The organism is Saprospira grandis str. Lewin (assembly GCF_000250635.1).
GTDB classification, from domain to species: Bacteria; Bacteroidota; Bacteroidia; order Chitinophagales; family Saprospiraceae; genus Saprospira; species Saprospira grandis.
Genome location: NC_016940.1, coordinates 2200687 through 2258357 on the forward strand (window position 1 = coordinate 2200687; position 57671 = coordinate 2258357).

The window sequence follows — 57671 nt, forward strand, 5'->3', positions numbered from 1 at the left end:
GCTCTTACTACGCAGTAGTCCAAAAGCAGGCGCATAACGAAATCCCAAACCAAATTGCTGAGAATGAAAGGCCGATAGATCATAATCAGAGGTGTAGAAGCTCGAGTTGACGCTATGCTCGGCAAAGGGCGCAAAATAATCGGAGGCCGTTTGCTGATGGTAGCGATAAAAGGCTTGTACATTAAAGTTGGGATGCAGCTGAATGGGCAATTCTAGCTCTGCCGTATGCCCTTCTACCCCAAAGTCATCCCAGTAGTAGCGGTAAAAGCTGCGCAGAATGAAGTAGTCGTTGAGGTAGTAATGCAGACGAATACTCGCCGGGATTTTGCTCCGCATTTCAGGCAAACGCTCAATGTCCAAACTCAAATCATCAAAAAATACTCGATGAAAAGGTGTAGACAGTAGGCCCGCCATCCGAATGTATTCTACATTAGCAATGGCCTGCAAACTGGGCGTGATCATCTGGCTGTAGGCCAAAGAAAAACTCAAACTCTGCCGGTCCGAGCGTCCCGCATCTACAAATCCCCGAAGCTCTCGGGGGTAAATTAACTTCCAGTTATCCTGAAAAAGCCCAAAGTTGAAGGCCAGCTGGCTGTTGCCCGCATAAAAGTCTTTTTTGATGCCCAAATTGGCCGAAACTGACTGGTAGTCGTACTCTGTCGAAAAGCCCCCACCAACAGAGAGTTCTACTCCCTGCCGCAACAATTTATGCTGATAACTCAATTGCCCATAGGCCCGAAGATCCTGGGCCGAAGCCGAAGAGGGGTTGTTGTCAATTTCATCCGTAGAGGCCGAGCTATAGCTATCTGCCCCAGCCTGTAACTGAATCGCCTTATTTTTATCTAAAGGGACATATAATTGCACTTTATTGGCCACATCTTGCAGCTTTTCGGTCCCCTGACCGCCCTGCACGGCCCCATTTTGCCCATCTTGCTGGTAGTAGCTGCTGAGCAAATCAGCGGTAATGGCTCGACTATTCGCCGGGATTTTATAGCTGCTGTCTTGTGCCGCTTGCTGCGCCCAACTACTAGCCGCTATGGACCAAAATACTAGGCCCAATAGGTATGTTTTTTTCATCTTTTCATTTTTATTCTGCCAAATATTATGATTTGGGGCTGCCCCTTCCTTCGGTCGGGTCGGGCTGTTTCGCAGCTCGCTATTCGCTCGGCCCTGCGCAAAATTCGCTTCGCTCATTTTGCTGGGTCTGGCGCTTCGCGCCACTGCTGTCCATCCCTCAGCCGACGGCCCTGCGGGCCTTTTCAGGCGGCTTCGCCGCCTTTTTGACCTTAATTGCAGCCGCAGCCGCCTCCCGTTTTTCCCGAGTTGGCCCCAGAGGCCCCCTCTCGATAAGATTGGAAGTTGGTCTCAAAGCTTTGCTCTTTCTTGGGCGAAAGCTCCATCTGGGCTTGCCGCAATCGCATTTGCTGATAAGCTTTTACCGATTGGCAGCTGCTGAAGAGCCCCGCCAAGGCCAGCAAAAGAAGAAGTTTATTTCTCATCTCTTTTGATTTCAATATTTTTAGAACAGCGATAGCTATTATCGCTCAACCAAATGAAGGCTTCTATTTGCTCCAGTTGGTCAATCAGCGCCAGCCCTTTGTCTGGCCCCAAAACAAAAAGGGCAGTGGCCAAAGCATCGGCCAATTCTGCCGAGGGACAAAGGACCGAGGCCGACTGAATGCCCTGCGTGGGCAGGCCCGTTTTGGGGTTAATAATATGCGCATAGCGCCGCCCTTGGTAATAGAAGAATTTCTCATAATCGCCAGAGCTCACTAGGGCCTGCCCATTTAGCTGAAGGTAGCCCAAGGGCGGCGCTTGTTTGTCTGGCGAAAGAATCTGAATGTTCCATCCTGCTTTTCCGGGAGGTTGCCCCCAGCAGTTGAGGTCGCCACTGGCATTGACCAAGCCGGCCGTTACTCCGGGCATCTTTTGCATTAGGGCTTTGGCCCTATCGGCTGCATAGCCCTTGCCTAGGCCCCCAAAGCCAATTTGCATGAGGGAGTCGGGCAAAAAGACCGTTTGGGCCAGCTCATCTACTTGGATGTTTTGCCAATTGGCGGAGCTTGCTTTGGGCGGTGTTTTGGGCCATTTTTCCAAAGTTTGTCCCTCAAATTGCCAGGGCGAATTTTTTGGGGCAAAACTAATATCAAAAGCCCCATCTGTTAGGGCCGAGATCTTTTTGGCTCTTTGGATCAGGGCCAAAAGCTCTGTGGGTACCCGAACGGCCTGCTGTCCTGCCTGTGCATTGATTTGGCTAGTGGCCGAATTGGGCTGCCAAGAAGAAATCAGCGCCTCGATGCGCTGCATCTCGGCTATGCCAGCAGCCAGGGCCGCTTGGGCCTCTTCCTCTTCTTGGGCAAAAACCTTGACCTCAAACCAGCAGCCCATCAGTTGAAATTGCTTTTGGGCCAATTTCTGGGCAGAAAGCGGCCAGCTAGCAAAAAGCAAAAAGAACAAAAAATAAAGTCGCATAAGCAGAGTGATTTTTGCGTCTAGAAGCGGGCAAAGCCCGCTGGCCTAGCGATGTGAAGCAGTGGCCGTCAGGCCAGACCCAGGCGGCAAAGCCGCCGCAGGGCCGAGCGAAGAGCGAGCTGCGCAACGTAGCGCCTGCCGAAGGCAGGAGGCCCCAAAACAGCAGCGAGCTGCGGAACGACAACAAGGTCTTTAGTCCGTCTTCGACGACTGAAAGGAGTAACCGCCTGCCGAAGGCAGGAGGCCCCAAAACAGCGGGATAGAAAACTTAGGGCAGTAACTTCTTCAGTTCCTCGATAAAGAAATCGGGGCCTTCATGATGGTACTTAATCTCGCCCAAAACATCGCCTTGAGCGGAGAGCAGGACCACGGTAGGAAACTGCGCAAAGGGGTTATACTTTTCGGCTAGGGCCTCATTTTCGGCACGGACCTCCTTGCCCTGTAGTTTTTTATTTTTTCGGCGGACCGGGAAGTCGAGATAGAGATAAGTAAACTCCTTATTGGCGAGTTGGAGAAAGGCCTCTTGGCTGAGGACCTCTTTATGTAGGCGTTTGCAGGGGGCGCACCAATCGGAGCCAGAAAAAACCAATAAAATGGGTTGTTCTTTGGCTTTGGCTTCCTCGAAACGCTTTAATTCTTGGGCCCAGCTACTGCTTGCAAACAGCAGGGCGAGGCAAACAAATAGATACTTCATTGGGGGGGATTTAAGAGAACACCCGGAGCATTTGTCCGTTGAGTTCGGTTTGATAAATTGTGAGATTGCGGCTAGCTTCACTGTTTAGGCCTTGGCCGGAGAGGTCGAAGCGGGCGCCATGTTGGCCACAAAACCATTCATTATTTTGCAGGCTAACTTCGTAGAAGCCCTCATGGCTACAGCGTTGGGTAGCGGCCACATAATTGCCGTTATCGTCCTTGGCCACCACTACGCGATCCTTGATAATATAGCCACCATTTTGTTGGAGATTATCATAAGTGGGATCGGAAAGGTCGATGGTAAAATCTACATCTTCGGTAGGGGCAAAGTCTTCATCATCTTTGCTACAGCCGCCAAAGCAGCCAGCGGTAAGGGCGAAAAGGGCGCCAGCGCCTAGGGTTTTCAAAAACTCTTTACGTTGCATAGAAATATATTTATGGATAAGAAAATGAATTGGGGAGTGCTATACTAAGTACGCAAAAACAGGCCTAAAGGCTTAGATTCGAGCATTTAGGGCATAAAAAACCCGCTAGCTGTTCATTTACAGTAGCGGCGATCTAGACCTAAAAAAATAGGCTTGGCAAAGGCTGGTCAGGGCCCTATTGCAGGGCTGCAGGCTTTACCTATCCATAAATAGGGGGAGCTCGGCCAGCTTGAGGGCTAGCGAGCAGGCGCATTAGAGTAAAGGCGCAATTGGGCCAAAAACTTGGCTAAGAGGGCCTGTTGTACTGTAGTGGGAGCGACAAAAAGCGGTTATTGTTGTTGCTTTTTTGCTAGATAGTAAACTACATAAAGCATTTTAGGCGTCCTAATAGCCACTAATAAACAGTTTTCCTCGAAAAGAATAGTGATTGATGGACAAAGCTTAAAAAGCTAACAGATTTTTAAAAATCGCTAGCGGCGCCACCGGCAGAAAAGTCATCATCATCATCTTCTTCCTCTGTTTCCTCAAAATTTTCTGGATGATTATAATAATCTAGAAAATGTTCATCCATATCATCTAGATGTTCATGATCGGAGGGGGGATTGAGTCTTTCGATTTCTTCTTCTAGTTGGAAGAGGCGTTCGCTGGGGCTTTCCTCCCAATCTAGGCGATAGATATACTCTTGTAGGCGGAGTTTTGGGGCGTAGAGGAGGCGGTTTTGGCCTTTTTGGAGTAGTTCGATAGCTTGGGGCAGGGTTTGCAGTTCGTCGGCTAGGAGTTGGGCAAAATAGAGGATATGTTGTTCTGCGTTTAGGCCATTATCCCAGGCGCCTTGAAAATAGTCTTTGGCTAGTTGGGGGTCGCCAAGATATTGCCAGACGATCCTTGCTTTTTCGGCTAAAAGGAGGGGCGACTCCCAATTTTCGGGGCTCAGGAATTGCATAGCTTCTTGGACCTCCTCTTTTTCTAGGGCCATTTGGGCCATTAGAAAATGGGCTGCTTCATTTTGGGATTGCATAGAAAGGGCGATATCGATAAACTGCTTGGCGCGTTCTTTTTCTCCTGATTGCGCATAATTTTGGGCCAGGGCCACATAATATTCGGCTTCATAGGGAGATTCCTCAACGCATTGGTTGAGGCTATCAATAGCGCCTTGAAAATCTTCTAATTGATATTGCAATTGGGCCAGGTTTCTCCAGAGCAGCAATGACTTAGGAAAATGCTTAAGGCCCTCTTCATAGCATTCTAGGGCTTGTTCTTCACTTTCTATTTGCGCATAGCGTTTGGCTTGAAGCAGAACCGCCGTTTCATTTTCATAGAGTTGAGCGCCTAGTAATTGCAGGAGCTCCTCGGCTAGGTCGGGTTGCTTAAGGAGCAGAAAAAGCTCTTGGGCTTTTTGGACCAGTTGTTTGCGAAAGTTGGGCAACTCTTGAAAAAAGGGGGTAAAGAGCTCTTGATTTTGCATAAAGCGCTCAAAGAGGGGCAATAGTTGTTCGTTTTCATTGAGCTCTTGCTCAAAAAAGGCTAGGGCCTGCCAGTAGAGTTGAGCTTCGGCAGAGCTATGTATCAGCTCTTCAATTTGCTCTTCTTCTTCATGGCTCAGTTTATAAAGGGCCAAAAAAGCCATAAAGTAAGGACTTTGGCTGTTGGGCCAGGGGGCAGTTTGGTCTTGCAGTAGGGCCTGAGCATAGAGACGTTCGTCTTGGCTAAGGCGGCTCCAGATGGACATATAGAATAGTTTAAAAAGGCTAAAGGCCTTTATTAGCGGTAGGAGGACAAATTTACGCTTTTCAAAGCAAACAATAGGGAATAAAAAAGCGCTAGTTCCTTTTTCAAGAAAACTAGCGCAACAGTCGAAACAAAACGGCTATCTAAGAGCGGCGAATCACCTTGCGGGGCTTGTCGCCTTTTTCTTTTTGCTTACCCTCTACCGTTTTGGTAGCATGAGGCACTAGCGCCAAGCGCTCTTTGCTAATGAGTTTGCCCGTAATGGTACAAACGCCATAGGTTTTGTTATTGATACGGATGAGCGCATGCTCTAAGTCGCGAACAAAACGTTGCTGTCTAGCCGCCAACTTATTGAGATGCTCTCTTTGCCAATTCGAGGCGCCATCGTCAAAGGTGCCCGCTCGGTTTTCATCGCCGCTGTTGTTGAGTTCAGTTAACTGAACTTTCAGCTCCTCGAGTTGCTGTTTAGCTTCCTCGAGCTTTTTTTCAATGACCACCTTAAATTCAGCGAGGTCCTCATCGCTATAGCGATTCTTGGCTACATTTTCTTGTTTGCTCATAAGCGCAGGATTTAATAACGTAAATTTGGGATATGGGATAGTTTGGGGGATTGGGTTCTTAACTTATATTAAGTCCCAAAAGTTTAACTAAATACGCCTTTATAGGACTAAAAGTTGGATTTTTGCCGCATTTTTTAGCTTTTGCCGCATATACTCCTTTAACTTTTGCGAAATTTAATGCTTTTAAGTTATAACTGCCAGCTTTAGCCATTAAAAATTTTGTTTCTTTTTAAGGTGTTAAGCTTAATCTTCTCTTTACAAAAAAAGCGTTAGCTGCAGGCAGCTAACGCTTTTCTCTATTGAGCGTCACAAAAAGCCATAAAGGCCTGAATGCGATTTTTGTTTTCTTCGGCGCCTAATAGGGCGGCCATTTCAAATACGTCTGGGCCTTTCATCGTTCCCGATAGGGCAAAACGAAGGAAGGGCAGTAGGTCGCCAAAGCCTAGGCTGTTGGCTTCCATAAAGCTCGTAATTGCAGTTTTGATGCCAGCCGCATCAGAGGCTGTAAGCAGTTCGGGCAATTGAGCAAATAACTCGGCCCGCTCTGCGGTCCATTTTTTAAGGACCTTTTTCTTGAGGTTTTTGGCCTCATTGGCCAAGGTCTCTTCATAGTTGGGGGCCGCAAAAAAGTATTGCCCCACTACAGGCATTTCACTAAGGAAATATACCCGCTCTTTGAGCATGCCCGCTACGGCTTCCAAATAGGCTAGACTATAGTCTTTTCCCTGACTGGATAGGATGCGCTGTAGTTCTTCGGCAAGGACTTTATTTTCTGTTGCTATTAGGTATTGTTGGCTAAACCAACGGGCTTTCTCAAAATCAAAACGAGCTCCACTTTTACTAACTTTCTCAATATCAAAGGCTTCTACTAGCTCTTCCAAACTGAACATCTCGCGATCTCCCTCAGGGTGCCAACCCAATAAGGCCAAAAAGTTGAGCACAGGAGCAGGCGCAAAGCCCCACTCTCTAAATCCTTTGATTTTTTCTTGGCCCTCTTGCTCAAAGTCAAGGGGAAAAACGGGCATCTCAAATTTAGCCGCATCCCGCTTGCTGAGCTTTCCATTGCCCTTGGGCTTGAGAATTAACGGAAGATGCGCAAAGGCCGGGCGACTCTCCTCCCAACCCAAATAACGATAGAGCATAACGTGCAAGGGCGTGCTGGGCAACCACTCTTCTCCCCGAACAACATGGCTGATTTTCATCAAGTAATCATCCACAATGTTGGCCAAATGATAGGTGGGCATTTGCTCGCTCCCTTTATACAAGACTTTATCATCCATGTCGCGGCTGTTGTAACGCACAACGCCCCGAATCATATCTTCAAAAACGATTTCTTCTTCCGCAGGCAACAAAATCCGAACAACATAGTCGCCACTAGCCACAAGTTGGTCCACTTCTTCTTGCGATAGGGTCAAAGAGTTGCGCAGTTTCATCCGACTCTCTGCCCCGTATTTAAAGTTTGGCTCTTCTTTGCGAATGGCATCCAGCTCTTCTGCCGTATCAAAGGCATAATAGGCATAGCCGCTGTCCAACAGTTGCTGCGCATATTTTGCATAGATCGCTTTGCGGTCAGATTGGCGATAAGGACCATATTCTCCACCTTCCACAACTCCCTCATCGGGCGTCAAACCCAACCAAGCCAAGGCTTCATTGATGTAGTCTTCAGCTTCGGCCACAAAACGCTTGCGGTCGGTGTCCTCAATCCGCAAAATGAATGTTCCACCCATTTTTTTGGCAAAGAGATAATTGTATAAGGCGGTGCGCACGCCCCCAATATGAAGGGCTCCGGTGGGACTAGGTGCAAAACGCAGTCGTACTTGCTGAGACATCATGGCTTTTTTACTATTTTGCTAAATCTGAAAAGACTATTGTTTTGGGGCCTCCCGTAATTGTTGCGGGCGCTTACTCCCTTCGGTCGTCGAACGGCGGCCTAAAGGCCTTGTTGTCGTTCGGCAGTTCGCTATCAAGGGGCCTCCCGCCTTCGGCGGGCGCTACGTTCGGCAGCTCGCTGTTCGCTCGGCCCTGCGGCGGCTTTGCCGCCTGGGTCTGGCCTTCGGCCACTGCCTTCCATCGCTAGGCCGTTGCTGGCTTCGCCAGCTTAGGGCCGTTCCTTTTGCTTTTCGGGGGCAAAGATAGGCTTTTTCAAAAACTTCTCTCTCTTCCTCAAACTTTTATCTCCCTATGCTTCAAGATTCTTCCAATTTTTTTGTTTGGCCTATTTTAAATAGTGGTCACAAATAAGCTGAGTAGCCCTTTCGTTCAGCCTTAAAAAAGTTTGTTATGATCTCTTTGATATTTCTGCTAAGATGAAAATCGTTCGCTATTTGCGGGCCTTATCGGTCCGTCTTTTATTGTTGCTAAATTTGCCTTTTAGTTTGCTGCTTTTGCTTTCTTATTTAGCCCCAATTATTCCCCCTACTAGCAATAGTTATTTGGCTATTTTGGCCTTGGGGTTTCCTTTTTTGCTCTTGGCTAATTTTGTTTGGGCGCTCTTTTGGCTTTTTCGGCGAAAGCGCTTGTTTTATTTGCCTGCCATTTGCATGTTGTTGGGCTTTCCTTATTTCTCTCAGACTTATGGGCTGCGTTTTTCGGCCCAGCGGGCTGCGCCCGCCGGCTTTCGGATGATGAGCTATAATATGCGTTATTTTAACACGGGTTTATACCGAAAGGATGCGGATTTACTGCGGGAGCAAAATCGCTTTTTGGCCTATCTCAAAAAGGAGAATCCGCATATTTTAGCGGCTCAGGAGTGCTCGGGTAGGGGAGTGGCTTCTACGCAGCGGTTTAAGGATAGTTTGCTTCAAATGGGCCTGTCTTATCAGCATTTGGGAGGCGGAAGCAGCCTGGGCATTTTTAGCCGTTATCCCTTAATCAATTTGGGCCAAATACGTTTTGAGGGCTCGCATAATGGGGCCATTTTCGCCGATGTTGTTGGTCCAAAAGATACCTTTAGGTTGTATGCCGTGCATTTGCAGTCTACCCGTTTGGGCCAAGATGCGGGAGAGGTCCTAAAAAAAGAGAACCTAAAATCATTAAACGATAAGAAGACCCAAGATACTTATTATCGCATTGGCTCTAAGTTGAGCAATGCCTTTGAGTTGAGAGCTATTCAGGCCCAAGCCATTGTGAAGCATGCTACTGCTTCGCCGCATCCTGTTTTTATTATGGGCGATTTTAATGACACGCCTCTTTCTTATAGTTATCGTTTGTTGGCCAAGGGAAGAAAAGACAGTTTTATAGAGCAGGGCAGTGGTTTGGGGGCCAGTTATGCGGGGGGCTTGCCTGGCTTGCGGATCGACTATATTTTATTGCCCAAAAGCTGTAAGGCCTATAATCATCGTTTGCAGGCCGAGGCGATATCTGATCATCGGGCAGTGATTTCGGATTGTGAGTGCCCCTAGCTGCTTTTTGGTCCAGCAAGGCGGCGAAGCCGCCGCAAGGCGCGCAGCGCCTCGGCTGAGGGATGGACAGCAGTGGCCGCAGGCCAGACCCAGTTTTTTTGAGCGCAGCGAAAAAAAACGCAGGGCCGAGCAGACCTGCGAGCTGCGACAACCAGCCCCTATAGGGGCGCCAGTTCGACGACCAACGGGAGTACACAGCCCGACCCGCCTGAAGGGCGGGGCAGCCCCAAAAAATAAAAAAGAGAAGCATTATGCCGGCCCAACCCTTCTGTTTTAGGGCTTGTTTAGAAAGCTATAGGAGATAAGCCAAAGGGATTCTCCTTAAAACTGTATTTTGCGACTTCATTTTAAAAAAAGCTAAATGTCAAAAATCTATCAATTATTTGCAGCTGCTTTTCTGCTGTCATCATCGGTCCTTACGGCCCAAAATATTGTATCTACCACGGCTCAGCCGCAGACCCATTTGCTAGAGGGGATCACGGGGGTAAATTGTTATTATTGTGCGGAAGAATTGGTGGAAATTAGGAGTTTGGAGCCAAATTATCGCTTTGTATATAGTCAATTGCATACATCGGCCTTTGCTCAGCCTCAGAATGGGCAGCTTGATTTTCGGAATGCTACGGCAGATGCCTTAGGGAGTTTGGCGGCTTATAATCAGTTGCCGGCGGCCATGATTAACCGTAAAAATATGGGGAATTTGGCCCAATCTGCGGGAAGTTTGGCGCTTAGTTTGGGCAATTGGGAGGCTGCGCTTAGCCAGTTGGATACCGTGACTGCGGTGGTCAATTTGGGTTTGGCTGCCGATTTGGACCTCAGTAGCCGTGAGCTCAATATTGTGGCAGAAAGCTACTATACGGCGGATAGTCCGAGAGATACCAACTATTTGCAGCTATATATTTTGCAAGATAGCGTTTTGAGTAGTCAGGCTGGGGCAGCGGATTTGGACCCTAGCAACCTCAATGCGGCTGGAGAGTATTGGCAGCGGAACGTTTTGCGGATGGAGTTGCCCCTTTTGACCCTTAGCCAAACCTCGGCCAGCAGCTTTCGGGCAGATAGTTTTCAGCTCAATTTGCCAGATTCTTTTCAGGGCGTTGCTTTAGATTTTTCTCAAGTTCGCATTTTGGGAGTATTGACCGAATCGGAGCAGGGGGCAGCCTTGAATGCGGCGCAGATTCGGCCCAGCTTTAGCTCGCCCGATCCATTATCTACGGAGATTGTGATGGGGCAATGGGCGGAGTCCTTTGCTAGTCTTTGTGGAACGACTACAAGTTATGAGTTGGAGATAGAAAATCTGGGGAGTACGCCTATTGACAGTCTAGAAATTAGTTATGACTTGAATTTGGGCCAAAATTCGGGCAGCCAGCAACTGTATTTTCAGCCTAGTTTGGCGCCGGGCTACAGCCAAAGGGTTGTGGTAGCGGATATTCCTGATTTTTTGCAGGCCAACAATAATATAGAATTAAGCATTAGCCAGATTAACGGGCAGGCCAACCCCAATGTGGATTATGTCAATGATGTGATTAGTCAGGCGCCAACTTTCCAATCGGATAGTGCGCAGGGCCAATTGCGAATTGTATTTGATAATTATCCGGAGGATGTGAGTTGGTCGCTGCGAGATTTGAGCATAGACAGTTTAATTTTGTATGGGGATAGCATTGATGCGGCAACTGTTAGTGTTGAGCAAAACTTTGAGGCTGTATCGGGACATTGCTATGAGTTTATGATTCAGGATGCTTTTGGCGATGGAATTTGCTGCGGTTATGGTTTGGGCTATTCTACCTTAGAAATTGGTGGATTGACCATTGATAGCAGTGGTAGTTTTGGCGCTCAGGGCGGTCTGCGTTTTCGCTGGCAGATGGGCCCCACTGCGGTAGAGCAGCTACTGACCTTGGAGGGGAAAATCTACCCCAATCCTTCTGCGGGTTTTCTACAATTGGAGCTCAACAGCCAAGAGGCTGGGCCTGCTCAGCTAGAGGTGTATAATGTTTTGGGCCAGAAAGCTCGCCCAAGCCAAAGCGTTGATCTCTTTGGGGGTAATCAAATTTTGCCACTAGAGCTAAGCGACCTACCCAATGGAAGTTACCAACTAGTTTTGCGGACGGCCAATGCTCAATTTAGCAAAATGCTTTTGATTCAGCAGCCCTAGCGTTTACAGCTAGCCTATGGCCACAAACAGCCATAGGCCTGCTCTTTCGAGACAGACCCATGGTACTAACCAAAACAAAACAAACATTAAAACCACTAAAAAACCATTAAAAGCCCCATCAAAACCCTCCTCCTATTAGATAGGATCTACGTATAGAGGAGGTAACAGGCAGCAATAGGTAGAAATTCTTGGAGAGCAGTGCGCATTGGCGGGCTGCTCTTTTTTATCTAATTGGCAGCGCTTTGTTTGCGCAAATGTTTTACGAGGCCATAAAGAACGGCAGCGGCCTCATTAGCCTTAGCTTCTAGTTCTTCTTGGATATTGGGCCCAAGCAACTGCAGTTCTAGCCCTAGGGCCAGCATACTGCGGCATTCGCTCAGGCTTTGTCGAGCATCTAAGAGGTATTGTTCTTGGGCCATTTTATGAAATTGTTCTTGGCCCAGGGCAACTTGATTGACCGCTCGGCTGGCGGTGAGCAAAAGGCTGTCTTTATACCAGCTTTGCTCGCAACTGTTTAGGCCTAGCTGTAGGGCTTTACAGAAGCCTGCTGTTTTTTGCCAGACCAAACTCTGTTTGAAATTGGGGTAAGCCATAAATTAAATTTAATTGGGGTGAGCAATAAGGATCGCTGATTAGGGTGTTTCTTTTCTGTGGGTCTCGCTAAGAGGGCATATAGCCATCATCGGCAAAACTGCAATAGTCGGTAGCTGCAACAATAATATGGTCCAAAACCTGCAGGTCTAAAATGCGGGCGCCTTGGCAGAGCTTTTCGGTAAGCTGAATATCTGCTTGGCTAGGCAGTTTATTGCCAGAGGGATGATTATGGACCAAAATCAGGGCACAGGCGCGTTCATACTCCAAGACTCGGCGGAAGATCTTTTTGGGGTCTACAGCCGTGCTGGCCAAGCCGCCTTCACTCAATTGTAATTTGGCCAACACTCGATTGGCCCGATTGAGCAAAAGCACCCAAAACTCTTCATGCGGAAGGTCCATCAGCAAGGGGGCCGCTAGGCGGTAGGCCTCTGCTGAAGACCGAATAATAGGCCGAGCTGGAAGTGCCGCTAATTGGCGCCTTCGCCCTAATTCCAAAGCCGCCGCAATGCGTATGGCTTTGGCCTGGCCCACCCCCGCAAATCCCTTTAGTTCTCGATGAGATAGTTCGCCTAAAACCTGCAAATTATTCTCTACCTTTTTGAGAATTTCGCGGGCTAATTCTACAGCCGTTTTGCCACTGCAACCAGAACTTAGTAAAATGGCAATGAGCTCGGCATCAGTCAATTGAGCCCCTCCTTTTTCCAAAAACTTTTCTCTTGGTCGCTCCGTAACCGCCCATTCTTTTATCGGCCGATGCCGATAGCTGCGTTCTTGGGCTACAGTAGGTTTATCCATGCGCTAATTGTTTTTGTGTTATCGTTTACTCAAATGTAAGGCGACTTTTTTAAATACGCAAGAGATATCTAACTTTTTTTCGTAAATATTTTTGAGTTACACTAGTTCGCTCTAAATTTTAGGTTGATATAAAATGGTTAATGCTAGGGGCGCGAAGCGCCTTGGCCTAGCGATGTGGAGCAGTGGCCCATAGGGCCAGACCGAGCCGCTGAAAGCGGCGAAGGGCCGAGCGAACAGCGAGCTGCGAAACGTAGCGCCCGCCGAAGGCGGGAGGCCCCAAATCAGTAAGACAGATTTTATCTTGATGGATGTTTGATAGGCAAAAAAAAGCCTCCTAAAAAAAGGAGGCTTTTGGTTTTATTTCTTCTGGCTGCTTTCGTCCAGATAGGTTTTTTCATCTTTGGTCAGGCTGTCATAGCCCGAGCTTCGTATCTTATCCAAAATGGCATCTACGCATTCCTGATGACTGAGATGTCGGTATTTTTGGGCAAAACTGCGACTATAGCCGCCATAGTTATTATTGCTGGTTTGGCTTTGGGCCGAGGCTTGCATGCTGCTGCTTTCCGTTTTGCGGTAGGCCATTTTGGGTCGAGGGCGACTTTTGGGCGTCACTTTAGCTTGGCGGCCCTCAAAAAGTGGATTGAGGGGAAGAGAAAGGTCGCGCCCTCTTCGGAGGAGGTAAATAAAGAGCCAACCCATGGCCGCTCCACCTAAATGCGCTAGATGTCCCCCCGAGTTATTGAGTGAAACCGAAACGAGGTCAATCAAAACAAAGGCTAGGGCCACATATTGCAATTGGACATTCCCAATCAGAATAAATCGCATGCTGGCCTTGGGCGTTAGGGCGGCAGCTGCCAAAACAACGCCCATTACTCCTGCCGAGGCCCCAACAATAACTGCTGTTGAACTTTGCCCATAAAAGGCCGGAAAAAGATTGTAGGACAATAAGAAGAAGAGCCCTCCACTAAGGCCCGACGATAAATAAATGCCCCAAATTTGCCGATCCTTAAGCAGGTTGTTGAGCAAACGACCAAACCAGTATAACACCAGCATATTCATGAGCAAATGCCAAATGCCGCTATGCAAAAACATATAGCTAAATAAGGTCCAAGGACGAATCAGCAGTTTGCTAGCATCAGCCGGCAGGTAGAGCCAGTTTTGTACTTCTGCCCAATAGGTTTCGGCCGAAATGCCAAACAAAAAGAATGGCAGTAGCAAAATATTGAGGCCCAAATGTGCCGCAACATTCAACATGATAAGCCGAATAACAGAGTTGCCCCGCTGATAATTATATTTTAAGTCTTGCCAAAGAGTGGTCATATTTTAATGTGATTGGGGAGTGTGACAAATGAATTTGATCGAATAAGTTGCTGTTTATTAAATAGAAAGAGGGATAATCAGTTTCAAAAAATACAAAATTTAATAGAGCTTTCCCGCTTTTTTCCAATACCAAATCATCAAATAACCAAAAAGAGCCCCGCCCAGATGCGCAAAATGCGCTACTCCAGCTTGCTGTCCAGAAAATCCCATGTATAAAGCTAATCCACCCATAATCAATACAAAGTATTTGGCTTTCATCGGAATCGGGGGAATCAATAACATGATCATCCGATTCGGAAATAAGGCCCCAAAGGCCGCCAATACCCCATAAATAGCCCCAGAAGCTCCCACCGCTGGCACATTCATAATGTCATAGGCGTACTGTAGTTGGTCCCGAACATCAGGAGATATGTTCCGATTGTAGGTCCCCTCTTCCAAAAATTGATCTCTAACCGCAGGATCTAAACCCTCTAAGGCATACTGAAATTCTATGTAGCCCGCCAATTGATGAAGAAAAACAGCTCCCAAGCCCGTAATGATGTAAAAAAGCAAAAAACGCTTGGCCCCCATCCGCCACTCTACATCTCGCCCAAACATATAAAGGGCAAACATGTTGAAAAAGATATGCGTAATGCTATACTGCGAGTGCATAAACATATGCGTCACAATCTGATAGGGCCGAAAATGCTCACTCATTATAGGATACATGGCAAACATATTATTCATCTCCGGAAAAATCATGGCCACAATGTACATGATCACATTGATGATAATTAAGTTCTTGACTACCTCCGGTAGCCGCATGCCGCTCTGTCCAATCATTCTTTCTATTTATTTGACCATAAAAAAAGGTTGCTCGATAAGGCCGAAACCCCTCCGAACAACCTTAAAAGTACAAAATTATATCTTTATTAACGCTAGGCTAACCCATAATTGCATTAACTTCTTTTACCTGAGGAATCATCCGCTTGAGCATGCCCTCAATTCCCGTTTTTAAGGTCACCGAAGAAGACGGACAACCACTACACGCTCCCTGCATCACTACACTCACTATCCCATCTTTGTAGGCCTTAAATTCAATGTTCCCGCCATCCATTTCTACGGCCGGACGAACATAGGTCTCCAAGATGTTCTTGATCTTGACCACAATCTCAGCCTCTTCTCCCTCATAATGCTCCTCTTCTTCAGCCTTCTGTGCCGCCTGAACCTCGTCAAAGCCATCCTTAACAACTGCCTTGCCTTCTTGCAAGTAGTTCTTAATGAAGCTCTTAAGTTCCAACATGATGTCGGCCCACTCAAAGTTGTGCCCCTTCGTAATGGTCACAAAATTGTTGCAAATATACACCCCATTTACTCCCGTTTGAGCAAATAAAGCCGCCGCCAAAGGCGACCATTCTTCCGCCAATTCACGGTCCTCATCCTTAAAATCAGCCGTGCGCTTGGGGTACAACATTTGGTTGGTTACAAACTTTAATGTCTCCGGATTGGGCGTTTGCTCAGTATACAGCATCACAGGCGGACGCTTGTTTTCTACGGTATTTTCCATAGTTGTATTCAGTGTTTTTGGCCTTTCTTGGCCCTTTAATTAGATCAGTTACAAAGTTAACAAAAAGTCTTCAGATTAGTTTGTGATTTAATAACTTGAGCTGTTAAGGGCTGTTTAAATCCTCTTTTTTTGGGGCCTCCGACGAGCGTAGCGAGGCGGCGGTTACTCCCTTCGGTCGTCGAAGACGAACTAAAGTTCTTGTTGTCGTTTATTCCCTTTGGTCATCGAACTGGCGCCCCTATAGGGGCTGGTTGTCACAGCTCGCTGTTATTTTGGGGCCTCCGCTGCGGCTTCGCCTTGCGGCGCTACGTTGCAGGGCTCGCAGGTCTGCTCGGCCCTGCGGCGGCTTTGCCGCCTTGGTCTGGCCTGACGGCCACCCTTCCACATCGCTAGGCCAAATGGACCGCCCTGCGCTTGGCGCCCTCTGCCACCCCCAAAATAAGACCTCCCCCTAGATTATATTCTGTATCTTAGATCCGCTAATCGCTTCCCTTATGCGCCTATGGATTTTTCTGCTTTTTTGGGCCAATCTACTCTCCGCCCAAGTTCCGCCTTCGGCTTATTATGCCAAAGAGCTGCCCATTCATTTGACCGATAGCCAAAGTCTTCAACTTTTTTCTCCGCCCCAATTTCTCCAAGGACCATTAGATAGCCTGCTCCAAAGGCCCCAATTTGCCATCTGGCAAACTGGCGATAGCCTGAGCTATCGCAGCTATTTGGTCCAAGAGGCCCCCAGCCAATTAATTACGGTCAGCCTTTTTGTCCAACCCAAACTCCTCTGGGATGACAATAAAGGAATTTATAGCAAAGGCCCCCGCGCTTGGCCCATCTTCCCCTATAAGGGCGCCAATTTCTACCAAAAGAAAGAGGTCCCTGCTCAGTTGGCATTAATAGATAGTAGTGGCCTACTCTGGGAAGGTCCCGTTGGCCTCAGCATTTTTGGCGGCAGTAGCCGAGCCTATGAACAAAAGTCTCTAGCCATTTATGCCCGCTCTTCTTATGGGGCCAAATGGATCCGCTACCCCATTTTTCCAGATTTACCTTATAAGAAGTATAAACGCCTGGTCCTCCGAAATTCGGGCAGTGGCTTTAAAGGCAGCCACCTCCGAGATGCTTTTATTGGCCAATTGGGCCGTGAATTGGGCCTGGGCGTTCAAGCCTACCGCCCCGCTAGGGTCTACATTAATGGCCAATATTGGGGCATCCTCAATATCCGAGAGAAATTGACGGCCCGCTATCTCGAACAGCATTATGGGGTAGATAAAGATAGTCTGGACCTGATGGAGTATAGTGTGAATGTTAATGCAGGTAGCTCCGCTCACTATTTGCGCCTGCGCAAGTATATGCAGCAACATAATTTGGCCGATAGCCAACATTATGCGCAAGTTGGCCGCTGGATGGATATCCAAAATTTTATGGATTATCAAATTATGCAAATCTATGTCGATAATCAGGACGCTGGCGGAAATATTAAGTTTTGGCGACCAAAAACAGCCAATGGCCGCTGGCAATGGCTGCTCTATGATACCGATTATGGCTTTGGCTTTTATAGTAAAGGCGGCTACGATTTTAATAGCCTGAAGTTTCATACGGAAGCCAATGGCCCCCGCTGGCCCAATCCGCCCTGGTCCACGTTTTTGCTCCGCCAATTGCTCAAAAATCAAGATTTTCGCCAAGCGTTTTTAGAACGTTTTTGCGACCGAATTAATGGCCACTTTCAAGCAGAACGGCTCTGCAACCGCCTAGATAGTATGGGCCAAGTTCTCCGTCCCGAACTTTGGCGCCACCAATTGCGCTGGCAATTGCACCACAGCCTCTGGACCAACCGCATGCAGGAGATGGCCGAGTTTGCCCACAAACGCCCAGCCTATATGGCCCAATTCTTAGCCGAGTTTTTTCCAGAGTTTGGTCCCCAACAAAGCCTTGTTCTGCAAACCCAAGGAGATGGCTTTGTCCGTGTCAATGATCTATATAATACAGAAGGCCTAGCCCAGGGCCTCTATTTTCAGGGACTAGGGCTGCGCCTAAAGGCGCAGCCCTATCTGGACCAAAGGTTCTCGCATTGGATCATCAATGGCCAACGCTATGAGGGCCAAAGTCTAGCATTGCCTCCCCAAGCTAGAGATAGCCTTTATATTACCGCCGTTTTTGAGCTGGCCCCAAAACGAGACCTGATCATTAATGAGTTTAGCTGCCGAGATACTCTTGCGGGCGATTGGATTGAGTTTTTTAATGCCAGCGCCCAAGCACTGCAGCTAGAAAAATATGCCCTAGAAGATGAAAAAGGCCATCGCTACCAATTTGCAGCGGGCCAATTGCCCGCTGGGGCCTATTTGGTCCTTTGTCGAGATAGCCTAGGCTTCAAAAAGCGCTTTCCAGATTTCTCGGGCCAGCTTTGGAGCGGCCTTAATTTTGGCCTAGGCGCCAAAAGCGATCAGCTTCTGCTCTATGCCCAAAATGAGTTGGTAGATAGCCTAAGCTACAAGCTGGGAAAGTCAAAAGATTCTTTATTTTTGTCCTTGGCCCTAAGGCATCCCTATCTGCAAAGAAGCAACTTTGCCCTCAACTGGAAAAAGGAGCGCAATGCAGGTAGCCCCGGCCAAGAAAATCCCATATACAGCAAAAAACGAAAAGAACGCAGCTTGTCCAAAAACTGGAAAGCCGCAAATTTTGCCCCCTATCTATGGGGATTAGCCCTTTTTCTGGCCCTGCTCTTGGCGGCCTATGGTTTGGGCCAATATCGAGGCAGGGAATAAGGCCAAGCCTCCTTGGCCTAGCGATGTGGAGGGGTGGCCGAAGGCCAGACCAAGCTTTTTTGAGCAAAGCGAAAAAAAGCGAAGGGCCGAGCAGACCTGCGAGCCCCGCAGCGTAGCGCCGCAGCTTTGCTGCGGAGGCCCCAAAAAAATAAAAAGAAATAGCATGTCAATAGTTGTAGAAAATCTGAGCAAAGTATATGGCGAGCAAACCGCCGTCGATAACCTGAGTTTTGAACTAAAAAAAGGCGAAATTCTCGGCTTTTTGGGGCCCAATGGCGCCGGGAAAAGCAGCACGATGAAAATGCTGACCACCTTTATTCCACCTACTTCTGGGCGGGCATTTGTGGCTGGTTTTGATATCGAAAAAGAGGGGGATGAACTGCGCAAAAGAGTGGGCTATCTGCCCCAAGATAATCCCCTTTATTTGGATATGTATGTGCGAGAATATCTGCTTTTTATTGCGGGTTTGCATCGTTTGGACCGCAAAAAAGCGCGGGTAGATCAGATGATTGAGCAAACGGGCCTGAGTCGAGAAGCGCATAAATTGATCGGGAGTTTATCGGGCGGATATCGCCAAAGGGTGGGCCTAGCGCAAGCCCTTTTGCATGATCCCGAAGTGCTGATTTTAGATGAGCCGACCTCGGGTTTGGACCCCAACCAATTGGTGGAAATTCGGGCGCTGGTGCGCCAACTAGGGGAGGAGAAAACCGTTTTATTTTCTTCTCATATTATGCAAGAAATTGAGGCCCTTTGCGATCGGGTCCTCATCCTGAACCGCGGTAAATTGGTGGCCGATGACCGCATTAGCAATTTGCAGACGAAATTGGGCCAAGAACAAAGAGTAAAAGTGCTTTTCAAAGAAAAAGTGAGCCGCCAACAACTAGAGAAATTGGGCCAAGTAGAACCCCTTGGCGGAGGGGCATTTTTGCTCAGCTCTAGCCAAAAAAACGATTTACGAGAAGCGCTTTTCCGTTTTGCGGTAGACCAAAAGTTGAGCTTGCTGGAACTGGTGCCCGAACGTTCTAGCATTGAGCAGGTCTTCCAAAAACTGACTAGCTAAATCGACCGCTAGGCCTCTTTTTCCGTAAAGAGTTTAGATTTCCCCACTACAACTAATGCGATTATGATGCGATGGAAAAAATGGCGTAAAATCGGTCTTTTATTTAGCCTTTTTCTGGGCTTGAGCTTTATTTCAGATGCCTGTATGCAATTTAGAATGTCGGACAAAAAGGTCCAAAAGAAGTTTAAAAAGCTGCCCATCAAGCCCAAAATTGGCCGCTATGAATTGGATGGCCGAACCATTCGCTATTTGGAATTAGGGCCAGAAGATGCCCCGACCATCGTTTTTATTCATGGTGCGCCAGGTTCTTCACAGGACTATATGAAGTATTTGCAGGATAGCAGTTTGTACCAAAACTATCATCTTTTGGCCGTAGATCGCCCTGGCTATGGCTATTCTAATTTTGGCAAAGCCCTACCCTCTATTGCCGAGCAGGCCCGCTATCTGGCGCCCGTTTTGGCCCTCAATCAATACAAAAAACCGCCGATTTTGGTGGGCCATTCTTATGGTGGGCCGGTGGCTGTTCGTCTGGCCATGGATTATCCCGAGCAGACGGGCCCGCTTTACCTTTTGGCCTCGGCCCTAGACCCTGAGCACGAGAAGGTGTTCTGGTTCAATTACCCTATGCGCTATACCATTTTTAACTGGCCTTTGCCCCGCTCGCTAAAGGTGGCCAATAAAGAAAAATTGGCCCATGCCAAGGAGCTAGAAGAGATGTTGCCATTTTGGGAAAACTTAGAAAATGAAACGGTTTTGGTCCATGGCCGAAACGATAAGATTGTCCCTATAGAAAACTCTTATTTCGCTGAAAAAGCCCTAACTAAGGCCCCTGTAGACAGCATCTATCAAGACAAAATGAACCACTTCCTGATCTGGAACCGCTATGAGCTGATCCGTGATCGCTTGCTGGAGTTGGCCAATAATTATACTAAGGACTAACTGTTTTTGGGGCTGCCCCTTCCGCTAGGTTAACACCCAGCGCAAAGCGGTATGGCTTTGCGAAGCTACACAAAATGAGGGTTGAAACCCTCATGAATTATCGCTCAGGTCGGGCTGTGCGGGGGCTCGCTGCTCGCTCGGCCGTTATTCCCTTTGGTCATCGAACTGCGGCTTTCAGCCTTGTTGTCGCTTTTTTCGCTTTGCTCAAAAAGCTCGGTCTGGCCTTCGGCCACCCCCTACCATCCCTCAGCCTGCGGCCCCTTCGGGGCCTGTAGGAGCAGCGTTAGATTAGACAGAAATACATTTTATTATAGGCTTGGTGTGTAAATAAAAAAACACTATCATTGTACTTAAAAGTAAAAAAGAGTCAATGAAGTATGTTTATTTATTGCTGATTTTTGTTGTATTGTCTGCTTGTGTTAGTTCTAAGGACAGAGGTTCTGACTACTATTATGAAGCCATACTTATCCCGAAAGAAGAGTTAGTCATTAGTTATCCTAAGTTATACTATCCCATTTATCCAAACTTCAGAATAGAAAACGGCAAGAAATATTTGGCTATATATGAGACCCAAAAGCGCCAAATCCTTAGCTTTTCTATGGAAGATGGGCAATTATTACAAACTACAGAGGCAGATTTTAATCCTAGCGGAAAACAACATCTCTATAGTTTTCACTACCATAATGATGACTCTATATTTTTAGGCCTTTCTGCCTCTCCCCATCCTAATTATTGGCACGACAGCTGTTTAGTTCAAATCAATAAGGAGGGCCTGGTTCAAAAGGTTTACCCTGTTTACCAGCTTCCTGTTCGCTCATCTCTCCAAGCCGATTATCCCAAAGATTGCGCAACCCTAATTGCTTTTCATAAAGGTAATATTCATTATGAACAGGGCCGTCTCCATTTACTCTTATCCCGCTATCGCTATTATCCCGGAGATAGCATGTTTGAAGCGGAACCAATGCCTATAGCGGCTTATATGGACCTTAGCGATAAGGCTGTTTCCTATTATCCCTTAAGGCATAAAACGCCTGCTGATATTATAGGTAAAGGCTTTTTAGCCCGAAACTATAACTTTGTTCGTTGGACCTTTAATGAATCGGGTAGCACGCTCTTTGGTTTTGGACATACGTCTATGCTTTATCTAAATAAAATTGGCCAGTCTAAAGTAGATTCATTTCGTATAAGTAGTCTACTAACTGATAGCCTTTGGCTAAATCTTTATCCAGAAGGAGGAAGTGCTCCACAGTTTGATTACCAATCTGCAGAATACCTCAAGCTATATAGAGACCCTTATCAAGAAAGATATGCTAGAGTATTTCGCTTAGCGGATAGTAGCTTAACCTCAAATCCCTTTGATCCTCGCTTTGATAGCCAACATAGTCCTGCCGCTACTCTAATCCTTTTTAATGAAGCAGGAGAACAATTAGGGGAGACGCTTATCCCTGAAGGATATAGCATTCGTAGCTTTTTCTTTGACGAGGACGGCATCTGGCTACACAATAGGGAGAAGTCTATGGCAGAGAAAAAATTAGTTCTGCAAAAGTTTGCCATCAAAAAAAAGAGAACAACTAAAGCGGCTTTCCAAAAAGAAGTAGCTCAAGAATTAACTAAAAGAGCTCGAGAACGAGCGGCGCAATAAACTCCGTAATCCAAAAAAACAAAAAGGGGCGGTCGCTACTAGCGACCGCCCCTTTTCTCTAGTTCAAGACCTAATATTTCTTTGTTTTTTGCTCTTTAGAGGTATACCAACACTGGGTACCAGAATCATTACAAGAATATTGGCCCATTTTCCAATCTAAGCAAAGCCAATGCAGCCCTTGGGCATCCTTTAAGCCATTGATGGTCATATTGGGCTTGTTGTAATAACTACGAATAGCCTTTACTGCCCGATCCCAATCACTTTGGCTACCAATAAGAACCTCGGCCCAAGCATGGCCCCCGCCACTACAGCGGCCCACCATAATTCTCGATACGCCACCAATAGATTCTATACAAGAGGCCGTTAGGGCCGCAAAATCATCACAGTCGCCAGCCAAATCTACCGCAATGGTCCGATCGGCAGGGGAGTAGAAGTCATCTCTTAGGACTGTGGGGTCATTGACATAGCTCCAATGCGAACTGAGGTGCATATGCAAGGCACAAATCTGCTTAATTCCGTTGCGGCCTGGCAATCCCCGCTGATAATCATAATAGGGTCCAGATTCTGCCTTGACCAAAGAGACCGCAAAGTCCCGCACACAAGGCTGTCCAGGTACAACCGCCTCCGCAATGCGCTTCACCATCTTGCTGGATTCTTTAGAGCTGGCACACCAACTAAAATCCTTGAGGTTTTTCCGTTGTTGAGCCATCTGCTTGGCATATTCTTCATTTTGCTTCTTGAGCTCTTCTATGGTCTGCTGGTCTTCCTCCATCCGAGAAATGCGCTCCTGCAACTCTTTAATTTTGGCCTCTTTTTCTCCCTCTTCTAAGCTTTCATCTTCCTCTACTTTTTGTAGATACTGCTTAACCGAAGGCAATTTGAGGTACTTCTTATCAATCATTTTTCCCAATTTCTGCATACCTGCATCCACAGAAATCTCAAAGTCCTGATTCTCTAAACGCAACCAATTCATTTGATCTGTGGTCACTAAAAACCCAATGGGCAAGATGACCAAGGCCGCTAGCTCTGCAAAAAGGGGAATCCTATGGTTGAAACTCATCAAAATGCCACTACTGACCGTAATGATGCCTACTATATAATTTAATTGCGGCACCGACAAAAAGCCAATTCCTGCGGCCCAATTCCTAAACCAGCCCATAAAACTAATTTCTACAGCCGTAGAAATTAAAAAGAAGCCAATGAGGTAGCCCACAAAGGTGGCACTCACATTATGCCCGCCACCAAAAAGGAACATCAGGCCCATCAGGATAAAGGCAATAACTGTCATGAGAGAGCGATCGCCCCAAGGAGCAATGTTTTCCAGAAAATTGACGGGGCCCTCCCAGCCTGCAGCATAAAATAGCCCAGGCACCAACATCAAGATGCCAATGAAACCAATAAGGCTAAAGATTTTTTGTAGTAAGGATAGTTTTTTCATAGACCGTATGGGGTTTTGGGAATAAAAAGCAACTTAGCGTTGAAACACTAGCAAAATACGTTTTTTTTAGGGATTAAATTCCCTAATTACTTAATCTTTGGGCCTTTTTGCCTCCTACAGGCCCAAAGGGCCGCAGGCAATAGCCAAATTTAAACGCACTTCCTTTTATAGTTTGCAGCAATTTCCCGCTAGTCGGCCCTATTTTTCTCGGCCATAGCGAAGGCTATGCCCTTAAAAAATAGCTGGCCTAACCCAAAATTCATAGCAAAGCATGGTCAAAGCAGCTCGATTAAATCTGGCTGAGGGGCTGTAGCAGGGCCGCCGAAGGCGGCAGACCAAAGCGCTGAAAGCGCTGCAGGGCCGAGCAGACCTGCGAGCTGCGCAATGGCCCGACCCGAGCGAAGCGAGTGGGCAGCCCCTAAAAAAGCGGAACTAAAAATAAATTGTCTCGGCTCATCCAGCTGCTATTGCCAATATAATGATGGCTGTTGCTAATGACCACCACTCCGTTTTCATAGACCTGCAAAACCAGATTTTCCCAATCTTCTCGCCTCGCTTTGGCCGCCTTCCAGAAACGGCGCAAAGGGCCCGTTTTGCCCGCATAGAGCTTAAAACTACAGGGCTTAAACTGATGGATATCTGGATTTGGGCCCTGATAATGGTAAAAACTACTAAAATGAAGCAGCCGATAGCGCCGCCCTAACTGGGCTTTTTCGTCTAGCTGGACTTGGCCGACATTCCTTTGCGCTCCTTGCAAAAAGCTACTGCCCAAGGCTGGGCCGGGACTGATGGGCCAGCCCAAACTGCCCAATTGGGCCTGGGCCTCTGGAGACAGGCGAATGATTTTATCGGCCTGCGGATGCAAATTGGCCATAAATAGGCTGTCTCCAGCCGCAAAATGGCAGGCGCAAAGGCTGTCCCAAAGTTGCTGCTCTTCTAAGCTAAAACTACTCTGTTCTAAGCGCTGGTATAAAAGCTGCTCCAAACGCAAAAAGCCCAAGCTATCAGATAGTTGGGCCGATAAGGGCGCACTGGCTAAAAGTAGAACCGCATAAAGTAGTTTAATGAACTTCATTTTTTTCCTTAATTGCGGCCAAAACCTGCTGCCAGCGCCAAGCCGACTGCATGATGTCCCCAATATCATAACTGGGGGTCCAGCCCAAACGATCTTTGGCCTTTTGATAATTGGCATAAATGGCGGCCACATCGCCCGCTCGAGCAGGAGCCAAACGATAGTTTAGGGGCTGTTGGGTTGCGGCCTCTGTGGCCCGAATGGCCTCTAGGACCGTAACGCCCTCGCCAATCCCAATATTAAAGACTTCCAGGCGCTCTTCATTGCGGCCATCTTGCAGGTAGCTCAGGGCCAAACGGTGGGCCTTGGCCAGATCCATAATATGTATATAATCACGGATGCAGCTGCCGTCTCTAGTGGCGTAATCTTGGCCAAAAACCTGAAATTCGTCTCGCCAACCCATGGCCACCTCCATCAAAATAGGCACTAAATTATAGGACTGCTTTTGCGGAAATTCGCCCAATAGCCCCGAGGGATGCGCTCCCGCAGGATTAAAATAACGCAACAAAATGGCCTGCTGCTCTGGATAAGCCTGCAAAAAATCCCGAATGATTTCTTCCGACATCTGTTTGCTGCGAGCATAAGGACTCTCGGCCCGCCCAATGGGCGTTTGCTCATCCACGGGCAGTTGCTCCACATTGCCATAAACCGAGCAAGAGGAGGAAAAAATAAGCTGCTTGACCCCATGCTTCTGCATCTGCTCCAACAACTGACAAAGGCCCATCAGGTTGTTTTGATAGTAGCGCAAAGGCTGAGCAACTGACTCCGGCACACTCTTTAAAGCCGCAAAATGAATGACCGCAGTAATTTCTGGCTCGGCCAAAAAAACTTGGGCCAGCCCCTCCGCATCACACAAATCTACTGCATAATGCCGAATCGTCTGGCCCGTGATGTCTTCCAAACGGCCCAAAATTTCAGGTGATGAACGAATATGGCTGTCTAAACTGATAAATTCATAGCCCGCCTGAGCGAGCTCCAAAAGGCAATGGCTCCCAATGTAGCCCGTTGCCCCGGTAAGCAATACTTTGGCCATTAGGGAAGTTGGATTTTATTAAACGTGGGACAACCTTGGCGCTTAGAGACGCAGCTGCTGCCCAAACTGAGCAAAAAAAGACTGAGAACAAAAACTACAATCACTGATTTCATAAGAGGTGTATTTTAAGAGTTGGCAGAAATGGAGAAGGTGGGGCAGCCACCGCAACGATTGGCTCGGCAACTAGACAATAAGGCCATCAGACTGAGGCTGAGGGCAAAAACGAAGAGAAGCTTTTTGTGCTTTTTCATATTTTTCTGTTTTATTCGCAAGCTAAATGATTCCTTTTTTTTGGGGCCTCCCCTCGCCCTCAAGGGCTCGGGGCGCTACGTTTCAGGGCTCGCTATTCGCTCGGCCCTTCGCCAGCTTTGCTGGCTCGGTCTGGCCTGAGGCCCCCCTTTCACATCGCTAGGCCATTTTGGCCCTTTGGGCCAAGGCGGCAAAGCCGCCTCCTTAGCTAAACCATAAACGCCATGCCAAAGCGAAAACGTATTCTATTTACGGCTTTAAATTGGGGCTTGGGCCATGCCAGCCGAAGTATTCCGCTCATTCAGAAGGCTATAGCTCTTGGTTTGCAACCTTATTTGGCCGCTGAAGGAGAGGCTTTGGCCCTTTGGCAAGCGCAGTTTCCCAATTTGCCACATATAGCGTTGCCGGCCTACAATATACGGTATCCCAGCCAAAATATGAGTTGGAACATGGCCCTACAACTGCCGCAGATTCTCCGTGCCATGGCCAAGGAGCAAGCCCTCTTGCCGAAGTTAGTAAATAAATATCAGATCTCGCTCTTGCTCAATGATAATCGCTATGGATGTTATTTGGCTAGTTTGCCTAGTGCCTTTTTGGGCCATCAGCTGCGGATAGCCTTTCCCTATAGTTGGCAAAAGGCCCTTTTTCAGCCCATTAACCGTTATTTGCTACAAAAGCACCGGCTCATTTGGCTACCTGATTATGAGGGAGAGGGGAACTTATCGGGGGACTTAGGGCAGGGCCTGCCTTGGTCCAATATTCGTTATATTGGTCCTTTGTCTAGGCTGCCCACTACAGCCCTTCAACAGAAAGATTATGAGATCGTTGCGCTTTTGTCTGGACCAGAGCCACAGCGGCAGTATTTAGAAAATGAGTTGCGGCAAAAGTTGGCCCAATTGCCCCAAAAAAGCCTAATCATTAGAGGGAAAATAGGGGAGGAGGGGGAGCAACTGAGCGGAGATTATCCCCATATTTTGCCTTATGCAGGGGGCCGAGAGCTCTCTAGCTATCTGCTTTCGGCCCAGCTACTCATATTGAGGGGAGGCTATAGCAGTTTGATGGATTTGGCCCAGCTAAAGGCGGGGGCGATGCTGCTTTGTCCCACCCCAGGCCAAACAGAACAAGAATATCTGGCCCAAAAACTAGGGCAACAGGGCCGAGCGCAGCAGCAGGCACAGGGGCAATTGGATGTGGGCCAAGCTTGGGCCCAAAAAGAGCAAAAGCTTCCGAATTGGCCCCAAAAAGCAGCCATAGATTTGGCCCCCTTCTTTGCAGAACTAGTAGATTTGGCCCAGTAGGTCCTACAGGCGGCAAAGCCGCCGCAAAGGCGCGCAGCGCCTCGGCTGAGGGATGGACAGCAGTGGCCGTTAGGCCAGACCCAGCCGCCAGAGGCGGCGCAGGGCCGAGCGAAGAGCGAGCTGCGAAACAGCCCGACCCGACCGCAGGGAGGGGCAGCCCCAAATAAAAAAAACAGAAATAAAGCCTTTTGGGGAGAACAAAGCGGCGAAACTAAGGACTTAAGGACTTTGGAGAATGCTGAAAATTGAAAGAAAAACAGTAATATTACATTTTCTAAGTCTTAACTTATGGAAAGACCATTGGCCTCTGGGTAAATAGATCAAAATGAGGCTATAGGCTATTTCAGATAACAACAACTATGGCAAAGAAGAACAGAAAAGCGAGCCCTTCCCCCACAAACTTTAAAACTTATAAGATTAACTATAAGGGCCAATTGACGGTCGTTTATCCCTTGCTTGCGGGCAGTGAGTTGGGGCAGTTTAAAAAAGACTGGCAGACCTTTAAGAAAGCTTGGCCTACTACGCCAGAGCTCTTGTTATTTAATAGCTTAGGCGATGAGGCGGCTGCTTCAGAATGGGCTAAATGGGCCGAAGAAGAAGGCGAAAACGTTCGTTATTTGGCCGATAAAGTAGCGCCCTCGGCTATATTTGCTCAGGCTGTAGCGCAGGCGCAGGGAGAAGACCTCCTTTTTGCAGATGGGAGTCAGGGGATTGCCTTGACTAACCTTTTGGACTGGATGGATAATCGGGAAGAAGCCTTGGCGGCCAATACCATTTATTTGGGGAGCCGTAAGCATGCGGACTCTAAAAAATTGCAGGCCAAAGATGGTTTACTATTGAGCCAACTCCACAACAGCTACCTCCAATTTTGGACGCCCCTCTATCTACAAGATAGTCAGGCGCCTTTTTATTTTATGGCTAAGGCCTTGGGGCAGCAATTGGCGCAGCTTACGGTTTCGGGGCAGCAGACCGACCTTTTGCTCATGGCCCAATTGGAGGGGATTTCTATTCAAGAAATGCCCATTCGTTGGCAGCATGCCGAGCAGCGAGATACGGGCATTGGGCGCATTGCGCAGAAAACCTTTGCGGGCCTATTGGCTCGGCCCAAAAATAAAGTAAAATACTTCTTTCTCAACCCTTGGACCGAGGCCAGTAAGGCCTTGGCCAAAGAGCCCACGATTTACCGTTTTTTGTATGCGGTATCGGCCTTGCTCATCCTCTTCATTATGGCGGGCTTGAGCTTTCAGTATGGCATTACGGGAGATGAAGTCTTGCAAAAAACCTATGGGGATAATGTGTTGGCCTACTTTGAGTCGGATGGAAAAGATCGGGCTTGTATGAACCAAAGCAACCTACATTATTATGGGGGTCTTTTTGATTATTTGGCGGCTTGGTGCAACAAATATCTGGGCTGGTTTGACACCTATGACACTCGGCATTTGCTCAATGCCTTATTTGGCTTTTTGGCCATCTTATTTACTGCTCGATTGGGTAAAGTTCTTTCTGGTCGTTGGTCTATGGCCCTACTGACCTTAGTTTTGCTCACGCTTTCGCCTCGTTTTTTTGGGCATAGCATGAACAACCCCAAAGATATTCCCTTTGCCATGGGCTATATGATGGGGATCTACTACATGATTATATTGACCAAACAACTGCCTCGTCCGTCTAGCCGAGCCCTATTGATGAGTGCCCTTGGTTTGGGGATCACCTTTAGTATGCGTTCTGGAGGAATCTTATTGATTCCCTATTTGGGCCTATTTATGGGGAGTCGAGTTGTTTTATGCCCGCAACTGCGTCCGGCCCTCACTCAATTTAAAATTGGGCAACTGTTTCGCTATGCGGCCATCCTCTTGGGCGTATCGGGCTTAGGTTATTGGATGGGAACCTGGTATTGGCCCTATGCGCAGGAAGACATTATGAACCACCCCCTAGAGTCGCTCTCCGAGATGACCAACTTTTCTACGGGGATTCGGATGCTTTGGGGCGGTAAGCACCTTTGGTCAGATCAGTTACCTTGGTATTATATTCCGACTTGGTTGGGGATTTCCTCGCCAATTGTAGTGCTTTTGGGCTTGCCTTTGGTGCCCTTCTTATTCTTTAGAAAGGTATTTCGGAAAAAGCAGGCCTATTACTTTAATTTGGTCCTTTTTACCGGCGTTTTTCCTGTGGCTTATGCAGTATACAAAGAGTCTTCTCTGTATGATGGCATGCGTCACTTCTTGTTTATCTATCCCATTTTGGTTTTGGCGGCGGCCTATGGCTGGTTCAATCTTATTCGGATAATTAAGCCAGCGGCGGTTCGTTATGCGGCCATAGCTGGAGTAGTGGGGCTTTTGGCCCTGCCTACCGCTTGGATGTTCCGCAGCCACCCTTATCAATATGTCTATTTTAATGAGTTTTTTGGTGGTTTAGAGGAAGCCTATGGCTACTATGAAACCGACTACTGGATGACCTGCATGCGCAATCTTTCGGATTGGTTGATTGAAAATGAGCCCAAGGTAAAAGCCGGCGAGGAGGTCATTGTGGCCACCAACTGCGCTAAGCCTGTAGCGCATTACTTTAGCGACTACCCCAATGTCAAGGTGCGCTATGTGCGCTATCATGAGCGGGTAAAAACGGGCTATGATTACCTACTTTCTTATTCTCGTTTTGTGAGTCATGGCTTTTTACAATCGGAAACTTGGCCCCCTGCAGAGGTGGTGCATCTAGAAGAGGTAGATGGCGTTCCTTTGGGGGCCGTGAGTAAGGCTCCTGATGGAAACAAAAAGGGCGAACTGGCCCAAAAAGCCTTTAAAGAAAAGCGTTATGCCGAAGGAATTGCCCTTTTAGAGGAAGTCTTGGCAGCCGACCCCAAAAATGAAAGTGCCATGTTGGTCCTTTCTCAATATTATCCGCAGGTAGGGAAAATGGAAGAGATGAAAAACGTCTTGACCCGTATGCGGAACCTAGCCAATGATTACGTTAATGGCTTGGGCATGGCTGGGGTTTATTACCTAAATGCTCAGCAGCCCGATAGCGCTCGCTATTACTTTGAGCGAGCCACAACGCTTAATTACAAGTACAGCTTTGGCTATTTCCATTTAGCCAATTTGGCCCTTAAAGAAGAAAAGGATGTCAATAAGGCCCTATCCATTTGGGCCGATTTTGATCAGTATGGGGGACAGCCCGCTCAGGGTTACCAAATTGCGGTGCAAGTGGCACAGCAAGCCAAAAACCGCCCCTATGAGCTCTATTTTAGAGCTAAGGCCTTGGCTACAGCCGGCAAGCATGTAGATGCCTATCAGTTGTTGGGCCAAGCCATTGCGGTAGACCCCAATTTTGAGCCTGCCCTCAAGGCCAAAAAGATGTATGACGACAATAGCCGAAGGGCTAGAGATGAAGAGGAAATGGCCCGAAAAAAAGGCGCCAAATAAAAAGCAAAAGGCCAGCTAGATGATCATCTAGCTGGCCTTTTTTAGGCAATGCCTTAATGTGGAAAAGCGGCCTGATGTTGTACCCTTTGGGCCTGTACAATATGCCGCTCATTATGGTAAATCAGAAAACGTAGCATATCCCCCAAACGAAGCTTAATCAAGGGCAAAATGGCAATGCCCAACTTATAACGATTGATGTCTAAGGCTTGTGCATCGGCCAGAAAATCGCGAAACTGCTCCTGATAGGCCAAATAAGGCTGAATAATACTGGCCGGTACATATTGGCTCTGACTAGGCTGATAGGCTTTAGGGCTTTTCATCTTTAACCCTAACTGATTGTCTTCATTGAGTTGTACGCTCTGCAGAAAACGACGGCCCAAAATCCCCGCTTTATAGTATTCTGCTTTGGGCTTTTTGGCCTTGCGCCCCTTTTTGAGGAGCTGCTCCAATGGCCCTGCATAATAGGCCGAAATAATATTGAGATGATCTAAGCATTCTCCTATACTCCAGCTCTTTGGGCTGGGCTTCCAGTTAAATTGCTGTGGACTGAGGCTGGCAAAATCCCGCTCTACAATTTCTGATAAACGCCTCAGCAAACGATCTAACTCCTGTAGAAGCTCTTTTTGTGTTTTGTTTTTCATAATTGGTTGTTAAATAGCCTTTTACCCTAAGGTAAAGGCCTGCCATGGCCCAAAAGCAATTAGAGGATGCTTGCTAGCAATAAATAGACGCCAGTCCCCATACTCACTAAGCCAGCTGTGACTTGGTAAGGCGCTAACTTCTTACGAAGCATTTCCGCCTTTTCTTTGGCATTTCCAGTTTCATCTTGCTCGGCAATAAATTTATTGATCATGGGGTAACTAAGCAAAAAGCCCACAACAATAGTAGCAACTACACAACCCAAAGCCATCATATAGCTAAGAATCGAGACTTGACTATTGCCGCCAAATAGACTGAATAATCGAAGGGCGGCCAAGATAAGGGCAACTAAGCCAATCATGGCCTGATAGGGGCTGAGTTTCTCAATGATGTCTTTGGCATCGGGCAAACGCTCAATGACAAAGTTAGAGGCCGCCAAAAGGCCAGAAACAATTCCCGCTAAAGCTAATAGAAACATAGAATTCTGTCTTTTTTAGTTCATCAAAATGGTCAATCTCCTATAATACAAAAAAACAACTTATTTCTGTCCCTCTTTTGTTCCTTCCAAGGGCTGTAGTTCGCCTTTCCAATAGCGCTTGAGCTTGCCATTTCTCGGATTAACCTCTGTTTTGCCATAAATGGAGTTGACCCGCTTTGTGGGCGCACTACTACGGCCCAAGCAATAGAGGTTGCCGTCTCTAGAAGCAATGAAAATACGCCCCTGGTCCACAAATGGAGTCGCTTCGGCACTAAATTCTTGCTTGTCGAGTAGCTTGAAGTTCATCTCTTTGTCAAACTCAAAGAGGTAGAAGCCCTGATAGGTGGGCACCGCCGCCCGATTGCCAATAATAATCGGACTCGCAATGGCTGGCCCCGTCCGATGTTTGTAATAGACTTTTGGGGTGGCTACTTTGCGCTCGCCATCAAAAAGGGTCACTTTTTGGGTATCGAGTTTATTGAGGTCAAAGAAGTAGGTGTAGCCGTCAATGCCAATGGTGGCCCCAATATGCGGATGCCCCTTCACTCGAGTCGCTTCATTGGTGGCCGCGGTCCCAATCACTCCGCCTAACCAACCCACAAACCGACGGTTTTTTACGGGCATGTACCAAACGGTGGCTTCTTCGGGCTTTTTGCTGGGGTCTAGCTTGAGAATCCCGCCCTGCCCTTTGATGTATTGCTTCTCTACAGAAACTAAAATACAGCTGTCGTCGGTCACTACTGGCGAGCCGTCAATGTCCGAGCCAATGAAGTATTCCCAGTCCATGCCCGGCTTTTTCATGTTGTAGCCCCAAACTCGACCCGATCCAGAAGCTAGGTAAATATGGTCTCTCAAACGAACGGGAGAGGCTTCCGAAACGACATTGCCCCCATGTACGCTAGCATCAATGTCTCGGTATAAGGTGTCCTGAAAACGATAAAATTCAGGCTGCAAAAGCCCGTCTTTCATTTTTGCCGCCTTGGGGTCTGGATTGAAAACAGTGAAAATGCTGGTTTCTAAGGGCAAATAAGCGGTATCGTTAATAATTAAGGCCGAACCATCTACATCTCGGCTATAACAACGGGTTCTGGGCGAGTTTACTCGCCAACGCTCTTCTCCCGTAAAATAAGAGATGGCCCGATAACAGTCTACAATGGGGGCATTGAGCTTGCCGCCCGCTCTGGTCCCCTGCAAAACCAAAACCCGATCCTTGAGCGAATCTGCATTATGGTTGATCCAAAGACTACCCGTTCCTTTTACCACATCATCAAAACGGTATTGCCAAAGGACTTCCCCCGTTTCATAGTCGATCTTTTTAAGCCGATGGTCAAAGGCGCCCTGAATAATATATTTTTTGCCATTTTCAATCACAATCAAGGGCTGGCCGGTCCAACCCGCTCCACTCCAGTTCTTAATGGTGCGCCCAACCTGGGTTTTTCCAGAACCTAAAGTAAGTTGCCAAATGATGTCTAGTTTGTCGGGCAAACTATCGCCATAATAATTCCGCCGCTCATTGCTCAAATAGGTGGGATTGACCAGTTCAATGGAGAAGCTATCGCCCTCTTCATCCACAAAATCAATGCGGTTGGGGTCGGGAAAAAGGGGCCTGGGCAGACTATCTATGCCGCTGCTATCTGGCCTGCTAATCACTTCTTTGTTTTGTACAAAGTAGGCGGGTAGGTCCATAAAATAGGCTGCTGCAGCAAGGCCGCCAAGGCCCAAAATGGCCAGAATAATGGCTAAAGGGGAACGCATTTCGTTATTTTTTATACTAAGAATCAATTCGATTCGCAAAATACTAACTATTTTCCTGTTTGTGATGATTATTTTGGGGCTTCCCCTTCGGCCCTGCGGGCCTCGGGTCGGGCTGTGCCGGGGCTCGCAAGCCTGCTCGGCCCTTCGCTTTTTTCGCTTTGCTCAAAAAGCTCGGTCTGGCCCTGCGGGCCACCCCTATCCATCCCTAAGCCGGCGGCTGCGCCGCCTCTAGACGCAGTTGGACCAAAGGGCTGGAAACAAAATGCCCAAAGTGAAAATAAAGGATGAGCGGCCCAGCGCTGCGCAGCCGTGGCCCAAAGGGCCAGACCAAAGCCGCCAAAGGCGGCTGCAGGGCCGAGCAGACCTGCGAGCGGCGAAGCATAGCGCCGCAGCATAGCTGCGGGGGCCCCAAATCAAAAAAATAAGAAAAATATGCTAGAAATAAATGGGCTAGATTACCGCCTAGGGCCCAAAGGCCCCCGACTGAAGATGGACGGTATCGCCTGGCCAAAAGGACAGTATTTGCTGCTGGGCAATGCCCAATCTCCCGAATTGCGGGCCTTTTTGGAGCTGCTGCAGGGCAGCCGAAAAACACAGCAGGGCGAGATTTTATGGGAGGGCAGCCAGAGCCTGGCGCACCGACGATGGGCCTTTCAGCATTTGTATAGCGACTTTGATTTTGGTCCAGAAAAAACCGTGATGAAGGTCTTGCGTTTTTGGGCCAGATTAGAAGGGCTGCGCCCTTGGGCCGCCCACCGTTTGGAGGAATGGGGCCTTGCGCCCAATCGTAAAATGGAGCAGTTGGGGGAGGAGCAAAAATGGGCCCTGCAGATCGTTTTGGGCCTGCAAAGAGGCGTCAGTTGGTATTTGTTGGAACGCCCATTTGCCCAGTTGAGCCCCGCCGAAGCTTGGCCCATTTTACAACTGCTAGAGCTGGCCAAAAAGCAGCATTATGGCCTCCTGCTCTGGAGCAGCCAAAGCGATAGCCAAGCCCTTTTTGGGCCAGAAAAACAGTGGCTTTGGCGAAAAGGCCAGCTGCTGCCTTTGTCTAAACTTCCCCCAGAACAAGCCATTTTTGACCGCCAAAATTATCCCGACTAATGCTATATATTTTATGGAGCTACGGCCTGAGTTTGTTGGGCCGCTGGAAGCTGTATGCCCTGCTTTTACTGGCTTTTTGTCTGCCTTTTTTGGGCTTTCCCGCTTTTGTGGACCAATTGGCAGAGCAGGCAAAAAAACAATTAACCGCCCAAAGTGAGGAGGTCTATCAACTTGCTTGGCTGGGCGATACTGCTGCTGCCCCCGAGCTAAGAGAGGGGCTAGATCTACACCTCAATTTCTCGCTAATTGATAGCTTGGACCAAAAAGAGGCTCTAAGCGCTCTGAAAAAAGGCCAAATTGATCTCGCTTTGGCTTTAGCCGAAGATATGGACAGCAGTTTGTTGCGGGGCGAAGCCGTAGAGTTGCAGTTGTATTATTATAGCTCGGGCCGGCCGGCGGCCTTGGGGCCCTTTAAGGAAGTGCTTAAAGATTATGAAAACTATTGGGTAGAAAAGAATTTGGCTGCGGCCAATTTGCCGCCCACAGCTAGTCGCCCAATTGAGCTAAATGAGCGCAATCAAAGCAACCAAATGGACCAAATTCGGCAGCTTTTTCGGCAGTTGCGCAAGGGCTTGGCCCTGCTTTTTGCCCTAGGCTTTTTGCTGTTGCTCCTTTTGGGCCTCGCTCAAATTAACCCCTTGCTTTTTGGCGCTGCGCCTTGGCGAGGCCTGCAGCAATTGCGGCAACCGTTGGGGCAGACTTATGCGGCCATGCAGTTGCTAGGAACCCTATATCTCTGGCTGATGATGGCTTTGGCCTTATTGGGTTTTGCTTTGGCCTTGGGCCAAGATCAAGAAGGCCTAGCCGATATTCTGCTTATTCAGTTGAGAGAGCTCTTGCCTAGCGTTCGGCTTTGGGGAATGGGGCTTTCTTTGGGTGTTTCGGCCTTCTTTTGGCTCAATTTATACCTCTTAATTAAGAAGTTGGGAGGCTGGACCCTCGCTTTTTTGTTGCTCTTGGTTTTGCTTTTATTTGTCCTATTGACCTTTAGTACTGGCGGTTTGAGCTGGGGAAAGGCCATTTTGCCTTTGGCCAATCAGCTGTATTTTTTCAAGGCCCTTTTGGCTAGAAAATTAACGCTAGGCCCCTTGTTCTTGGTCCAATTGAGCAGCCTGTTTTGGGCCTTGCTTTTGGCCCGCTTGAATTTTGGCCTGCTGCGGCAGAAACTGGCCCGTTTTGGGGCCTAATTGGGCTTTGCGGCGAAAAAAGGGCCTAATCGCCGCAAAATATGCGGCGATTAGAGAAAAATAGCGCAAAATAAGCCTTGCAGAGAAGGCGCAAGGAGGAGTAGGATAGACGAGAATCCCATTTTTTCTTGTATTTTTGCCCCAAAATATAGAAAAGCATGCGTTATTCATTCTTCCTCTTTTTGGCCTGCTTCTTTTTGGGCCAAGGGCTTGTTTTTGGCCAGGCAAGAGGCAATGCCCGCCGCTCCAAAGGCAACTATAACTATAAGGCCAAGTCCAACTCTAATTATCAAGCGCCTCTCTTACAACCAGAGGGCGATTTGCCAAGGGCCAGCTTTTTTAGCCATGATGAGGTGCTGCTAGAGGTCCGTGCACTCTCCAACCAAAAAGCAAGCAGCTATTTGGCCATCTTTAATATTCGGCAGTTGGGCAAAACGGCAGAAGAAACCGACCGCCTGCTGCAAGAACGCTTTCGCAATTTTAAGCGCAAACTGCAAGCCTTGGGCATTGCTGAGCAAGATATTCACTTAGATATGCTTTCTTTTGTGCCCGTCTATGAACTAGAAGAGGAGAAAAAGCTATTTAGCCCCAAAACCTATAATGAGGTCCCAAAGGGTTTTGAAATGCAGCAAAATGTGCATGTTAGCTACCGCAATGCAGCCCAATTAGGGGCCATTGTATCGGCTGCGGCCCAAGTGGAAATCTATGATTTGGCCAAGGTGGAGTATTTTGTAGAGAATACCGCCGCCGTTTATGAGGAGCTCCGCAAAGAGGCCCTAGCCTATTTGATGCGCGAGATGGTCGAACTAGAAAAAATAGGCCTAGAACTGGATCTGGCTAGCCGCCGTATGGCCGAGGCCGAAGGCGCGGTCTATCCCGCCGAACGATATGCCAGCTATCAGGCTTTTTCTAGCCCTTCACTAGATGGAAAAAGCCGGGTAGACCTTCAGGAAAAGGCCCAAACGCAGTACTATGCGCCCATGCCCTACAATGATTTTGAAATTATCCTGAACCCAGAAATTCAAGAGCCCGCTGTGCAGTTTATGTACCATCTCCAATTTGCTTTTAAACTGAAAAAACCAGCCCCAGAAGTCAAAATTGAAAGAGAAAAAGAGTTTATTTGGATTACGCCTCAGGGCGATATGCGTCTGCTAAAAGTAGAAAAGGCTAAGGAGAAACGGCCCCAAGCGCCCCGCCCTCAGCCCAATACCACCGTTATTCCCGAAACTAATTAAGAAGTTGAGGCAAAATGACCTCAAAGAACAAAACATCTTATGAGTACTGTAAAGAAATTTGGCCTGCAGGAAATTGTGGCCCACTGTAAAGAATATGGATTTGTCTACCCCTCTTCAGATATTTATGGAGGACTCAATGCCGTCTATGATTACGGCCCCTACGGTAGCCAACTTCGCCAAAATATTAAGGATTATTGGTGGCGAGCTATGGTGCAAGCTCATGAAAATATTGTGGGCCTAGATGCTTCTATCTTTATGCACCCCCAAACGTGGGTGGCTTCTGGCCATGTAGATGCCTTTAATGATCCCATGATCGATAATAAGGATTCTAAAAAACGCTACCGTGCGGACCACCTAATTGAGGAGATCTATGCCGGTAAGTTAGAAAATAAAATCGCTAAGGAAATTCGCAAAGCAGCTAAGCGCTTTGGCGATGCCTTTGATGAGCAGGAATTCCGAGCTACCAATCCCAGGGTCCTAAAATATCAGGGCCAAATTGATTCGGCCATTGAGCGCATGAATGTTTTCCTCAATGCGGAAGATCTAGCGGGCTTTAAAGGCCTAATTGAGGAGCTAGAGATCAAATGCCCCGTTAGTGGAACAGGCAATTGGACCGATATCCGTCAGTTTAATCTCATGTTCTCTACTCAAGGGGGAGGCTCTTTGGGCGACAATAATTTGTATCTCCGTCCCGAAACTGCTCAAGGTATTTTTGTCAATTTCAATAATGTACTCAATAGCTCTCGCCAAAAGTTGCCCTTTGGTATTGCACAGATCGGCAAGGCTTTCCGCAACGAGATTGTGGCCCGACAGTTTGTCTTCCGCATGAGAGAGTTTGAACAAATGGAGATGCAGTATTTTGTGCGCCCTGGCAAAGAGCTAGAAGCCTATGAGTACTGGAAAGAAAAACGCCTTCGCTGGCATCAAGCGATTATTGGCGGAGAAAATGCCCACCGTTTCCATAATCACGAAAAATTGGCGCATTATGCCAATGCCGCTGCCGATATTGAGTTTGAATACGCCTTTGGCTTCCGTGAACTAGAGGGCATTCACTCTCGCACCGACTTTGACCTCAAGGCGCACCAAGAGCTCTCTGGCAAGAAGTTGCAATATTTTGATCCCGAACTCAAGGAGAGCTATGTACCTTATGTGGTCGAGACTTCTGTGGGCTGCGATCGGATGTTCTTGGCGGTCCTCAGCGATGCGCTCCAAGAGGATATTGTACCCGATGCCGATGGCAAGGAATCTAGCCGCACGGTCATGAAGCTGCACCCCGCTTTGGCCCCCGTCAAATGCGCAATTTTGCCTTTGCTCAAGAACAAAGAGGCCCTAACGAGCAAGGCCAGAGAGGTCTTTGACCGCCTAAAATATAGCTTCCAATGCCAGTACGATGAAAAGGATGCCATTGGCCGCCGCTACCGCCGCCAAGATGCTATCGGTACGCCTTATTGCGTGACCATCGATTTTGATACTTTGGAGGACAATACGGTAACCATTCGCGACCGCGACAGCCTAGAGCAGAAACGAGTATCTATTGATGAGGTGGAACGCATCATCAGCGAGAAAGTAGATGTAGCGCAGCTACTTCGCCAGTTGTAGGATAAGGATTTGGGGCTGCCCACTCGCTTCGCTCGGGTCGGGCTGTTTCGCAGCTCGCTGTTCGCTCGGCCCTTCGGCGCAAGCGCCTCGGTCTGCCGCCTTTGGCGGCCCTGCTGTCCATCCCTCAGCCTGCGGGCGCTTCGCGCCCTGCTTGCTGCAGAAGAGGGCCCAAAACCACGGTTTTGGGCCCTCTTTATTGGTCCAGAACGACCGAAGGGAGTGGCCTAGCGATGGTAGGCAGTGCGGCGAAGCCGCAGACCAAGCAAAAACTTGTTTTTTGCGCAGGGCCGAGCGAACAGCGAGCTGCCGAACGTAGCGCCGACGAGCGCAGCGAGGCGGAGGCCCAAAAACAGCAGCGAGCCCTGAAACGACAACAAGGTCTTTAGACCGCAGTTCGACGACCGAAGGGAGTAACCGCCGCCTTTTATAAAAGCGGAGGCCCAAAAACAGCTAATCTCTAAGCGGCTTAGGGACCTCATAAAGGGAAATCAGGCCCTCCCAACTGACCACCGCAATATAGCGGCCATCGGGGCTGATGGCCGTATGCGAAACCGCCCGCCCCTGAAAGGGAACCACCGCCTTGGGCTGCCCAGTGTGGCCATCATAGAGGTAGAGATGGCCATTTTGACCAATGCCCGCATAGTAGTTTTGCTTGGCCGTAAAGCCACCAAAACAGTGCTCAGACATCAAGGCACTCTTGTTATCATAGCCCCGAACCGCAGGAGCAGGCAGCAGCTTGCTAACTCTGCCATTTAGCCAATGGGCCAAATTGATCGAATGACTTTGCCAGAGCAGGGGGACAAAAGGCTGGCCCTCTTCCTTTAGTTTTTGCTCCCATTTTGCCGCCGATGGTCCCCAATAATTTTTGATAGGCTGAAGTTCCAGAACATAATCAAAGACATTATTTTTGCGGTAATGAATGCCCAAAATTGCTCGACTATTGGGGGTGAAGCAGGCATCTAAATAATGTTTTTTGAGTTTTTGGGGCTGTAATTTTAGGTCCGGAAAGCTATAGAGCGGCTTTACGCCCGCCTTATGCTGATAGGCGGAGGGAAGGGCCAAAAGGTAGTTCCCATCAGGAGAAAAGCGAAGTTGATAGTAGCTTAAAACGCTATCGTTGGGGGGGAGATCTTGCCGCCAATTGGGCTGTTTCGTTTTTAATATTCGGACATTGGGGCCATAATGCGAGCCCACCGCCAGATACTTCCCATCAGGCGAAAAACTGAGAATATCGGGTGGAAACATAAAGGTTTCGGCCCCTTTGAGTTGGCCGCCCACTCCTTTTTTTGTCAGATAAACGGGATGCGCCCATTGGCGGCAGGCCAAGAGAAAGCCCTTGCCTTCTTGGTCCCAGCTGCCATCCTCCCAGCCGTTGCAGCGGCAATCTTTGGGCAGGGGAACTGGCTTTAATTTTTGGCTTTTGCGCTTCCAAAGTAAAATATTGACACTGCCCACAATTAAGAGCTCTTTGTCGTTGGGGGAAAACTCTAGGCCTTCAATCCAGCTTCTATCGACAATCGTGTCCATGAGCTTGGCTTGGTCCAGATAATCCCAAATTTCTAGGCGGCCATGAAAAAAGCCGAGGGCCAAAAGCTCTCCATCCTGAGAAAAGGCAATTCGCTGCGTTTGCCGATAATTAAAATCCGTTTTGATGGGATCTAATTGCAAGCTGTTGAGCTCCAATTTGGCCAGTTGGACCTGCATGTTTTGGCTGCGGACAATACTCACTACCGCCTCTTCTTTTTGGGGATGAAACTCAATAGCGGCTAGGGTGCCTGGCAGCTCTCGAACTTCGCCCGTCTTTAGGTTTTTAATTTTAGAGAGGAGATATTGTCCGCCATAAACAGCCAGCCATTTGCCATCGGGGCTAATACGGGCCTCTGGGTTATCAGAAGCAAAGGGCAGGCTATCGATTAGCTCGCCAGTATAATAATTAAAGACATAAGCCCCATTTTTGTCATTACTGACCATCCCCCAAGGCTTATTTTTGAGAACGCGCAGGCTGCGGCTCAGGTTGCTGTAATTTTTTCGGTGTCTAAAGCCTCTTTCCCAAAGCAGCTGCCCATTTTTTCGGTCCCAAGCCGTCAAATAACTACCGCCTGCAATCAGAATAATAGAATCATGGGCCGCAAATCGAATATCGCCTGCCATCGGCGCAAAAGGGGCGCTCCAGCGGCTATCGCCCCAGCTATGCAAAAACTTCATCTTGGGTAGGCTGTCGGCAGGGGGAAAACCACTATAGATGTAGTATTCTGAGACAAAAGCCTGTTTTTGGGCCAAGGCAAAGAAAAAAAAGTGAAAAAAAATGAGAAAAAAAATGCTGCGCATATGGCCAGTTTTATGAAAAAGGGCTTCAAAATATCATTTTAAAAATAGGGGGTAAGCCTGCCTTTGGGCTGATAAAATTAAGTCCTTTAGAAGAAATGAAAAATTATAAAAGGATATGTTAAAACAGGACTATTTTGGCCTATTTAGTTGCATAGATGCTAGGCACTCAGAAAATGGTTGTGGAGACAAATAAATTTCAAAAGGATTTGGAAATCTGAGAGATAGACCCCATATTTGTGTATACAAAGTTCTATATATGGTCCTTTAAACAACTACAAATCTGTTGTTTTAACGTTGGACTTTTACTTATCCAGAAAGGTGGAGGGATTAGGCCCAAAGAAACCTTAGCAACCTGCTCTTAGAGGCAAGGTGCTACTTCCTACTGAAGCCGAAAGGCGGAGGGGCAGATAAGCGAAGCTGTTTTAGATGAAGCATTGAAAGATGACGAAATATAAAAAGCTCGAAGGTATTTGCCTTTGAGCTTTTATCGTTTTAGGACGATATTTTAATGGTTTATGTTGTTTAGTTGTTTGTTAGCTGTGACTCTCTGTGTCCTTGGGCGCAGGGAGTTTTTTTATGCCTTTATCTAGAGTTCAGCTAAAAACTTAATCATTTTTTAATGAGAACTCATTATATTAAGCGGGCCAAATTAAACTGCTATGATTTTTAGCTGTTTAGCTAGGCAAATCATCATCAAATTCTAATCAAATTTATTATGGCTACGACAACTAGCAAAAAAGTACTGGGTGGTGGAGAATTTCTCCTCGAGCAAATCAGCTACGAAAACATTTTTACCAAAGAAGAACGCACAGAGGAGCAGAATATGGTCCTCAATATGCTACAAGATTTCATTGATAAAGAAGTAGCACCCAATACGGCCAAAATTGAAAAACTAGACATCGAACTGACCAAAGAATTGCTCAAAAAGGCAGGCGATTTGGGCCTTCTAGGAACCTCTTTCCCTGAGGAGTACGGTGGGTTTATGCAAGATTTTTCTACCAATATGGCCATTACTGAATATTTGGCGCATACTCGCTCTTTTTCGCTTTCTGTAGGGGCGCATACAGGTATCGGTATGCTTCCTATTCTTTATTTTGGAAATGAAGAGCAAAAAAGCAAGTACTTGCCTAGCCTAGTTGCTGGCGATAAATTTGCCGCTTACTGCCTTACGGAGCCCGATTCTGGCTCTGATGCCTTGGCCGCAAAAACGAAGGCGGTTCTCAATGAAGCAGGCACGCACTATATCCTCAACGGACAAAAAATGTGGATCACCAACGCTGGTTTTGCCGATGTCTTTGTCGTTTTTGCCAAAATTGATGGCGAAAAGTTCACGGGCTTTATTGTAGAAAAAGCTTGGGAGGGCGTTAGCTTGGGCGCCGAGGAAATGAAGCTCGGAATTAAGGGCTCTTCTACTCGTCAGGTGTTTTTCGAAAATGTAGAGGTGCCTGTTGAAAACGTTTTGGGCCAAATCGGAAAAGGCCACAAGATTGCCTTTAATATCTTAAATATTGGCCGTATTAAACTAGCCGCTGGCGTTTTGGGCGCTTCTAAGTCTGTAGTGAAACATGCCGTAGGCTATGCCAACGAGCGCAAGCAATTTGGCCAGTCTATCGGTAATTTTGGTGCCATTAAGCATAAATTGGGCGAGCAAGCTACCCGCATTTGGGTGACCGAAGCCGCCGTACATCGAGCCAGCAAAGCTATTGATCATGTAGAACATCAACTCCAAGCTGAAGGTAAAACCTTGGCCGAATCACTACTAGGGGCCGCCGAAGAATACGCTATCGAATGCGCTATTCTCAAGGTCCGTGGCTCTGAATGTTTGGATTATGTGGTGGATGAAGGCCTCCAAATTTATGGCGGTATGGGCTACTCTGAAGAGGCGCCTATGGCTAGCGCTTATCGCGATTCTCGAATTAACCGCATTTTTGAGGGAACCAACGAAATCAACCGCATGCTTTCGGTAGATATGCTCCTCAAAAAGGCGATGAAGGGCCAAATTGATATGATGACACCCGCTATGGCCATCCAAAAAGAGTTGATGTCTTTTTCTTTGCAAAAAGCTGCTCCCGAAGGATTGCTAGCCGCCGAATTGCTACAGGTCCAAAATCTCAAAAAATGTTTCTTGGCCGTTTCTGGTATGACCGCTCAAGAACTCATGATGGGCCTCAAGGATGAGCAAGAAATCCTAATGAATATGGCCGATGTAATGGCCGAAATCTACTTGGCCGAATCTGCCATTTTGCGTGCGCAAAAGTTGGCTAGCCTCCGTGGAGAAGAAGCCGTGGCCGACCAAATTGCCATGAGCCGCATTTACCTCAATGATGCCACCGAGCGCATCGCTTTCTCTGCCCGCCAAGCAGTGGCCTCTTGGGCCGATGGCGACAAAAAGAAGACCTTGATGCTCGCGATCAAACGCTATTGTAAGCAAGAGTTTATCAATACCAAAGCGCTCCGCCGCCAAATTGCGGATAGCCTACTTGCCGCCAATGACTACTGCTACCAAGACTAGTTTTTAGCGCAGATATAAAAGAGAAAGAGCAAGATGACCTTAGGGAAATCTTGCTCTTTTTTTATGCTGTTTTGGGGCCTCCGCCTCGCTACGCTCGTCGGCGCTACGTTTCGCAGCTCGCAGGTCTGCTCGGCCCTGCGGCCTGACGGCCTTGGTCTGCGGCTGCGCCGCACTGCTTCACATCGCTAGGCCACTCCCTTCGGTCGTTCTGGACCAAAAATTATTCTTCCTCTTCTTCATTCAAAACGATCTTAATGGCCTCCCAAATGAGGTGCGACTCATAGCCTCTATATTGGGCATATTGGGCCAATTTTTTAGAGCGGCTATAATAATCTCCTTTATTGATGAGACGGTTTTTCTTGCGTAAGAGCTCCAGCAATTTGGGAAAATACTCCTCTTCGGGCAGTTCATTTTTGAGGGCCTTGCGGATACAATAAGCCGAAACATTTTTGGCCTTGAGCTCTCTTTGGATGCGTAGGCGGCCCCAGCTTTTTACTCTAAACTTGCCCCCGGCAAAAGCATGGGCAAAACGTTCTTCATTGAGGAAATTATCTTCGATGAGGTCGGCTACAATTTCGTCTAGCCGCTCGCCATAGACCCCTAGGTCCATTAGTTTTTTACGGACCTCTTGGTGGCAGCGCTCTTGATAGGCGCAAAAGCTTTGCAATTTGGCCAAGGCGGCCTCATAACTGATATAAGGTGGTTTAGACATAAATGGACACTAAAAGAAGCAAAAACGGCCCCATGGCCGTAGGCCAAACGGCCTAGCGATGTGGAGGGGTGGCGCAGAGCGCCAGACCGAGCAAAATGAGCAGAGCGAAATTTTGCGAAGGGCCGAGCAGACCTGCGAGCCCCGAAACGTAGCGCAGCAAGGCGAAGCCGCAGCTGAGGCCCCAAAAAAAGGACTTCTAATGGCTTTCCTCCTTATGGGGAGAAATATGCAGCAGGCGCTTCATCATGGGAAAGCTGATGAAGATGGCCAGAAAAAGGACCACAAAGGTAAGGTATTGCAGGCTGGGGAAATTGACCTGAAAGATAAAAAAATCGTAGAGGCCATGGACCAAAGCCGCCAAGCCGAGGCCCTTGAGTAAGAAAAGGCTTTCTTTGCCCTTATGCAAGTGAAATTTGCCGAGGCCCACAAAATAGCCCATAATCACGGCAAAGGCCGCATGAGCGGGAACGGCGGTAAACATGCGCAAAAAAGCCACCTCATAGCCCCCTTGGGCCACATAAAGCACATTTTCGAGGGTGGCAAAACCCATACTGACCATAACAGAATAGACAATGCCATCCATGGGCTCGTCAAACTCCTTTTTGGGATAAATATAGTAACGGAGGAAGAGAAACTTGCAAAACTCCTCGCTAAAGCCCACCACCCCAACGGCAAAGGCAAAAGTTTTGAGTAAATTCTCATCGGCGATAATGCCCATATTTTGGCCCATCGTTTCGAGAAAAACGGCAGGCACCGTACTGAGCATACCAAAGAGAAAGCAGAAAATGAGGAGGTGTTTGGGTTCTGGTTCGTGCTTATCGCGCCACCAGATATAATAGCAAATAGCCAAGCCCGGCAAGACCGAGAGGGCCAAGAGATAATAATCCATGCAAAAAAGTTTGGAAAGGACTAAAGTTCAATAAATGGGGGAGGGCCTTTTTCTGTTCTTCTTTTATAATGTCGATGGGCGCGAATCATGAAGGCGCCCAAGAGTAGGGAAATGGCCAAGGTTATCTCGGTAAATATAGTTAAAACTTTAGATAATTTCTGAAAAATGAAGAAGTCGTATAGGCCATGCAGGATAATGGGGAAAAGCAGGGCTAGTAATAAAAAAAGGACCTCTTTTTTGGCCTTAAAGCGGGCCAGGCCCATAAAATAGCCCATCACGATCCCAAAGGCGGCATGAGCGGGCAGGGCGGTAAACATACGGCGGTAGGCTAGGGAATAGGCCTGATCTAGATCATCTAGGCGGATGACCAGATAGAGAAAATTTTCGGCAGCGGCAAAACCCAAACCGATGCAGCCAGCGTATACAATACCATCGAGGGGGACGGCAAACTCTTTTTTGGGATAGAGATAATAGCGTAAGAAAATATACTTTAGGGTTTCTTCGCTAAAGGCTACGATAAGAAAAGAAAAGGTAAAGCTGGTCCAGAGATCGCCCTGCAACAGCATACCCAAATCATAAATGCCAAACTCCTCCATTTTGATGGCGGGATAGGTACTGATCATGCCAAAAAGACTAGCAATAAGCATAAGAGAGACCGGGGGCGGAGCCTTATAGCTGAGCCCGTAGAGCAAAAAAATCAGGAGGAGGCTAGGCAAAATGGCTAGGCTCGAGAGTAAAAGGAGATCTAGCATCTTGCTAGTGTTCGGCAAAAGCGAGCTGAATCTTTTGGGCCAAATTGGCAAATTCTTCTGGGCTGAGCTGCACTCTTTCTTTAGTAAAATTGATAGAGCCTAATCCTTGGAGTGGAATCAGGTGAATATGCACATGAGGCACCTCAAGGCCAACCACTGCCATACCAATGCGCTTGCAAGGGACCACCTTCTCCATGGCCAAGGCCACTTTTTTGGCAAAGAGGTGAAGCTGGGCAAGTTCCTCATCTTCCAAATCAAAAATATAATCTACCTCTTTTTTGGGAATCACTAGGGCATGCCCTTTTTCTACCGGAGAGATATCGAGAAAAGCGAGAAAGTCGGCGGTTTCGGCCAATTTATAGGCTGGAATTTCGCCAGCGATAATTTTGCTGAAAATACTAGGCATAATACTATTTTTTTAGGTCCAGAAAGGTACCGCTTTTTAAGGAAATGGAATAACTTGAGAGCGAGTCTTGTCATTAGTTTAAAAAAGACTATCTTTAGATAAGACTCATCCCATGCATCCCTTTGTTTATTTTTCTATAGTGACCTATCCCATCAATAGTACTCTCTACAGAAACCAATATTACTAGAACATTGATTTTATGGGAAATCTTTACCAGCTATTATATTTTAGCATTGCTTTGTTTATTGCTTCAACTTCGCTCAGTGCCCAAGACCAGTACTACCAAAACGCTTTACAACTCGTAGCTAGACAAAACGAAGCAGCCGAGCAGGCCGAATTACCTTTGGCCGAGGTGGCTGAACTGGCCATATCTTTAGAAACGCTTAGCCAATCGGGGCATGAAGCCTTTTTGTTTATCAACGAACTAAATATTCGAGCACAGCAGAGCGCCAACTGTTATAGTTTTAGCCTGTATGTAGACCCTAGTCTGTCTGATTTGCAGGAGCTCAGAAATAGCAACAATTTGCAAAGGGGGCCCTTGCGTCTTTTGCTAGATACCTATGAGCTGACGATAAAATCTTGGAAAGAAGAAGAGGGGCTTTTGCAGTTGAATTTAGAAAGTCCTCGACCCAAAAATATAGCCTATATTGCCCGTAAGTTTTCTGAACAAGACAATGTCTTTTTGGTCGAAATCCCTAGCCTAGCCCAAAAAGGCCCCGATATCTATAGCAAAAAAATATATGGGGGCTGGCTGATTTCTTATGTTTATCCCTACTATGATGAACAGGGCCAAGAAAGCACCGTAGAATGGCAGTTTGGCTGCAACGGACAGGGCGAATGGAGCTATTTGGGCCAGTATGGAGCCTTGCCCAAAAACTTTGAGCAGAAAGCTCAGATTATTGCTCCAAATAATAACTAAAGAAACCTTTAAGGCGGCCCAAAAGGCGGCCTTTTTTTTGCTGAAGGCCACAAAAGTCTAAACAAATTTGTACTTTTGAATGATTTTTAGCTAGCTAAAATAAGCCCAGCCCTTTTGCTCGGGCCTCTAGTTTTTAGGCTTGAAAAAGCCCGTTTTTTGCCGCTCTACAAAGCCGGCCGCTAGCAAAAAAAATAGCTACGCCTTTTGGCAATATAGGCCCCTAAGCTCTTGCCAAAAAAGGAAGTAGCCCATCTTTCTCAACAATAAAGAGGGCCCCGCCCTCTAGCTATATACATATTTATGGGATGTTCGAATTGTTCCAGTACTGGCGGTTGTAGCAGTACTGGTTGTGGAGATAACGGAAACTGTAACAGCGGAGGCTGTAATAAACTCAATACCTTTGATTGGCTCGCAAATATGGAAATGCCCGATATGGCCCAACTCGATGTGGTCGAGCTCTCTTTCAAAGATAATATGCGAAAGGCGTTTTATCGCCTGCCCCCTTATCTGCAAATCCATACCGGCGACCTAGTGGCCGTAGAAAGCAAATCTGGCGGCTACGATATTGGCCGAGTGAGCCTAATGGGCGAATTGGTCCGCCTGCAAATGAAAAAGAAAAGGGTAAAACCTAACGCTATTCTCCCCAATGTGCTCCGTACCGCCAATGAAAGAGATCTGGAACGCCTAGCCGAGGCTAGAGCTGCCGAACAAGAAACAATGGTCCGCGCCAGAGTCTTGGCCCGAGAACTCCAACTCGATATGAAAATTGGCGCCGTAGAGTATCAAGGCGACCGCCGAAAAGCTACTTTCTATTATACCGCCGACGGCCGAGTGGATTTTCGCGAACTGATCCGCATCTTCGCCCGAGAGTTCCGAGTGAAAATCGAAATGCGCCAAATCGGCGCCCGACAAGAGTCTGCCCTAATCGGTGGCCTAGGCCCCTGTGGCCGAGAACTTTGCTGCTCTACCTGGCTGACCGATTTTAAATCCGTCTCTACAACAGCCGCACGCTACCAGAATTTAGCCATCAATCAGTCTAAACTCTCCGGACAATGTGGCCGCCTCAAATGTTGCCTCAATTTTGAGCTCAATACTTACCTCGATGCACTCAAAACTTTTCCTAAACATATCCATCGCCTAGAAACAGAAAAAGGAAGCGCTCAACTCCTTAAAACGGATATCTTTAAACGGATTATGTACTTTGCCTACCAAAAAGAATTTGGGGGTATGGAGGTCTTTCCGCTCTCTGTAGAACGTGTGCAGGAAATTGCCGCCCAAAATAAAAAAGGCCAAAAACCTTATCACCTCTCCGAGTTTATTGTGGACAATAAAACAAGCCACCACTTTAATAAGGAAACTGGCCCCGACGATTTTGTCGATGGCTCCGGTAGCCTAGAACTTAGCGAACTCAAAGAAGATAGAAAAAGAAATAACCGCAAACGAAAACGCAAACGAAAACCCAAAAATCCAACAAAACAAGGCCCTAAAGGCCCTCAACCAACAGAGAATAAAACGAAGCCTAGTCGCTCTAAAAGCAATCGTAAAAAACGCCCCCGAAACTCGCAAAATAATAAAGCGAAGCATGATGCTAACAAAAAATAAATGGCTCCCTTTTATGTTGTTGCCACTCTTGGCCCTATTTACTAGCTGCCAAGATTATCTCTATGAAGAAGAACAAGCTATCCCTGAAGCTATCTGGACCTATGCCGATGCCCTGCAGTTTACGCTACCCATTTCAGATACTACAGTAGCCTATAATCTCTATCTAGAGATTAAACATAGACAAGACTATGAGTTTGAAAATGTCTATAGCCTCCTAAAGGTCAAAATGCCCGATGGAGAACTCAATGAACGACAGGTCTCTCTCGAACTCGCTAGCCCAAAAGGAAAATGGGAGGGCGAATGCCAAGGCGAGTTCTGCCAACGACGCCTTATCTTTATGCCCAATATTAAGTTTAATCAACTGGGCAACTATAAAATTGAGTTCCAACAGTATAGCCGCCAAGATTCTCTGCCCGGCATCGCTAGCCTGAAACTCCTTCTAGAAACCGCAAAAGCTGCTCCCGAATCCTAAATTATGATGCGCCAATTCGCTACCGCTTTTTTCGCCCTTAGCCTGCTTTGGGCCTGTAAAAATGATGCCCCAAAACCCCAACCTACTCCAACTCCCGAACCAGAGGAAAAACTGGCCCAAGCCCCTACCTTTATCGCCGATTCTGCCTACGCTTTCGTTAAGGCTCAACTGGCGTTTGGCCCCAGAGTTCCCGAAACCCAAGGCCATGAGGATTGTGCCAATTGGCTGATCCAAAAGTTTGAATCCTACGGAACAAAGGCCCATATCCAAACCGCCGAAATGAATAATGGCCAAGGCAAAACTTACCCCATCAAAAATATTGTGGCCCAAATTAACCCCCAGGCCAAAACACGCATCCTGCTCGCTGCGCACTGGGATACCCGCGCTATGGCCGACCGCGATAGCGAACGCCAATCAGAACCTATTCCCGGCGCAGATGATGGCGCTAGCGGAGTAGCCGTTCTACTCGAAATTAGCCGCCAAATCCAAAAACAAGAACTCCAAAATGTAGGGGTAGATATTGTCCTTTTTGATGTGGAGGACCAGGGCCTCTCTGGCGATGCCTATGACCGCAGCTCTTGGTGCCTAGGCGCCCAACACTGGAGCCGAAACCCACATACTCCCGACTATAAGGCGAAGTTTGGTATCCTGCTCGATATGGTCGGCGCCCGCGCCGCCCGCTTCCCCAAAGAAGGGGTCTCGCTCAAACATGCCGCTTTTTATGTGGATGAGGTCTGGCAAACAGCCTGGAAGTTAGGCTATAACGACTTTTTTGTAGACGAAACGCACGGCCAATTGGTCGATGATCACCTTTTTGTGAATGAAATTCGCAAAATCCCCATGCTCGATATTATCAATTTACCCAAGGGCAGCCCCACCGGCTTCGGCCCCTATTGGCATACCCACCAAGATGATATCGATATCATTAGCCCAACGACCCTCAAAGCAGTGGGCCAAACGGTTTTGCAAGTAATTTATCAATACGAAGAAAGAGGAAAGTAATTAAAGGTTTGGGGCCTCAGCTGCGCTGCGCTTGCTGCGCTACGCTTTGGGGCTCGCAGTTCTGCTCGGCCCTGCGCGGGCTTCGCCCGCTGGGTCTGGCCCTTCGGGCCACCCCGCCGCATCGCTAGGCCAGTCGCTTCGCTCCTCTGCGGCGGCTTCGCCGCCTGCTATACGCAAAACGGGCTGGTCCAACAAAAAAGGACCAGCCCGTCTAATGTCTATACCTATGGATTTCAATGTTTTTTCCGATGAGTTTTTTATGCGCCAAGCCCTCTTAGAGGCCCAAAAAGCTTTTGAGCTAGATGAGGTGCCCGTTGGCGCTGTTTTGGTGGCCCAAAATCAGATTTTGGCCCGAGCACATAACCGCACCGAAGCCCTGACCGATATTAGCGCTCATGCCGAAATTTTGGCCATTACGGCCGCGGCCCAAGCCTTAGATAGTAAGTATTTGCCCAAGGCTACACTTTATGTCACTCTAGAGCCCTGCCTGATGTGCGCCGGCGCTTTGGCTTGGGCCCAAATTGGTCGAATTGTCTATGCCGCCGCCGACCCCAAAAGAGGGTTTCTGGCCCTTGCCCCAAAAGCGCTACACCCCAAAACCAAATTGGAACAAGGACCACTAGCCGAAGAGGCTCAAGCCCTACTCCAAAGCTTTTTTAAACGCAAACGCTAGCTTAAAAGCAAAAAATATACCTTAGGGTCCAGCTGGCTGAGGGATGGAAAGTGGTGCGGCGTAGCCGCAGACCCAGCAGGCGGAGCCTGCGCAGGGCCGAGCAGACCTGCGAGCCACGACACAGCCCGACCCGGCCAAAGGCCGGGGCAGCCCCAAAAAAATAAAAAAAGAAGATGAACAGCAGCGCAAAATTAGAATACAAAAAGGGCCAAAATGCCCTAAATGCCAACCAGCCTTTGGCCGCTTTGCGGGCCTTTTGGACGGCCTACAAGCTAGACCCACAGCCTGAATTTATCTATGATGCGGCCTATGCGCTGCTTTTGCTCAAACGCTACCGTTGGGCACAGCAAACTTATGCCTTTTTGGGCGATTTTCGGGCGGCGGTGCAGGCCAGTTGGGCCGTAGAAGGAGAGCTATCGGGCCGCTTTCCCAAAGGCTTTTATCGGGCGCTCATCCAAAGTCGAAATTTGCCCAAAGAAAAGGCCCTGCAAGCCCTAAGCCTCATGCGGCAACATGCGGTAGCTTATGCGCCCGCCTATTTGGAGGCTTGTCGTTATTTGGATCAGCAGCCCAGCCAGGCCTATCAGTTGGCTTTGGCCGGTTTGGATCAGGCCGAAGACCATTATACATTTGGGGGCTTAAAGCTGCAAGCGGCTCTTTATCGCTATTATAGGGGCCAAAAAGAGGCGGCCCGAGAGCTCCTTTTAGAATTAGAGTATTCGGGCCGCCTCTGCGAAGAAATTCGGCAAATGATTATTAAAATGCAGGCTACTGACGAATAATGGTAATGGGGCCTTTAAAGACGCCCCAGCCCTCGCCGAGGTCCAGAATATAATAGTAGGTGCCCGCAGGAAGAGGGCCATTGGCAAATTCTCCCTGCCAGTTGTTGTTGTAAAAATCGGCTCGGTAGACTAGGTCGCCCCAGCGGTTTAGAATGCGCAATTTGTTTTTGGGGAAAAGCTGGATGTTTTGAATTACCCAAAAATCATTTTGGCCGTCATTGTTGGGCGTAATCACATTGGGAATAAAGAGAATGTCTTCCACTCTAGGACGCAACTCTACATAAAAAGAATCTAGGCTGCTGCAGCCCTCCATACTCTCGCCTAAAAGTTGGATGTATCCGCTGCTGCTGGGCTGGGCAATTGTTTGTGGACAGATGTCACAATCTATATCTAGGCTAGGGCTCCAACTGTAGAAGTCGGCCCCATTGGCTGCTAAGGGAATGCTGCTGCCCTCTACAATGAGGGTGTCATTATTGAGTTGGAGCTGAGGGGCGGCAAAGACCTCAATTAATAGGCTGTCGCTCCAGCGGCCGCAGGCCGCATTTTGGCCCAACAACTGAAGCTGATATTGGCCAGGGGAAAGTTGGGGAGAAAAGCTGGAGGTACTGTTACTTGCCCAAGGTTGCCCATTAATGTAGAGCTCATAATTATTATATAGGCCAAGGGTTTCGCTAAGTAGAATCTCGGCATTGTCGCAATAGGGGGCGGGGGCGGCTTCTAGTGTTAATTCTGGACTCTTTTGGGCCAGAATAAAAAGGCTGTCGCTCCAATTGCTCAGTAAACTGTCTAGGGTAAGGCTTTGAAGGCCCGCAAAGCTAGGGAGCTGATTTTGAAGCTCCTCGAGGTGTGTCCAGCCATTGCTCCATTGGGCCAGCTGTTCAAATTGGCCCTCCGTATTGGGGTCGCTATAAAAGCTAATTTGAAGCGGGCTGCTACCCGCCTCTCTATTAATGGCATGGCTATAAAGTGGGTTGAGCAGGCAGAGTTCTAGTTCTTTTTGCTGTCGGTCTAGGCCATATTGGCCGGCATCTCCAGCCCAATAACTAGCCCAAACTTGGCTACTATCATTAGCCTGAGGCTGAATTAAAATCGGGCGAAAGAGGCGAAGGCCATTATCTGTGCCACCCAGAGCAAAAAGGTAGGGGGCTGGGCGGTCCATTTTGCGGATCAATCCGCCAGGCCCAGAAGAAGAAATAAATCCATATTGGCCATTTTGGCCCGTTTGCAAGGCATTGGGCGCCGCCGAAAGAATTTCGAGCCGTTGGCTATCTAGGGCCAATTCCCATTCATTCAAGCGGAGCTGGCCTGTCACAAAACTAGCTTGGGCGCTAGCTGTTTTATGGTCGCTGCCGGCCAAGACCAAATAATGAAATCGGCTAGGGAAATTTCCCCGAATGGCCTGCTGGCCTCCATCCAAAAAGAGCCAGCCTTCGTTAATAGAACTGAAGCCTTGGTTGCTGGGGTGGTTTTGGATAAAGTCGCCGCTAAGATGTATAGTGTCGCTATTGTCAATCGCTCCAGCATTTTCAAGGTCGCCCTGAACACTGAGCATAGCCCCCGATTTAATGGAAATTAGGGCTCCTTGATTATGCAATTGTGCCGTTAAGGAGCTAGAAAAAAGCAGGCAGAAAAATAGGGCCTTGAGGATTGGCTTAGAAAACATAATGGGCATATAATTGAATGCTAAACTAGCCTTTATACCTAAAAAATACTGTCACTTAGGCCATTTAGCAAGATATAATTATTTATCTTTGGAAGAATAGCCTATCAATAAAGGGATTAACTAACTATAATACAAATTTTTATGAAAATAAAAGCACTAATCGGAGCTGCCCTATTGGGTTGGTCAAGCCTTAGTCTTCAGGCCCAGCAGCTAAATGCAGATTGCGGTGTCAGTTTTGCCGATGGTCAGCTTATTAAGCAACGTCTAATGGAAAACCGCCGCTTGGTGGATCCTGCAGAAATAGCTGCTTTTCAGCAGAGCCGAAATATTAAATATATCCCTGTAAAGTTTCATATAGTAGGCGATGCCAATGGTGAGAATACAGTATCATTGAGCAATGTATTTGCTATGCTTTGCGATATGAATAATGACTATCGCTCTCAGGATGTGCAGTTTTATATGCAGGGCGTGAGTAATTCGGTCAATTACTTTAATAATAACACCGTCTATAATGATGGGGGCTCTTTTGGCTCGCAAAACATCATGTTTAATAATAAGTCGGCTGGAGCGATCAATATCTTTATGAGTGCTTCGGTGAACAACCAAGTGGCTTCTTATTATACGCCTTCAGGCGACTTTATTTTTGTCTTGAACCAAATGGCCAATGGAACCTCTAGCACAGGAACGCATGAGGTGGGCCACTTCTTTACGCTGAACCACACCTTTTATGGTTGGGAGGGTGCCGATGTGACCGCCTATGAGCCAGGCAATGCGCCTAACTTGATTAACGGATATGCAGTAGAGCGTGTTGTTCGTACTGGGGGGAGCGCCAACTGTGCTTCTGCAGCGGATGGCTTTTGCGATACGCCTGCAGATTATGTCTCTTTCCGCGATAATTGTCCCTATACTGGGGGCGTAAAAGATCCTTTAGGGGTGGCTGTAGACCCTATGGAGTCTAACTTTATGTCTTATTATGCCGATGCTTGTGTCGATTCATTTACGGCGGAGCAAAAGTCGGCTATGGCGGCTGATATTTTGAGCCGTTGGAACTCTTTTTCTGCGCCCACGCCCAATGCCGTAGTTTCTGGTGCAGGAATTACAGCTGTAGCGCCTACTAATGGCGGAAGTGTAGAGCTAAATGGCGATATCACTTTAGAATGGACCGCAGTGAGCAATGCTACGGCCTACTATATTAAGATTGAGCGCACTTTTGGTGGAATTCCTATTGAGACGGTTACGGAGAAAATTGTTTATGGAACAACCACAGCAACTATCCCGCAGGCTGAGTTGGGTTACCCTCGTCAGTATAGCTGGACCGTTCGTCCGCTCAATCAGTTGAATACTTGTGGCGCCACTTCTCCTGCGCAGAGCTTTAGCACGACGGCCCCTACTTCTTCTGTCATTGGCGAGGAGTTTAGCAGCATGTCTGAAATGCGCTTGATGCAAAACCCTTTGGCGGGGTCTACGGCAGAATTGCTCATCAATTTGCCCAAGGACTTGATTGCTAGCCTAGAGGTATATAGTTTGGATGGCCGCAAAGTAGCGGGTCTAGATAAGATTCAGTTTTTTGCTGGCGACAATGCGCAGCTTCTAGAAGTTGGGCAGTTGAGCAATGGGGTTTATATGGTGGTCTTGAATACGCCCTATGGCAACTTGCAGCAGAAATTAGTAATTCAGCGCTAATTCGCTTATATATAATATATAGAGGGACAGTCTTTTTTTGAGAGGCTGTCCTTTTTTATGTTTTGGGGCCTCCGCTGCGGCTTCGCCTTGCGGCGCTACGTTTCGCAGCTCGCTATTCGCTCGGCCCTTCGCCGCTGAAAGCGGCTTGGTCTGGCCTTCGGCCACTGCTGCACATCGCTAGGCCGCTCATCGGTTGATATTAGGTTGGGCGGTTGTTTTCAGCCTTTTGGTCCAATTTGGATGTAGAGGCGGCGAAGCCGCCGGCTTAGGGATGGAAAAGGGGGCGGCGCAGCCGCAGACCGAGCAAAAAACTTGTTTTTTTGCGAAGGGCCGAGCAGACCTGCGAGCCCTGACACAGCCCGGCCCGCCTGCAGGGCGGGCAAGCCCCAAAAAAGGAAAGAGTTGCAGATAAATAGGGTAGGGGAGGGGGGAGACGGCCAGAAAGTTGTATTTTTGCGCCAAATTTAAAAAGAAAGAGATGCAAAAAGAGAGTCAATTATTGGAATTGCAGCAGATCGTGGTAGAGCAGAAAGCTGCTTTACTGAAGGTGGTAGAGACTATTAAGGAGGAGGGCGTATCTAATTACCCTATTTTATGGATGTATACGGGTTCGGCTCGGCCAAATTTGGGAATTTATTTGGGAGAATTGGCAGGGGGCGCATGGCAGCATGGGGCCACCACCTTAGAGGAGTTGTATACAAAGGGGATTATTGAGGCGGAAAAAATTGATAATTTTCGGGCCTTATACAATCACAAAGGCGGGCACTTCTGCGTTTTGATGATGAGTTTGGAGCAGACCGAATTGGTTTTTTTGCCTTACAGCCTGGTAAAAAACGAGAATTAGAAAAGAGGAGGTTGGGTAGAGGAGAGAAGAAAAGGCTTGAAAGTTGTATGCGCTAGAAGAAATTTGAATAATTTTAGCAAATTTTTATACTTGAGCCTTAAAAATTAACGTTTTGGGGAGGTGAAAGCAGAAAATCTCTGCAACAAACTGTTATTTTTGCAAGATAATAGGCCTGAGAGGGCTAGAACTTAAATAGACATCGAACTAGATGGATAGTAGGACTACCGCAACAACATCATTCTATACGACCGCAAAATTAGAGAACCCTATGTATCGATTAAGACAACTATTAGTTGCCTGCAGTCAGCTTGCCCTAGTGGTATTGCTGAGTTTCGCATTTCAGCAGGAGGCCAAAGCGACCCACGTTATGGGGGCGGATTTGGCTTGGGAATGTGTGGGGCCGAACCAGTATCGGTTTCGCTTGAATCTGTATCGAGATTGTAATGGAGTAAATTTGGGAACAACGGCCCGGATTACGATTAACGGCTGTGGATTGAACAGCAGTTATACGCTGAATCGGGTGACAGGTTACCCACAGGATATTACGCCATTGTGTCCCACTGAGCCTACTGCATGTAGCGGTAATGGGGCTTATGGGGTAGAATCTTTTTTATACGAGCGAGTGATTACTTTGCCTGCGGGATGTAGTGATTATCGGATTTCCTATCAGTTGTGTTGTCGAAATAGGGCGATCACGACCTTAACCAATGGAGGTGGAGAATCTTTATATATTGAGGCGCATATGGACAACACCTTATCGCCATGTGATAATTCGCCACAATTTTTGAACATACCGACGGCTTTTCTTTGTCGGAACCAGCCGGTATTTTATAACCATGGGGGCTATGACCCTGATGGGGATTCTTTGGTTTACTCCTTGATTGATTGCGAGGAGGCCAGAAATAATCCGGTAGAATACTCTGGTGGATTTGGGGGAACGACTCCCTTATCTTCTTCTACGGGGATCAACATTGACCCGAACACGGGGGCTATAGCCTTTACACCTACCACACAGCAAGTAGGTGTACTTTGTGTTTTGGTAGAGGAGTATCGAGGCGGTGTAAAGATTGGGGAAACGGTTCGTGACCTTCAGTTTACGGTATTGAATTGTTCGAACACCTTGCCGGCGGCTACCGGGATTGACCTAGCTACGGGGAATGGTGTGATTGACTATGAGATTACCTCTTGTTTTGGTAATGCTTTGTGTTTTGATGTTTTGGGGTCTGATCCTGATGGCAACAATGTATTGATGTATTGGAATGGTGCTATTCCTGGCGCTACCTTTACGACCACGCAGATCAGCGGTGATTCTGTTTTGGGTCAATTTTGTTGGAACCCTACAGTTGCTGATGTTGGACAACATACCTTTACGGTAACGGTACAAGATGATGACTGTCCTTTATTGGGGGCCAATACATTTACTTATACAGTAAATGTAATTGCCAACCCCAACCCTGTGGTAACAGCATTGCCTGATACGACTATTTGTGCGGGAGAGTCGGTGCCTTTGCAAGCGGTAGCTAATGCGCCTACAGCGCCTACAGTAATTGATAGTATTGTATGGTCGCCGAATACAGGCTTAAATACGAATCAGGGGGCAAATGTTATTGCTACGCCTGCTATTACTACTATATATCAGACGACCATTTATTATTCTGATGGTTGTACGACTAGTGATTTTGTTGTGGTTAATGTGCAAGAGGATCCTATGGTGGCGGTAACGCCTAATGGGGTAAATGCTTGTGCAGGAGCTGTGGTGACCTTGGTGGGCGCTGCAGATCGTGCGGGTTATACCTTTGAGTGGTTTGATCCTACTGGAGCTTCTATGGGAGCGGGTAGTGTAACTGGGGCGCAGTCT

General features: G+C 47.8%; 48 protein-coding genes and 1 riboswitch (2 of these 49 only partly in view). Of the genes, 22 read left to right on the forward strand and 26 right to left on the reverse strand.

All coding sequences use genetic code 11. The annotated features are described in order from the left end of the window. From SGRA_RS09870 to gltX, 8 genes are all read right to left on the reverse strand, one after another. On the reverse strand, positions 1–1077 hold the 5' portion of the coding sequence (locus tag SGRA_RS09870; RefSeq protein WP_015692527.1) for a DUF3570 domain-containing protein. The gene continues 123 nt to the left of window position 1, outside the view; the window shows 1077 of its 1200 coding nt (coding positions 1–1077); its start codon is at positions 1075–1077; its stop codon lies off the left edge, out of view. A 209-nt stretch (positions 1078–1286) separates the two neighbouring features. Then, positions 1287–1499 (reverse strand): DUF4266 domain-containing protein, encoded by a 213-nt coding sequence (locus SGRA_RS20190; RefSeq protein ID WP_015692528.1) that lies wholly within the window; start codon positions 1497–1499, stop codon positions 1287–1289. Next, positions 1489–2472, reverse strand: a complete 984-nt coding sequence (locus SGRA_RS09880; protein WP_015692529.1) for an FAD:protein FMN transferase — start codon at positions 2470–2472, stop codon at positions 1489–1491. Before SGRA_RS09880 ends, SGRA_RS20190 begins: the two co-directional genes overlap by 11 nt. Positions 2473–2740: 268 nt before the next feature. Then, positions 2741–3166 (reverse strand): thioredoxin family protein, encoded by a 426-nt coding sequence (locus SGRA_RS09890; RefSeq protein ID WP_015692531.1) that lies wholly within the window; start codon positions 3164–3166, stop codon positions 2741–2743. Positions 3167–3176: 10 nt separating this feature from the next. Next, positions 3177–3590, reverse strand: coding sequence for a QcrA and Rieske domain-containing protein (locus SGRA_RS09895; RefSeq protein WP_015692532.1), 414 nt, complete (start codon positions 3588–3590; stop codon positions 3177–3179). Positions 3591–4050: 460 nt separating this feature from the next. After that, on the reverse strand, positions 4051–5319 hold the full coding sequence (locus SGRA_RS09900; protein ID WP_015692533.1) for a tetratricopeptide repeat protein: 1269 nt from the start codon (positions 5317–5319) through the stop codon (positions 4051–4053). A gap of 142 nt (positions 5320–5461) precedes the next feature. After that, positions 5462–5878, reverse strand: a complete 417-nt coding sequence (locus SGRA_RS09905; protein ID WP_015692534.1) for a TraR/DksA family transcriptional regulator — start codon at positions 5876–5878, stop codon at positions 5462–5464. A 296-nt stretch (positions 5879–6174) separates the two neighbouring features. Beyond that, entirely contained in the window at positions 6175–7707 is a 1533-nt protein-coding gene (gltX, locus tag SGRA_RS09910) for a glutamate--tRNA ligase (RefSeq protein ID WP_015692536.1), read from the reverse strand. Positions 7708–8184: 477 nt separating this feature from the next. On the opposite strand from gltX, the gene SGRA_RS09915 reads away from it, so the two are divergent. Both SGRA_RS09915 and SGRA_RS09920 read left to right on the forward strand, forming a co-directional pair. Next, on the forward strand, positions 8185–9279 hold the full coding sequence (locus tag SGRA_RS09915) for an endonuclease/exonuclease/phosphatase family protein (RefSeq protein ID WP_015692537.1): 1095 nt from the start codon (positions 8185–8187) through the stop codon (positions 9277–9279). A gap of 361 nt (positions 9280–9640) precedes the next feature. Beyond that, positions 9641–11425, forward strand: a complete 1785-nt coding sequence (locus SGRA_RS09920; protein WP_015692538.1) for a T9SS type A sorting domain-containing protein — start codon at positions 9641–9643, stop codon at positions 11423–11425. 227 nt (positions 11426–11652) lie between these two features. Here the strand turns inward: SGRA_RS09920 and SGRA_RS09925 are convergent, their stop codons facing one another. The 5 genes from SGRA_RS09925 to SGRA_RS09945 all read right to left on the reverse strand — a co-directional run bounded on the left by SGRA_RS09925 (position 11653) and on the right by SGRA_RS09945 (position 15680). After that, on the reverse strand, positions 11653–12018 hold the full coding sequence (locus SGRA_RS09925; RefSeq protein WP_015692539.1) for a four helix bundle protein: 366 nt from the start codon (positions 12016–12018) through the stop codon (positions 11653–11655). A gap of 67 nt (positions 12019–12085) precedes the next feature. Further along, positions 12086–12814: a RadC family protein gene (gene radC / locus SGRA_RS09930; protein WP_015692540.1), complete on the reverse strand. Its 729-nt coding sequence runs from the start codon at positions 12812–12814 to the stop codon at positions 12086–12088. Between the two features lie 357 nt (positions 12815–13171). Beyond that, complete coding sequence (locus SGRA_RS09935; RefSeq protein WP_015692541.1) at positions 13172–14134, reverse strand: rhomboid family protein; 963 nt, start codon at positions 14132–14134, stop codon at positions 13172–13174. Positions 14135–14233: 99 nt separating this feature from the next. Continuing rightward, positions 14234–14956, reverse strand: coding sequence for a rhomboid family intramembrane serine protease (locus SGRA_RS09940; RefSeq protein ID WP_015692542.1), 723 nt, complete (start codon positions 14954–14956; stop codon positions 14234–14236). A gap of 100 nt (positions 14957–15056) precedes the next feature. Continuing rightward, positions 15057–15680, reverse strand: a complete 624-nt coding sequence (locus SGRA_RS09945; protein WP_015692543.1) for a NifU family protein — start codon at positions 15678–15680, stop codon at positions 15057–15059. Between the two features lie 494 nt (positions 15681–16174). Between SGRA_RS09945 and SGRA_RS09950 the strand changes: the two genes are divergently transcribed. From SGRA_RS09950 to SGRA_RS09970, 4 genes are all read left to right on the forward strand, one after another. Continuing rightward, on the forward strand, positions 16175–18436 hold the full coding sequence (locus tag SGRA_RS09950) for a CotH kinase family protein (RefSeq protein ID WP_015692544.1): 2262 nt from the start codon (positions 16175–16177) through the stop codon (positions 18434–18436). A gap of 163 nt (positions 18437–18599) precedes the next feature. Continuing rightward, positions 18600–19496 carry an ATP-binding cassette domain-containing protein gene (locus SGRA_RS09955; protein WP_041329901.1) on the forward strand — a complete coding sequence of 299 codons (897 nt, stop codon included), beginning with the start codon at positions 18600–18602 and terminating at the stop codon, positions 19494–19496. A 63-nt stretch (positions 19497–19559) separates the two neighbouring features. Continuing rightward, the gene (locus tag SGRA_RS09960) at positions 19560–20435 is read left to right on the forward strand and encodes an alpha/beta fold hydrolase (protein WP_015692546.1); all 876 of its coding nucleotides are present in this window, start codon (positions 19560–19562) and stop codon (positions 20433–20435) included. A gap of 370 nt (positions 20436–20805) precedes the next feature. Then, a complete protein-coding gene (locus SGRA_RS09970) occupies positions 20806–22077 on the forward strand; it encodes a DUF4221 family protein (protein WP_015692548.1) in 1272 nt (423 codons plus the stop codon). 70 nt (positions 22078–22147) lie between these two features. Here the strand turns inward: SGRA_RS09970 and SGRA_RS09975 are convergent, their stop codons facing one another. The 4 genes from SGRA_RS09975 to SGRA_RS24265 form a co-directional block, all read right to left on the reverse strand. Next, positions 22148–23515 carry a transglutaminase domain-containing protein gene (locus SGRA_RS09975; RefSeq protein WP_015692549.1) on the reverse strand — a complete coding sequence of 456 codons (1368 nt, stop codon included), beginning with the start codon at positions 23513–23515 and terminating at the stop codon, positions 22148–22150. A 418-nt stretch (positions 23516–23933) separates the two neighbouring features. Then, a complete protein-coding gene (locus tag SGRA_RS09980; protein WP_015692550.1) occupies positions 23934–24590 on the reverse strand; it encodes a hypothetical protein in 657 nt (218 codons plus the stop codon). Continuing rightward, positions 24577–25620: a UDP-glucose 4-epimerase GalE gene (gene galE, locus SGRA_RS09985; RefSeq protein ID WP_015692551.1), complete on the reverse strand. Its 1044-nt coding sequence runs from the start codon at positions 25618–25620 to the stop codon at positions 24577–24579. The genes SGRA_RS09980 and galE overlap by 14 nt, the downstream gene beginning before the upstream one ends. Positions 25621–25745: 125 nt before the next feature. Further along, positions 25746–25871: a hypothetical protein gene (locus SGRA_RS24265; RefSeq protein ID WP_015692552.1), complete on the reverse strand. Its 126-nt coding sequence runs from the start codon at positions 25869–25871 to the stop codon at positions 25746–25748. A gap of 222 nt (positions 25872–26093) precedes the next feature. Here SGRA_RS24265 and SGRA_RS09990 point away from each other — a divergent pair, with 222 nt between their 5' ends. Together SGRA_RS09990 and SGRA_RS09995 are read left to right on the forward strand one after the other, a co-directional pair. Continuing rightward, on the forward strand, positions 26094–27167 hold the full coding sequence (locus SGRA_RS09990; protein WP_015692554.1) for a glycosyl transferase family 28: 1074 nt from the start codon (positions 26094–26096) through the stop codon (positions 27165–27167). 359 nt (positions 27168–27526) lie between these two features. Beyond that, positions 27527–30580 carry a glycosyltransferase family 39 protein gene (locus SGRA_RS09995; RefSeq protein ID WP_015692555.1) on the forward strand — a complete coding sequence of 1018 codons (3054 nt, stop codon included), beginning with the start codon at positions 27527–27529 and terminating at the stop codon, positions 30578–30580. Positions 30581–30633: 53 nt separating this feature from the next. Here the strand turns inward: SGRA_RS09995 and SGRA_RS10000 are convergent, their stop codons facing one another. From SGRA_RS10000 to SGRA_RS10010, 3 genes are read right to left on the reverse strand one after another with little or no spacing between them, the layout of a single operon-like run. Further along, a complete protein-coding gene (locus SGRA_RS10000) occupies positions 30634–31221 on the reverse strand; it encodes a DinB family protein (RefSeq protein ID WP_015692556.1) in 588 nt (195 codons plus the stop codon). 59 nt (positions 31222–31280) lie between these two features. After that, positions 31281–31697, reverse strand: a complete 417-nt coding sequence (locus SGRA_RS10005; protein ID WP_015692557.1) for a hypothetical protein — start codon at positions 31695–31697, stop codon at positions 31281–31283. Between the two features lie 60 nt (positions 31698–31757). Then, positions 31758–33452 (reverse strand): PQQ-binding-like beta-propeller repeat protein, encoded by a 1695-nt coding sequence (locus SGRA_RS10010; RefSeq protein ID WP_015692558.1) that lies wholly within the window; start codon positions 33450–33452, stop codon positions 31758–31760. A 432-nt stretch (positions 33453–33884) separates the two neighbouring features. Between SGRA_RS10010 and SGRA_RS10020 the strand changes: the two genes are divergently transcribed. The 4 genes from SGRA_RS10020 (at position 33885) to SGRA_RS10035 (ending at position 38574) form a co-directional block, all read left to right on the forward strand. Beyond that, entirely contained in the window at positions 33885–34553 is a 669-nt protein-coding gene (locus SGRA_RS10020; RefSeq protein ID WP_015692560.1) for an ABC transporter, read from the forward strand. Next, positions 34553–35740, forward strand: a complete 1188-nt coding sequence (locus SGRA_RS10025; RefSeq protein ID WP_015692561.1) for a hypothetical protein — start codon at positions 34553–34555, stop codon at positions 35738–35740. Before SGRA_RS10020 ends, SGRA_RS10025 begins: the two co-directional genes overlap by 1 nt. A gap of 158 nt (positions 35741–35898) precedes the next feature. Further along, complete coding sequence (locus SGRA_RS10030) at positions 35899–36975, forward strand: SIMPL domain-containing protein (protein WP_015692563.1); 1077 nt, start codon at positions 35899–35901, stop codon at positions 36973–36975. Positions 36976–37014: 39 nt separating this feature from the next. After that, positions 37015–38574, forward strand: a complete 1560-nt coding sequence (locus SGRA_RS10035; RefSeq protein WP_015692564.1) for a glycine--tRNA ligase — start codon at positions 37015–37017, stop codon at positions 38572–38574. Positions 38575–39024: 450 nt separating this feature from the next. On the opposite strand, the gene SGRA_RS10040 is transcribed toward SGRA_RS10035, so the two are convergent. Continuing rightward, positions 39025–40902, reverse strand: a complete 1878-nt coding sequence (locus tag SGRA_RS10040) for a WD40 repeat domain-containing protein (protein ID WP_015692566.1) — start codon at positions 40900–40902, stop codon at positions 39025–39027. 303 nt (positions 40903–41205) lie between these two features. Then, positions 41206–41316, forward strand: a riboswitch (SAM riboswitch). Positions 41317–41617: 301 nt separating this feature from the next. Here SGRA_RS10040 and SGRA_RS10045 point away from each other — a divergent pair. Next, entirely contained in the window at positions 41618–43414 is a 1797-nt protein-coding gene (locus SGRA_RS10045; RefSeq protein ID WP_015692567.1) for an acyl-CoA dehydrogenase family protein, read from the forward strand. A 220-nt stretch (positions 43415–43634) separates the two neighbouring features. Here the strand turns inward: SGRA_RS10045 and SGRA_RS10050 are convergent, their stop codons facing one another. The 4 genes from SGRA_RS10050 to SGRA_RS10065 all read right to left on the reverse strand — a co-directional run bounded on the left by SGRA_RS10050 (position 43635) and on the right by SGRA_RS10065 (position 46173). After that, entirely contained in the window at positions 43635–44126 is a 492-nt protein-coding gene (locus SGRA_RS10050; RefSeq protein ID WP_015692568.1) for a regulatory protein RecX, read from the reverse strand. Between the two features lie 196 nt (positions 44127–44322). Next, positions 44323–45015 carry a PrsW family intramembrane metalloprotease gene (locus tag SGRA_RS10055; RefSeq protein ID WP_015692569.1) on the reverse strand — a complete coding sequence of 231 codons (693 nt, stop codon included), beginning with the start codon at positions 45013–45015 and terminating at the stop codon, positions 44323–44325. Positions 45016–45035: 20 nt separating this feature from the next. Continuing rightward, positions 45036–45767, reverse strand: a complete 732-nt coding sequence (locus SGRA_RS10060; protein WP_015692570.1) for a PrsW family intramembrane metalloprotease — start codon at positions 45765–45767, stop codon at positions 45036–45038. Positions 45768–45771: 4 nt separating this feature from the next. Next, a complete protein-coding gene (locus SGRA_RS10065) occupies positions 45772–46173 on the reverse strand; it encodes an HIT family protein (protein ID WP_015692571.1) in 402 nt (133 codons plus the stop codon). A 199-nt stretch (positions 46174–46372) separates the two neighbouring features. Here SGRA_RS10065 and SGRA_RS10070 point away from each other — a divergent pair, with 199 nt between their 5' ends. The 6 genes from SGRA_RS10070 (at position 46373) to SGRA_RS10100 (ending at position 51623) form a co-directional block, all read left to right on the forward strand. Then, positions 46373–47092, forward strand: coding sequence for a hypothetical protein (locus SGRA_RS10070; protein WP_015692572.1), 720 nt, complete (start codon positions 46373–46375; stop codon positions 47090–47092). A 300-nt stretch (positions 47093–47392) separates the two neighbouring features. Then, positions 47393–48694, forward strand: a complete 1302-nt coding sequence (locus SGRA_RS10075) for a PSP1 domain-containing protein (RefSeq protein WP_041329609.1) — start codon at positions 47393–47395, stop codon at positions 48692–48694. Next, positions 48675–49166 carry a gliding motility lipoprotein GldH gene (locus SGRA_RS10080; protein ID WP_015692574.1) on the forward strand — a complete coding sequence of 164 codons (492 nt, stop codon included), beginning with the start codon at positions 48675–48677 and terminating at the stop codon, positions 49164–49166. Before SGRA_RS10075 ends, SGRA_RS10080 begins: the two co-directional genes overlap by 20 nt. A 3-nt stretch (positions 49167–49169) precedes the next feature. Then, entirely contained in the window at positions 49170–50168 is a 999-nt protein-coding gene (locus tag SGRA_RS10085; protein ID WP_015692575.1) for a M28 family peptidase, read from the forward strand. Between the two features lie 214 nt (positions 50169–50382). Next, positions 50383–50841, forward strand: a complete 459-nt coding sequence (locus SGRA_RS10095; RefSeq protein WP_015692577.1) for a nucleoside deaminase — start codon at positions 50383–50385, stop codon at positions 50839–50841. Positions 50842–51014: 173 nt separating this feature from the next. Next, positions 51015–51623, forward strand: coding sequence for a hypothetical protein (locus SGRA_RS10100; protein WP_015692578.1), 609 nt, complete (start codon positions 51015–51017; stop codon positions 51621–51623). On the opposite strand, the gene SGRA_RS10105 is transcribed toward SGRA_RS10100, so the two are convergent. Next, positions 51610–53286, reverse strand: coding sequence for a T9SS type B sorting domain-containing protein (locus SGRA_RS10105; protein ID WP_148268324.1), 1677 nt, complete (start codon positions 53284–53286; stop codon positions 51610–51612). The genes SGRA_RS10100 and SGRA_RS10105 overlap by 14 nt on opposite strands. Positions 53287–53427: 141 nt before the next feature. Between SGRA_RS10105 and SGRA_RS10110 the strand changes: the two genes are divergently transcribed. The 3 genes from SGRA_RS10110 to SGRA_RS23825 form a co-directional block, all read left to right on the forward strand. Beyond that, complete coding sequence (locus tag SGRA_RS10110; protein WP_015692580.1) at positions 53428–54969, forward strand: zinc-dependent metalloprotease; 1542 nt, start codon at positions 53428–53430, stop codon at positions 54967–54969. Between the two features lie 478 nt (positions 54970–55447). Beyond that, on the forward strand, positions 55448–55813 hold the full coding sequence (locus SGRA_RS10120; protein ID WP_015692582.1) for a hypothetical protein: 366 nt from the start codon (positions 55448–55450) through the stop codon (positions 55811–55813). 268 nt (positions 55814–56081) lie between these two features. Further along, positions 56082–57671, forward strand: partial view of a T9SS C-terminal target domain-containing protein gene (locus SGRA_RS23825; RefSeq protein WP_041329611.1) — the 5' end (the start) only. It continues 18783 nt past the right edge of the window; 1590 of the gene's 20373 nt are visible here — the first part of the coding sequence; it begins with the start codon at positions 56082–56084; the stop codon falls past the right edge of the window.

Excerpts from the sequence above, each read along its gene's own strand:
- SGRA_RS09945 (WP_015692543.1), bottom strand. The coding sequence starts at position 15,680 with ATGGAAAATACCGTAGAAAACAAGCGTCCGCCTGTGATGCTGTATACT.
- SGRA_RS10020 (WP_015692560.1), top strand. The coding sequence starts at position 33,885 with ATGCTAGAAATAAATGGGCTAGATTACCGCCTAGGGCCCAAAGGCCCC.
- SGRA_RS09960 (WP_015692546.1), top strand. The coding sequence starts at position 19,560 with ATGATGCGATGGAAAAAATGGCGTAAAATCGGTCTTTTATTTAGCCTT.
- SGRA_RS09990 (WP_015692554.1), top strand. The coding sequence starts at position 26,094 with ATGCCAAAGCGAAAACGTATTCTATTTACGGCTTTAAATTGGGGCTTG.
- SGRA_RS10100 (WP_015692578.1), top strand. The coding sequence starts at position 51,015 with ATGAACAGCAGCGCAAAATTAGAATACAAAAAGGGCCAAAATGCCCTA.
- SGRA_RS10005 (WP_015692557.1), bottom strand. The coding sequence starts at position 31,697 with ATGTTTCTATTAGCTTTAGCGGGAATTGTTTCTGGCCTTTTGGCGGCC.
- SGRA_RS10065 (WP_015692571.1), bottom strand. The coding sequence starts at position 46,173 with ATGCCTAGTATTTTCAGCAAAATTATCGCTGGCGAAATTCCAGCCTAT.
- SGRA_RS09955 (WP_041329901.1), top strand. The coding sequence starts at position 18,600 with ATGTCAATAGTTGTAGAAAATCTGAGCAAAGTATATGGCGAGCAAACC.
- SGRA_RS09925 (WP_015692539.1), bottom strand. The coding sequence starts at position 12,018 with ATGGCTTACCCCAATTTCAAACAGAGTTTGGTCTGGCAAAAAACAGCA.
- SGRA_RS09920 (WP_015692538.1), top strand. The coding sequence starts at position 9,641 with ATGTCAAAAATCTATCAATTATTTGCAGCTGCTTTTCTGCTGTCATCA.
- SGRA_RS09905 (WP_015692534.1), bottom strand. The coding sequence starts at position 5,878 with ATGAGCAAACAAGAAAATGTAGCCAAGAATCGCTATAGCGATGAGGAC.
- SGRA_RS10050 (WP_015692568.1), bottom strand. The coding sequence starts at position 44,126 with ATGTCTAAACCACCTTATATCAGTTATGAGGCCGCCTTGGCCAAATTG.
- SGRA_RS10025 (WP_015692561.1), top strand. The coding sequence starts at position 34,553 with ATGCTATATATTTTATGGAGCTACGGCCTGAGTTTGTTGGGCCGCTGG.
- SGRA_RS09980 (WP_015692550.1), bottom strand. The coding sequence starts at position 24,590 with ATGAAGTTCATTAAACTACTTTATGCGGTTCTACTTTTAGCCAGTGCG.
- SGRA_RS24265 (WP_015692552.1), bottom strand. The coding sequence starts at position 25,871 with ATGAAAAAGCACAAAAAGCTTCTCTTCGTTTTTGCCCTCAGCCTCAGT.
- SGRA_RS10080 (WP_015692574.1), top strand. The coding sequence starts at position 48,675 with ATGATGCTAACAAAAAATAAATGGCTCCCTTTTATGTTGTTGCCACTC.
- SGRA_RS09995 (WP_015692555.1), top strand. The coding sequence starts at position 27,527 with ATGGCAAAGAAGAACAGAAAAGCGAGCCCTTCCCCCACAAACTTTAAA.
- SGRA_RS10030 (WP_015692563.1), top strand. The coding sequence starts at position 35,899 with ATGCGTTATTCATTCTTCCTCTTTTTGGCCTGCTTCTTTTTGGGCCAA.
- radC (WP_015692540.1), bottom strand. The coding sequence starts at position 12,814 with ATGGATAAACCTACTGTAGCCCAAGAACGCAGCTATCGGCATCGGCCG.
- SGRA_RS10070 (WP_015692572.1), top strand. The coding sequence starts at position 46,373 with ATGGGAAATCTTTACCAGCTATTATATTTTAGCATTGCTTTGTTTATT.
- SGRA_RS09890 (WP_015692531.1), bottom strand. The coding sequence starts at position 3,166 with ATGAAGTATCTATTTGTTTGCCTCGCCCTGCTGTTTGCAAGCAGTAGC.
- SGRA_RS09895 (WP_015692532.1), bottom strand. The coding sequence starts at position 3,590 with ATGCAACGTAAAGAGTTTTTGAAAACCCTAGGCGCTGGCGCCCTTTTC.
- SGRA_RS10110 (WP_015692580.1), top strand. The coding sequence starts at position 53,428 with ATGAAAATAAAAGCACTAATCGGAGCTGCCCTATTGGGTTGGTCAAGC.
- SGRA_RS09970 (WP_015692548.1), top strand. The coding sequence starts at position 20,806 with ATGAAGTATGTTTATTTATTGCTGATTTTTGTTGTATTGTCTGCTTGT.
- SGRA_RS10000 (WP_015692556.1), bottom strand. The coding sequence starts at position 31,221 with ATGAAAAACAAAACACAAAAAGAGCTTCTACAGGAGTTAGATCGTTTG.
- SGRA_RS10075 (WP_041329609.1), top strand. The coding sequence starts at position 47,393 with ATGGGATGTTCGAATTGTTCCAGTACTGGCGGTTGTAGCAGTACTGGT.
- SGRA_RS10045 (WP_015692567.1), top strand. The coding sequence starts at position 41,618 with ATGGCTACGACAACTAGCAAAAAAGTACTGGGTGGTGGAGAATTTCTC.
- SGRA_RS09915 (WP_015692537.1), top strand. The coding sequence starts at position 8,185 with ATGAAAATCGTTCGCTATTTGCGGGCCTTATCGGTCCGTCTTTTATTG.
- SGRA_RS09940 (WP_015692542.1), bottom strand. The coding sequence starts at position 14,956 with ATGATTGGACAGAGCGGCATGCGGCTACCGGAGGTAGTCAAGAACTTA.
- SGRA_RS10105 (WP_148268324.1), bottom strand. The coding sequence starts at position 53,286 with ATGTTTTCTAAGCCAATCCTCAAGGCCCTATTTTTCTGCCTGCTTTTT.
- SGRA_RS10060 (WP_015692570.1), bottom strand. The coding sequence starts at position 45,767 with ATGCTAGATCTCCTTTTACTCTCGAGCCTAGCCATTTTGCCTAGCCTC.
- gltX (WP_015692536.1), bottom strand. The coding sequence starts at position 7,707 with ATGTCTCAGCAAGTACGACTGCGTTTTGCACCTAGTCCCACCGGAGCC.
- SGRA_RS10120 (WP_015692582.1), top strand. The coding sequence starts at position 55,448 with ATGCAAAAAGAGAGTCAATTATTGGAATTGCAGCAGATCGTGGTAGAG.
- SGRA_RS10085 (WP_015692575.1), top strand. The coding sequence starts at position 49,170 with ATGATGCGCCAATTCGCTACCGCTTTTTTCGCCCTTAGCCTGCTTTGG.
- galE (WP_015692551.1), bottom strand. The coding sequence starts at position 25,620 with ATGGCCAAAGTATTGCTTACCGGGGCAACGGGCTACATTGGGAGCCAT.
- SGRA_RS10040 (WP_015692566.1), bottom strand. The coding sequence starts at position 40,902 with ATGCGCAGCATTTTTTTTCTCATTTTTTTTCACTTTTTTTTCTTTGCC.
- SGRA_RS20190 (WP_015692528.1), bottom strand. The coding sequence starts at position 1,499 with ATGAGAAATAAACTTCTTCTTTTGCTGGCCTTGGCGGGGCTCTTCAGC.
- SGRA_RS09975 (WP_015692549.1), bottom strand. The coding sequence starts at position 23,515 with ATGAAAAAACTATCCTTACTACAAAAAATCTTTAGCCTTATTGGTTTC.
- SGRA_RS10095 (WP_015692577.1), top strand. The coding sequence starts at position 50,383 with ATGTCTATACCTATGGATTTCAATGTTTTTTCCGATGAGTTTTTTATG.
- SGRA_RS10055 (WP_015692569.1), bottom strand. The coding sequence starts at position 45,015 with ATGGATTATTATCTCTTGGCCCTCTCGGTCTTGCCGGGCTTGGCTATT.
- SGRA_RS09935 (WP_015692541.1), bottom strand. The coding sequence starts at position 14,134 with ATGACCACTCTTTGGCAAGACTTAAAATATAATTATCAGCGGGGCAAC.
- SGRA_RS09900 (WP_015692533.1), bottom strand. The coding sequence starts at position 5,319 with ATGTCCATCTGGAGCCGCCTTAGCCAAGACGAACGTCTCTATGCTCAG.
- SGRA_RS09950 (WP_015692544.1), top strand. The coding sequence starts at position 16,175 with ATGCGCCTATGGATTTTTCTGCTTTTTTGGGCCAATCTACTCTCCGCC.
- SGRA_RS10035 (WP_015692564.1), top strand. The coding sequence starts at position 37,015 with ATGAGTACTGTAAAGAAATTTGGCCTGCAGGAAATTGTGGCCCACTGT.
- SGRA_RS09880 (WP_015692529.1), bottom strand. The coding sequence starts at position 2,472 with ATGCGACTTTATTTTTTGTTCTTTTTGCTTTTTGCTAGCTGGCCGCTT.
- SGRA_RS10010 (WP_015692558.1), bottom strand. The coding sequence starts at position 33,452 with ATGCGTTCCCCTTTAGCCATTATTCTGGCCATTTTGGGCCTTGGCGGC.